68 protein-coding genes (2 of these 68 only partly in view) are annotated in these 52,045 nt (G+C 69.5%); 42 read left to right on the top strand and 26 right to left on the bottom strand.

Features of this window, described 5'->3' with window-relative positions:
* Positions 1-172: the 5' end (the start) of a VIT1/CCC1 transporter family protein gene (locus ACFSKW_RS39755; RefSeq protein WP_379578972.1), read on the bottom strand. It extends 527 nt beyond the left edge of the window; the window shows 172 of its 699 coding nt (coding positions 1-172); its start codon is at positions 170-172; the stop codon falls past the left edge of the window.
* A gap of 105 nt (positions 173-277) precedes the next feature.
* Between ACFSKW_RS39755 and ACFSKW_RS39750 the strand changes: the two genes are divergently transcribed.
* Entirely contained in the window at positions 278-1,039 is a 762-nt protein-coding gene (locus ACFSKW_RS39750; protein ID WP_379578970.1) for a cyclase family protein, read from the top strand.
* Entirely contained in the window at positions 1,036-2,688 is a 1,653-nt protein-coding gene (locus ACFSKW_RS39745; protein WP_379578968.1) for a thiamine pyrophosphate-binding protein, read from the top strand. The genes ACFSKW_RS39750 and ACFSKW_RS39745 overlap by 4 nt, the downstream gene beginning before the upstream one ends.
* A 40-nt stretch (positions 2,689-2,728) precedes the next feature.
* Here ACFSKW_RS39745 and dhaM read toward each other — a convergent pair whose 3' ends face one another.
* The 3 genes from dhaM to dhaK all read right to left on the bottom strand — a co-directional run bounded on the left by dhaM (position 2,729) and on the right by dhaK (position 5,014).
* Positions 2,729-3,139: a dihydroxyacetone kinase phosphoryl donor subunit DhaM gene (gene dhaM, locus ACFSKW_RS39740; RefSeq protein WP_379578967.1), complete on the bottom strand. Its 411-nt coding sequence runs from the start codon at positions 3,137-3,139 to the stop codon at positions 2,729-2,731.
* Between the two features lie 268 nt (positions 3,140-3,407).
* Positions 3,408-4,022 carry a dihydroxyacetone kinase subunit DhaL gene (gene dhaL / locus ACFSKW_RS39735; RefSeq protein WP_379578966.1) on the bottom strand — a complete coding sequence of 205 codons (615 nt, stop codon included), beginning with the start codon at positions 4,020-4,022 and terminating at the stop codon, positions 3,408-3,410.
* Entirely contained in the window at positions 4,022-5,014 is a 993-nt protein-coding gene (dhaK, locus tag ACFSKW_RS39730) for a dihydroxyacetone kinase subunit DhaK (RefSeq protein ID WP_379578964.1), read from the bottom strand. Before dhaK ends, dhaL begins: the two co-directional genes overlap by 1 nt.
* Positions 5,015-5,273: 259 nt before the next feature.
* On the opposite strand from dhaK, the gene ACFSKW_RS39725 reads away from it, so the two are divergent.
* Genes ACFSKW_RS39725 through ACFSKW_RS39715 form a run of 3 tightly spaced genes read left to right on the top strand, consistent with a single transcriptional unit; the run spans position 5,274 to position 7,611 of the window.
* The gene (locus ACFSKW_RS39725; protein ID WP_379578962.1) at positions 5,274-5,684 is read left to right on the top strand and encodes a VOC family protein; all 411 of its coding nucleotides are present in this window, start codon (positions 5,274-5,276) and stop codon (positions 5,682-5,684) included.
* 29 nt (positions 5,685-5,713) lie between these two features.
* Positions 5,714-6,457, top strand: a complete 744-nt coding sequence (locus tag ACFSKW_RS39720) for a lysophospholipid acyltransferase family protein (RefSeq protein ID WP_379578960.1) — start codon at positions 5,714-5,716, stop codon at positions 6,455-6,457.
* A gap of 50 nt (positions 6,458-6,507) precedes the next feature.
* Positions 6,508-7,611 carry a DUF5685 family protein gene (locus tag ACFSKW_RS39715; protein ID WP_379578958.1) on the top strand — a complete coding sequence of 368 codons (1,104 nt, stop codon included), beginning with the start codon at positions 6,508-6,510 and terminating at the stop codon, positions 7,609-7,611.
* Positions 7,612-7,701: 90 nt separating this feature from the next.
* Here the strand turns inward: ACFSKW_RS39715 and ACFSKW_RS39710 are convergent, their stop codons facing one another.
* From ACFSKW_RS39710 to ACFSKW_RS39700, 3 genes are all read right to left on the bottom strand, one after another.
* Positions 7,702-8,511, bottom strand: coding sequence for a serine/threonine-protein kinase (locus ACFSKW_RS39710; protein WP_379578956.1), 810 nt, complete (start codon positions 8,509-8,511; stop codon positions 7,702-7,704).
* 97 nt (positions 8,512-8,608) lie between these two features.
* Positions 8,609-9,370: a hypothetical protein gene (locus ACFSKW_RS39705; RefSeq protein WP_379578955.1), complete on the bottom strand. Its 762-nt coding sequence runs from the start codon at positions 9,368-9,370 to the stop codon at positions 8,609-8,611.
* A 5-nt stretch (positions 9,371-9,375) separates the two neighbouring features.
* The gene (locus tag ACFSKW_RS39700) at positions 9,376-10,575 is read right to left on the bottom strand and encodes an MFS transporter (protein WP_379578953.1); all 1,200 of its coding nucleotides are present in this window, start codon (positions 10,573-10,575) and stop codon (positions 9,376-9,378) included.
* A gap of 63 nt (positions 10,576-10,638) precedes the next feature.
* Here ACFSKW_RS39700 and ACFSKW_RS39695 point away from each other — a divergent pair, with 63 nt between their 5' ends.
* Positions 10,639-11,193 carry a winged helix-turn-helix domain-containing protein gene (locus ACFSKW_RS39695; RefSeq protein ID WP_379578952.1) on the top strand — a complete coding sequence of 185 codons (555 nt, stop codon included), beginning with the start codon at positions 10,639-10,641 and terminating at the stop codon, positions 11,191-11,193.
* Here the strand turns inward: ACFSKW_RS39695 and ACFSKW_RS39690 are convergent.
* Positions 11,190-11,477, bottom strand: coding sequence for a GyrI-like domain-containing protein (locus tag ACFSKW_RS39690; protein ID WP_379578950.1), 288 nt, complete (start codon positions 11,475-11,477; stop codon positions 11,190-11,192). The two genes, ACFSKW_RS39695 and ACFSKW_RS39690, sit on opposite strands and share 4 nt — an antisense overlap.
* Before the next feature lie 59 nt (positions 11,478-11,536).
* Between ACFSKW_RS39690 and ACFSKW_RS39685 the strand changes: the two genes are divergently transcribed.
* Positions 11,537-12,505 carry a helix-turn-helix transcriptional regulator gene (locus ACFSKW_RS39685; RefSeq protein ID WP_379578948.1) on the top strand — a complete coding sequence of 323 codons (969 nt, stop codon included), beginning with the start codon at positions 11,537-11,539 and terminating at the stop codon, positions 12,503-12,505.
* A 24-nt stretch (positions 12,506-12,529) separates the two neighbouring features.
* Here the strand turns inward: ACFSKW_RS39685 and ACFSKW_RS39680 are convergent, their stop codons facing one another.
* From ACFSKW_RS39680 to ACFSKW_RS39670, 3 genes are all read right to left on the bottom strand, one after another.
* Positions 12,530-13,009, bottom strand: a complete 480-nt coding sequence (locus ACFSKW_RS39680; protein WP_379578946.1) for a hypothetical protein — start codon at positions 13,007-13,009, stop codon at positions 12,530-12,532.
* Positions 13,006-13,527 (bottom strand): RNA polymerase sigma factor, encoded by a 522-nt coding sequence (locus ACFSKW_RS39675; RefSeq protein ID WP_379578944.1) that lies wholly within the window; start codon positions 13,525-13,527, stop codon positions 13,006-13,008. Before ACFSKW_RS39675 ends, ACFSKW_RS39680 begins: the two co-directional genes overlap by 4 nt.
* Before the next feature lie 74 nt (positions 13,528-13,601).
* Positions 13,602-14,582, bottom strand: coding sequence for a saccharopine dehydrogenase family protein (locus tag ACFSKW_RS39670; protein WP_379578942.1), 981 nt, complete (start codon positions 14,580-14,582; stop codon positions 13,602-13,604).
* A gap of 373 nt (positions 14,583-14,955) precedes the next feature.
* On the opposite strand from ACFSKW_RS39670, the gene ACFSKW_RS39665 reads away from it, so the two are divergent.
* Positions 14,956-15,753 (top strand): hypothetical protein, encoded by a 798-nt coding sequence (locus ACFSKW_RS39665; RefSeq protein ID WP_379578940.1) that lies wholly within the window; start codon positions 14,956-14,958, stop codon positions 15,751-15,753.
* A gap of 60 nt (positions 15,754-15,813) precedes the next feature.
* Here ACFSKW_RS39665 and ACFSKW_RS39660 read toward each other — a convergent pair whose 3' ends face one another.
* A complete protein-coding gene (locus tag ACFSKW_RS39660) occupies positions 15,814-16,053 on the bottom strand; it encodes a hypothetical protein (RefSeq protein WP_379578938.1) in 240 nt (79 codons plus the stop codon).
* Between the two features lie 173 nt (positions 16,054-16,226).
* Here ACFSKW_RS39660 and ACFSKW_RS39655 point away from each other — a divergent pair, with 173 nt between their 5' ends.
* The 3 genes from ACFSKW_RS39655 to ACFSKW_RS39645 all read left to right on the top strand — a co-directional run bounded on the left by ACFSKW_RS39655 (position 16,227) and on the right by ACFSKW_RS39645 (position 18,722).
* On the top strand, positions 16,227-16,817 hold the full coding sequence (locus tag ACFSKW_RS39655) for a TetR/AcrR family transcriptional regulator (RefSeq protein ID WP_379578936.1): 591 nt from the start codon (positions 16,227-16,229) through the stop codon (positions 16,815-16,817).
* Positions 16,817-17,680: a haloalkane dehalogenase gene (locus ACFSKW_RS39650; RefSeq protein WP_379578934.1), complete on the top strand. Its 864-nt coding sequence runs from the start codon at positions 16,817-16,819 to the stop codon at positions 17,678-17,680. Before ACFSKW_RS39655 ends, ACFSKW_RS39650 begins: the two co-directional genes overlap by 1 nt.
* 448 nt (positions 17,681-18,128) lie before the next feature.
* On the top strand, positions 18,129-18,722 hold the full coding sequence (locus ACFSKW_RS39645; RefSeq protein ID WP_379578932.1) for a hypothetical protein: 594 nt from the start codon (positions 18,129-18,131) through the stop codon (positions 18,720-18,722).
* Positions 18,723-18,909: 187 nt separating this feature from the next.
* Here ACFSKW_RS39645 and ACFSKW_RS39640 read toward each other — a convergent pair whose 3' ends face one another.
* Positions 18,910-19,458, bottom strand: coding sequence for a YciI family protein (locus ACFSKW_RS39640; RefSeq protein ID WP_379578930.1), 549 nt, complete (start codon positions 19,456-19,458; stop codon positions 18,910-18,912).
* A gap of 46 nt (positions 19,459-19,504) precedes the next feature.
* Positions 19,505-20,068 (bottom strand): GNAT family N-acetyltransferase, encoded by a 564-nt coding sequence (locus ACFSKW_RS39635; protein ID WP_379578928.1) that lies wholly within the window; start codon positions 20,066-20,068, stop codon positions 19,505-19,507.
* Positions 20,069-20,337: 269 nt separating this feature from the next.
* Here ACFSKW_RS39635 and ACFSKW_RS39630 point away from each other — a divergent pair, with 269 nt between their 5' ends.
* Positions 20,338-21,828: an AAA family ATPase gene (locus tag ACFSKW_RS39630; RefSeq protein ID WP_379578926.1), complete on the top strand. Its 1,491-nt coding sequence runs from the start codon at positions 20,338-20,340 to the stop codon at positions 21,826-21,828.
* Positions 21,825-23,009: a tetratricopeptide repeat protein gene (locus ACFSKW_RS39625; RefSeq protein WP_379578924.1), complete on the top strand. Its 1,185-nt coding sequence runs from the start codon at positions 21,825-21,827 to the stop codon at positions 23,007-23,009. The genes ACFSKW_RS39630 and ACFSKW_RS39625 overlap by 4 nt, the downstream gene beginning before the upstream one ends.
* A gap of 36 nt (positions 23,010-23,045) precedes the next feature.
* Here the strand turns inward: ACFSKW_RS39625 and ACFSKW_RS39620 are convergent, their stop codons facing one another.
* Positions 23,046-23,174, bottom strand: coding sequence for a hypothetical protein (locus tag ACFSKW_RS39620; protein WP_379578922.1), 129 nt, complete (start codon positions 23,172-23,174; stop codon positions 23,046-23,048).
* A 696-nt stretch (positions 23,175-23,870) separates the two neighbouring features.
* On the opposite strand from ACFSKW_RS39620, the gene ACFSKW_RS39615 reads away from it, so the two are divergent.
* The 5 genes from ACFSKW_RS39615 (at position 23,871) to ACFSKW_RS39595 (ending at position 27,742) form a co-directional block, all read left to right on the top strand.
* A complete protein-coding gene (locus tag ACFSKW_RS39615; protein WP_379578920.1) occupies positions 23,871-24,239 on the top strand; it encodes a recombinase family protein in 369 nt (122 codons plus the stop codon).
* Positions 24,236-25,696 carry a recombinase family protein gene (locus ACFSKW_RS39610; RefSeq protein WP_379578918.1) on the top strand — a complete coding sequence of 487 codons (1,461 nt, stop codon included), beginning with the start codon at positions 24,236-24,238 and terminating at the stop codon, positions 25,694-25,696. Before ACFSKW_RS39615 ends, ACFSKW_RS39610 begins: the two co-directional genes overlap by 4 nt.
* A 142-nt stretch (positions 25,697-25,838) precedes the next feature.
* Positions 25,839-25,988 (top strand): hypothetical protein, encoded by a 150-nt coding sequence (locus ACFSKW_RS39605; protein WP_379578916.1) that lies wholly within the window; start codon positions 25,839-25,841, stop codon positions 25,986-25,988.
* Between the two features lie 650 nt (positions 25,989-26,638).
* Positions 26,639-26,938, top strand: a complete 300-nt coding sequence (locus ACFSKW_RS39600; protein WP_379578914.1) for a hypothetical protein — start codon at positions 26,639-26,641, stop codon at positions 26,936-26,938.
* A gap of 336 nt (positions 26,939-27,274) precedes the next feature.
* Positions 27,275-27,742, top strand: coding sequence for a cupin domain-containing protein (locus ACFSKW_RS39595; protein WP_379578912.1), 468 nt, complete (start codon positions 27,275-27,277; stop codon positions 27,740-27,742).
* A 154-nt stretch (positions 27,743-27,896) separates the two neighbouring features.
* Here ACFSKW_RS39595 and ACFSKW_RS39590 read toward each other — a convergent pair whose 3' ends face one another.
* A complete protein-coding gene (locus ACFSKW_RS39590) occupies positions 27,897-28,109 on the bottom strand; it encodes a recombinase family protein (protein WP_379578910.1) in 213 nt (70 codons plus the stop codon).
* 532 nt (positions 28,110-28,641) lie between these two features.
* On the opposite strand from ACFSKW_RS39590, the gene ACFSKW_RS39585 reads away from it, so the two are divergent.
* The 3 genes from ACFSKW_RS39585 (at position 28,642) to ACFSKW_RS39575 (ending at position 29,902) form a co-directional block, all read left to right on the top strand.
* Positions 28,642-29,130, top strand: a complete 489-nt coding sequence (locus ACFSKW_RS39585; protein ID WP_379578908.1) for a site-specific integrase — start codon at positions 28,642-28,644, stop codon at positions 29,128-29,130.
* The gene (locus ACFSKW_RS39580) at positions 29,015-29,626 is read left to right on the top strand and encodes a tyrosine-type recombinase/integrase (RefSeq protein WP_379580239.1); all 612 of its coding nucleotides are present in this window, start codon (positions 29,015-29,017) and stop codon (positions 29,624-29,626) included. The genes ACFSKW_RS39585 and ACFSKW_RS39580 overlap by 116 nt, the downstream gene beginning before the upstream one ends.
* 135 nt (positions 29,627-29,761) lie before the next feature.
* A complete protein-coding gene (locus ACFSKW_RS39575; RefSeq protein ID WP_379578906.1) occupies positions 29,762-29,902 on the top strand; it encodes a pyridoxamine 5'-phosphate oxidase family protein in 141 nt (46 codons plus the stop codon).
* On the opposite strand, the gene ACFSKW_RS39570 is transcribed toward ACFSKW_RS39575, so the two are convergent.
* Complete coding sequence (locus ACFSKW_RS39570) at positions 29,865-31,118, bottom strand: hypothetical protein (RefSeq protein WP_379578904.1); 1,254 nt, start codon at positions 31,116-31,118, stop codon at positions 29,865-29,867. The two genes, ACFSKW_RS39575 and ACFSKW_RS39570, sit on opposite strands and share 38 nt — an antisense overlap.
* Before the next feature lie 86 nt (positions 31,119-31,204).
* On the opposite strand from ACFSKW_RS39570, the gene ACFSKW_RS39565 reads away from it, so the two are divergent.
* From ACFSKW_RS39565 to ACFSKW_RS39550, 4 genes are all read left to right on the top strand, one after another.
* Positions 31,205-31,480, top strand: coding sequence for a hypothetical protein (locus tag ACFSKW_RS39565; RefSeq protein ID WP_379578902.1), 276 nt, complete (start codon positions 31,205-31,207; stop codon positions 31,478-31,480).
* Positions 31,481-31,533: 53 nt separating this feature from the next.
* A complete protein-coding gene (locus ACFSKW_RS39560; RefSeq protein WP_379578900.1) occupies positions 31,534-32,067 on the top strand; it encodes a hypothetical protein in 534 nt (177 codons plus the stop codon).
* A gap of 151 nt (positions 32,068-32,218) precedes the next feature.
* Positions 32,219-33,247, top strand: coding sequence for a hypothetical protein (locus tag ACFSKW_RS39555; protein ID WP_379578897.1), 1,029 nt, complete (start codon positions 32,219-32,221; stop codon positions 33,245-33,247).
* 328 nt (positions 33,248-33,575) lie between these two features.
* Positions 33,576-33,968 (top strand): hypothetical protein, encoded by a 393-nt coding sequence (locus ACFSKW_RS39550; protein WP_379578895.1) that lies wholly within the window; start codon positions 33,576-33,578, stop codon positions 33,966-33,968.
* A gap of 46 nt (positions 33,969-34,014) precedes the next feature.
* Here ACFSKW_RS39550 and ACFSKW_RS39545 read toward each other — a convergent pair whose 3' ends face one another.
* Positions 34,015-34,326 carry a hypothetical protein gene (locus tag ACFSKW_RS39545; RefSeq protein WP_379578893.1) on the bottom strand — a complete coding sequence of 104 codons (312 nt, stop codon included), beginning with the start codon at positions 34,324-34,326 and terminating at the stop codon, positions 34,015-34,017.
* Positions 34,327-34,549: 223 nt separating this feature from the next.
* On the opposite strand from ACFSKW_RS39545, the gene ACFSKW_RS39540 reads away from it, so the two are divergent.
* Positions 34,550-35,206, top strand: coding sequence for a DUF3800 domain-containing protein (locus ACFSKW_RS39540; RefSeq protein ID WP_379578890.1), 657 nt, complete (start codon positions 34,550-34,552; stop codon positions 35,204-35,206).
* Positions 35,207-36,040: 834 nt separating this feature from the next.
* On the opposite strand, the gene ACFSKW_RS39535 is transcribed toward ACFSKW_RS39540, so the two are convergent.
* The 3 genes from ACFSKW_RS39535 to ACFSKW_RS39525 form a co-directional block, all read right to left on the bottom strand.
* Complete coding sequence (locus ACFSKW_RS39535; RefSeq protein WP_379578888.1) at positions 36,041-36,748, bottom strand: hypothetical protein; 708 nt, start codon at positions 36,746-36,748, stop codon at positions 36,041-36,043.
* 64 nt (positions 36,749-36,812) lie between these two features.
* Entirely contained in the window at positions 36,813-37,319 is a 507-nt protein-coding gene (locus ACFSKW_RS39530) for a hypothetical protein (protein ID WP_379578886.1), read from the bottom strand.
* 119 nt (positions 37,320-37,438) lie between these two features.
* Complete coding sequence (locus ACFSKW_RS39525; protein ID WP_379578884.1) at positions 37,439-37,831, bottom strand: hypothetical protein; 393 nt, start codon at positions 37,829-37,831, stop codon at positions 37,439-37,441.
* 461 nt (positions 37,832-38,292) lie between these two features.
* Here ACFSKW_RS39525 and ACFSKW_RS39520 point away from each other — a divergent pair, with 461 nt between their 5' ends.
* On the top strand, positions 38,293-38,535 hold the full coding sequence (locus ACFSKW_RS39520) for a hypothetical protein (RefSeq protein ID WP_379578882.1): 243 nt from the start codon (positions 38,293-38,295) through the stop codon (positions 38,533-38,535).
* A gap of 181 nt (positions 38,536-38,716) precedes the next feature.
* Positions 38,717-39,592, top strand: a complete 876-nt coding sequence (locus ACFSKW_RS39515) for a hypothetical protein (RefSeq protein ID WP_379578880.1) — start codon at positions 38,717-38,719, stop codon at positions 39,590-39,592.
* Positions 39,593-39,669: 77 nt separating this feature from the next.
* On the opposite strand, the gene ACFSKW_RS39510 is transcribed toward ACFSKW_RS39515, so the two are convergent.
* On the bottom strand, positions 39,670-39,846 hold the full coding sequence (locus ACFSKW_RS39510; protein WP_379578878.1) for a hypothetical protein: 177 nt from the start codon (positions 39,844-39,846) through the stop codon (positions 39,670-39,672).
* Positions 39,847-40,013: 167 nt separating this feature from the next.
* On the opposite strand from ACFSKW_RS39510, the gene ACFSKW_RS39505 reads away from it, so the two are divergent.
* Genes ACFSKW_RS39505 through ACFSKW_RS39495 form a run of 3 tightly spaced genes read left to right on the top strand, consistent with a single transcriptional unit; the run spans position 40,014 to position 42,199 of the window.
* On the top strand, positions 40,014-40,931 hold the full coding sequence (locus ACFSKW_RS39505) for a hypothetical protein (protein WP_379578876.1): 918 nt from the start codon (positions 40,014-40,016) through the stop codon (positions 40,929-40,931).
* A gap of 2 nt (positions 40,932-40,933) precedes the next feature.
* On the top strand, positions 40,934-41,983 hold the full coding sequence (locus ACFSKW_RS39500; RefSeq protein ID WP_379578874.1) for a hypothetical protein: 1,050 nt from the start codon (positions 40,934-40,936) through the stop codon (positions 41,981-41,983).
* 15 nt (positions 41,984-41,998) lie between these two features.
* Complete coding sequence (locus ACFSKW_RS39495; protein WP_379578872.1) at positions 41,999-42,199, top strand: hypothetical protein; 201 nt, start codon at positions 41,999-42,001, stop codon at positions 42,197-42,199.
* A gap of 229 nt (positions 42,200-42,428) precedes the next feature.
* On the opposite strand, the gene ACFSKW_RS39490 is transcribed toward ACFSKW_RS39495, so the two are convergent.
* The 4 genes from ACFSKW_RS39490 to ACFSKW_RS39475 all read right to left on the bottom strand — a co-directional run bounded on the left by ACFSKW_RS39490 (position 42,429) and on the right by ACFSKW_RS39475 (position 45,805).
* Positions 42,429-42,887 (bottom strand): hypothetical protein, encoded by a 459-nt coding sequence (locus ACFSKW_RS39490; protein ID WP_379578870.1) that lies wholly within the window; start codon positions 42,885-42,887, stop codon positions 42,429-42,431.
* A gap of 929 nt (positions 42,888-43,816) precedes the next feature.
* On the bottom strand, positions 43,817-44,455 hold the full coding sequence (locus ACFSKW_RS39485; RefSeq protein WP_379578868.1) for an ISAs1 family transposase: 639 nt from the start codon (positions 44,453-44,455) through the stop codon (positions 43,817-43,819).
* Between the two features lie 348 nt (positions 44,456-44,803).
* Positions 44,804-45,289: a hypothetical protein gene (locus tag ACFSKW_RS39480; protein WP_379578866.1), complete on the bottom strand. Its 486-nt coding sequence runs from the start codon at positions 45,287-45,289 to the stop codon at positions 44,804-44,806.
* Between the two features lie 300 nt (positions 45,290-45,589).
* A complete protein-coding gene (locus tag ACFSKW_RS39475; RefSeq protein WP_379578864.1) occupies positions 45,590-45,805 on the bottom strand; it encodes a DUF4262 domain-containing protein in 216 nt (71 codons plus the stop codon).
* Between the two features lie 237 nt (positions 45,806-46,042).
* Between ACFSKW_RS39475 and ACFSKW_RS39470 the strand changes: the two genes are divergently transcribed.
* The 11 genes from ACFSKW_RS39470 to ACFSKW_RS39420 all read left to right on the top strand — a co-directional run.
* Positions 46,043-46,963: a hypothetical protein gene (locus ACFSKW_RS39470; RefSeq protein WP_379578862.1), complete on the top strand. Its 921-nt coding sequence runs from the start codon at positions 46,043-46,045 to the stop codon at positions 46,961-46,963.
* Positions 46,964-46,971: 8 nt separating this feature from the next.
* Positions 46,972-47,307, top strand: a complete 336-nt coding sequence (locus tag ACFSKW_RS39465) for a hypothetical protein (RefSeq protein ID WP_379578861.1) — start codon at positions 46,972-46,974, stop codon at positions 47,305-47,307.
* A 2-nt stretch (positions 47,308-47,309) separates the two neighbouring features.
* Positions 47,310-47,900, top strand: coding sequence for a hypothetical protein (locus ACFSKW_RS39460; RefSeq protein ID WP_379578859.1), 591 nt, complete (start codon positions 47,310-47,312; stop codon positions 47,898-47,900).
* The gene (locus tag ACFSKW_RS39455) at positions 47,900-48,205 is read left to right on the top strand and encodes a hypothetical protein (RefSeq protein WP_379578857.1); all 306 of its coding nucleotides are present in this window, start codon (positions 47,900-47,902) and stop codon (positions 48,203-48,205) included. The genes ACFSKW_RS39460 and ACFSKW_RS39455 overlap by 1 nt, the downstream gene beginning before the upstream one ends.
* On the top strand, positions 48,198-48,569 hold the full coding sequence (locus ACFSKW_RS39450) for a hypothetical protein (protein WP_379578855.1): 372 nt from the start codon (positions 48,198-48,200) through the stop codon (positions 48,567-48,569). The genes ACFSKW_RS39455 and ACFSKW_RS39450 overlap by 8 nt, the downstream gene beginning before the upstream one ends.
* Entirely contained in the window at positions 48,566-49,141 is a 576-nt protein-coding gene (locus tag ACFSKW_RS39445) for a peptidoglycan recognition protein family protein (RefSeq protein WP_379578853.1), read from the top strand. The genes ACFSKW_RS39450 and ACFSKW_RS39445 overlap by 4 nt, the downstream gene beginning before the upstream one ends.
* Positions 49,105-49,530, top strand: a complete 426-nt coding sequence (locus ACFSKW_RS39440; RefSeq protein ID WP_379578851.1) for a peptidoglycan-binding domain-containing protein — start codon at positions 49,105-49,107, stop codon at positions 49,528-49,530. Before ACFSKW_RS39445 ends, ACFSKW_RS39440 begins: the two co-directional genes overlap by 37 nt.
* The gene (locus ACFSKW_RS39435) at positions 49,509-49,811 is read left to right on the top strand and encodes a holin (protein WP_379578849.1); all 303 of its coding nucleotides are present in this window, start codon (positions 49,509-49,511) and stop codon (positions 49,809-49,811) included. Before ACFSKW_RS39440 ends, ACFSKW_RS39435 begins: the two co-directional genes overlap by 22 nt.
* A 187-nt stretch (positions 49,812-49,998) precedes the next feature.
* Complete coding sequence (locus ACFSKW_RS39430; protein ID WP_379578847.1) at positions 49,999-50,400, top strand: hypothetical protein; 402 nt, start codon at positions 49,999-50,001, stop codon at positions 50,398-50,400.
* 105 nt (positions 50,401-50,505) lie between these two features.
* Positions 50,506-51,885, top strand: coding sequence for a DEAD/DEAH box helicase family protein (locus tag ACFSKW_RS39425; RefSeq protein WP_379578845.1), 1,380 nt, complete (start codon positions 50,506-50,508; stop codon positions 51,883-51,885).
* Positions 51,882-52,045: the 5' portion of a hypothetical protein gene (locus ACFSKW_RS39420; RefSeq protein ID WP_379578843.1), read on the top strand. 883 nt of this gene lie beyond the right edge of the window; the window shows 164 of its 1,047 coding nt (coding positions 1-164); its start codon is at positions 51,882-51,884; the stop codon falls past the right edge of the window. Before ACFSKW_RS39425 ends, ACFSKW_RS39420 begins: the two co-directional genes overlap by 4 nt.

Below are 52,045 nucleotides of genomic sequence, written 5' to 3'. Positions count from 1 at the left end.
CCGCCAGGCCCGCCAGCCCGGCGATCGCGACGGCCGTCGTCGACGCGCCGCCGCCGACCACGCCGGCCAGCAGCGCGGAGTTGGAGACCAGGCCGTCCATCACGCCGAAGACCGCGGGCCTGAGCCAGCCGCCCGTGACGTCGCGGTGGTGCCGGTGCAGTTCCGCAGTCACGACGTGCCTCCCATTTGTAACATTTGTTGCGAAGTAGCAGATGCTTCATCACATGATCGGCACATGTCAATGGGCAGGAGCCGGGCAGTGGGGAATGATGCGAGCATGTCGATCCTGCGAAACTTCCTGGAGAGCGTGCGCACCGGCGGCATCGAGGTCGTCGACCTGACCGCGCCCCTTTCCGACCGGACGCCGATCCTGCAGCTACCCGAGCCGTTCGGGAACACGATCCCGTTCCGCCTGGAGGAGATCAGCCACTACGACGACCGCGGGCCCGCCTGGTACTGGAACGACATCCACACGGGGGAGCACACCGGCACCCACTTCGACGCTCCCGTCCACTGGGTGACCAGCCGCGACGGCCAGGACGTCTCGCAGGTCCCCGTGCAGCGCCTGCTCGCGCCCGCCGCCATGCTCGACTTCGCCGCGGAGGCCTCCAAGGATCCCGACTTCCTGCTCCAGGTGGAGCACGTCCAGGAGTGGGAGCGGGTCAACGGTCCGCTGCCCGAGGGCGGCTGGCTCCTCTACCGCACCGGCTGGGACGCCAGGTCGGACAGCGCCGCCGACTTCCTCAACGAGGGCCACTCGCCCGGCATCTCGGTCGAGTGCGCCCGCTGGCTGGCGCAGGAGGCGCCGATCCTCGGCGTCGGCGTCGAGACCGTCGGCACCGACGCGGGCGCCGCCCACTCCTTCGACCCCGCCTTCCCCTGCCACTCGTTCCTGCTCGGTGCCGGCAAGTACGGCCTGACCCAGCTCCGCAACCTCGACAAGCTCCCGCCCACGGGCAGCGTCGTGGTCGCGCCGCCGCTGCCGATCGTCGGTGGCTCGGGCAGCCCCGTCCGCGTGCTGGCGCTGGTCGAACGATGACCGTCGCCACGCTCGTCGGCCGGGTGCTCGCAGGACTGGGCGTCGAGACGGTCTTCGGCGTGGTCGGCAGCGGCAACTTCCACGTCACCAACGCCCTCGTGGCCCACGGTGCGCGCTTCGTCGCGGCCCGCCACGAGGGCGGCGCCGCCACCATGGCCGACGCCTACGCGCGCATGAGCGGACACGTCGGCGTCCTGTCGGTGCACCAGGGCCCGGGGCTCACCAACGCGATGACCGGCATCACCGAGGCGGCCAAGAGCCGCACGCCGCTGATCGTGCTGGCGGGCGAGGCGACACAGGCCCGTTCGAACTTCCACATCGACCAGGACGCGATGGCCAGGGCCGTCGGCGCGACGCCGCTGCGGGTCCGCTCGGCGCCGACCGCCGTCGAGGACACCGTCGAAGCCTTCCGTGCGGCGCGCGCGGGCCGGACCGTGCTGCTCAACCTGCCCCTGGACGTGCAGGAGGAGCCCGGCGACTGGGACGAGGCGGGGGAGATCGTCGTCCGAAGCGCCCGTGCCGCCGCAGCGGTCATGCCCGAGCTGCCCTCCGAGCACGACACGGCGCGGCTGGCCGAGCTGCTGGCCGGCGCGCAGCGACCGGTGTTCGTGGCCGGACGCGGCGCCAGGCACGCCCGGCACGAGCTCGAGGCCCTCGCCGACCGGGTCGGGGCGCTGCTGGCCACCTCGGCGGTCGCCAAGGGGCTGTTCAGGGGCAGCCCGTGGGACCTCGACATCAGCGGGGGCTTCTCCTCGCCGGCGGCCGCCGAGCTGATCGCGGGCGCGGACGTGCTGGTGGGGTGGGGCTGCGCCCTCAACATGTGGACGACCAGGCACGGCAAGCTCATCGGGCCTCGTGCCATGGTCGTCCAGGTGGACCACGAACGCGACGCCATCGGCGCGCACAGGAGCGTCGACCTGGGCGTCGTGGGCGACGTCGCGTGGGTGGCCAGGGCGGTCGAGTCCGCGCTCGGCGAGCTGCCCTCGCGGGCGGGCGCGCGGACGCCCGAGCTGGCCGCCCGGATCGCGGGGGAGGTGCGCTGGCGCGGCGTGCCGTACAAGGACGAGAGCGGGGAGGGCAGGATCGACCCGAGGACGCTCACGATCGAGCTGGACGACCGGCTGCCCGCCGACCGCGTCGTCGCCACCGACTCCGGAAATTTCATGGGATATCCGGCGATGTTCCTTGATGTCCCGGATGAACGGGGGTTCTGCTTCACACAGGCCTTCCAGTCCATCGGCCTCGGCCTGGCCGGCGCGATCGGCGCGGCGGTCGCGCTGCCCGGCAGGCTTCCGGTGGCGGCGCTCGGCGACGGCGGCGCGCTGATGGGGATCGCGGAGCTGGAGACCGTGGTGCGTCTCGGGCTGCCGATGGTGGTCGTGGTCTACGACGACGAGGCCTACGGGGCCGAGGTGCACCATTTCGGACCCTCGGGGCATCCGCTCGACACCGTCACCTTCCCCGCCGTCGACCTGGCCGAGATCGCCAGAGGGTACGGCTGCGCGGCGGTGACCGTGAGGGAGAGGGGCGACCTGGCCGCGGTGACGTCATGGCTCGAAGGGCCGAGGGACCGGCCGTTGCTCGTCCACGCCAAGGTCAGCGCGGGGCATGGGTCGTGGTGGCTGGAGGAGGCCTTCCGAGGGCACTGACCTCGGGGGACGTCGGCCGGCTCCGGACGCTCGCGGGCTCTCAGAGCTTGCGGTAGACCCAGGCTTCCTCGGCGGCGGCCAGCACCTGGGCGAGGGGCGCGCCCGCCGCGGCGCAGACGGCCGCGGCGATCGCGCCCTCCACGAACGGCACGTCGGCAAGCACCACCTGTCCGGGCTCCTCCAGCAGCTTCGCCGTCAGGACCGAGCTGCCCAGGTCGGGAACGAGGAGCACGCCCGCGCCGGCGTCCACCTCGGCCACGGCCTCCTCGATGAGGTCGAGACTGGTGCCGAGCCCGCCGTCCTCGGTGCCTCCGGTCGCCGCCACCATGGCCTCCGGCCCGGCGATCTGCCTGGCCAGCGCCGCCGCCGCGGACGCCAGCGCGGCGCTGTGCGACACCAGGACGATTCCCACCACGCCGCTCACTCCCGCCTCCACCTGCCGTGCGACCACCCGCAGCCTCCCATCCCGGACGAGCCGACCCACGGACCAGCCCGAACCTGCCGGCGGCCCGCGTCATCGGGCCGGCCCACGTCGACGGTGCGGCCCGTGTCCTTGGCGCGGCCCATGTGCTTCGCGCGGCCCGCGTCGTCCGGGACGCCGTGGTTCGGGACGCCGTGGTTCGGGACGCCGCGGTTCGGGCGGTCGGCGTCCTTCGCGTTGTCCGAGGGGTGCGGGCCGTCCGAGCCGGCAGACGATCTTCTGCGCACCGGCCCGGCGGTCATGGGCGCAGGGCGGCGATCAGAAGGGCGGCCGAGGCGGCGCCGGGATCCTCGTGGCCGACGCTTCGAGGGCCGAGATAGCTCGCCCTGCCCTTGCGCGCCTGCAGCGGAATGGTCGCCTTGGCACCCCCGGCCGCCGCCACCGCCGCCCGCTCCAGCGCGTCGTCGGGCTTGATCCCGTCCTCGGCCGCCGCCGACAGCGCGCGCGACGCGGGCGCCAGGGCGTCGACCATCGTCTTGTCGCCCTCCGCCGCCCTGCCGAGCCGCTTCACCGCCTCGATCGCCGCCGTGAAGGCCGCGGCCAGCTCGTCGAGCGACACCTCCCTCGCCTCGCCCAGCGACTTGCCGAGCTGGCGGAACAGTGTGCCGTACAGGGGGCCCGACGCGCCGCCGACCCTGCGGATCAGCGTGGTGCCCACGAGGGTGAGCAGCTGTCCAGGGGTCTCCTGCGGGGTCTCGGCCAGCGCCTGCCGGACGGAAGTGAAGCCGCGGTCGAGGTTCGTGCCGTGGTCGGCGTCGCCGATGGCGGCGTCGAGCCTGGTCAGCAGGTCGCGGTTGATCGAGAGCACGCGGACGATCTCCTCGATCCACGCCCTGAAGAACGCGACGTCCATCAGCGCCCCCAGCGCAGCGCGGGCGTCTGCACGGGGGCGTCCCACAGCCGCGTGAGCTCCGCGTCGAGCCTGCACACGGTGACCGAGAAGCCCTGCATGTCGAGGCTCGTGACGTAGTTGCCGACCAGGGAGCGGGCCACGCGGGCTCCCTTCGCCCTGACGTAGCGCTCGACCTCGGCGAAGGCGACGTAGAGCTCGATCAGCGGGGTGCCGCCCATGCCGTTGACCATGACGAGCAGGTCGCCGGCCAGCGGGAGGTCACCGTGGATCGCGTCCATCGCGACGGTCGCCAGCTCGCGCGCCGGGGCCAGGGGCAGGCGGGAGCGGCCCGGCTCGCCGTGGATGCCGATGCCCAGCTCGACCTCCGTCTCGGGCAGGTCGAACGTGGGCTTGCCCGCGGCGGGCACGGTGCAGGAGGTGAGCGCGATGCCGAACGACCTGCTGCGCGCCACCACCGCCCCCGCCACCCTGGTCGTCTCCGCCAGCGTGGCGCCGCTCTCCGCCAGCGCCCCCGCGATCTTCTCCACGAAGAGCGTGGCGCCGGTGCCCCTGCGTCCGGCGGTGTAGAGCGAGTCCTGGACGGCCACGTCGTCGTCGACCACGACGCTGGAGACGGTCACGCCCTCATCGGCGCACAGTTCGGCGGCCATCTCGAAGTTCATGACGTCGCCGGTGTAGTTCTTGATGACATGGAGCACGCCGGCTCCGCCGTCGACGCGCCTGGTCGCCTCGACGACCTGGTCGGGCACCGGCGAGGTGAAGATCTCGCCGGGGCACGCGGCGTCGAGCATGCCGTGCCCGACGAAGCCCGCGTGCAGCGGCTCGTGTCCCGAGCCGCCGCCGGAGACCAGCGCGACCTTGCCCGTTCGAGGGGCGTCGGCCCGCCAGACGACCCGCCCCTCCACATCGACCCGGAGGGCGGGGTGGGCCGCGGCCAGCCCCTCCAGCGCCTCGGCGACCACGGACTCGGCGTTGTTGATGAGCTTCTTCACGCGCACCCTCCTGCCCGTTCCACGCTGACCCCTTTTCCCTTTTACGCCTGGATGCGGGGCGAAGCGCCGCTTTACCGCAATCTTGACGTGGAGTTCAGGGAGCTGTCCAGGAGTGCCTGCTCCGGCCCCGTTCGCCACATCATGGCTCTGACCTGGCCGGACACCTGGCACACCGTCCAGCTGCGGGCGATCCGCTGGCCGGATGAGGACACGGGACGCGAGCCGGAGAACTGTCGGTGGCAGGGGATACGGTCGGCGCATGCGAATCGGCCTGACCCTCGACTGCGCCGACCCGACGAGGCTCGCCGCGTTCTGGAAGCTCGCGCTGGGCTACGAGGACGAGCCGCCGCCTCCGCCGTACGAGACGAGGCAGGAGTGGCTGGCCCAGTTCGACCTGTCGGAGGACGACCAGGACGACGGCGCGTGGCTGCACGACCCGAAGGGCGTCAATCCCAGCCTGTTCCTGCAGCAGGTCAGGGAGCCGAAGCTGCAGAAGATCAGGCTGCACCTGGACGTGCGCGTCTCGGAGGGCGTCGAGGACGGGCGTTGGGCGGTGGTCACCGAGGCGGTGGAGCGACTGGTCGCCGCGGGCGGCAGGCGGGTGGAGGTGTTCGACGGCCACCACGTGGTCATGGCCGATCCCGAGGGCAACGAGTTCTGCCTGTGCTGAGCGCTCGGTGAGTGCGTTACCTTCTGCACATGGCTGAGATCGTGTATCCGCCGGTGATCGCCACCGCGCGGACCCTCTTTCGGATCATGGACTACCGCTTCCACATGGAGGGGACCGAGCACATTCCGCGGACCGGCGGGGCGGTGCTGGTCAGCAACCACATCAGCTATCTCGACTTCATCTTCGCCGGCCTGGCCGCGCTGCCGTCCAAGCGGCTGGTGCGCTTCATGGCGAAGGACGACGTCTTCAAGCACCGCATCTCCGGCCCGCTCATGCGCGGCATGCACCACATCCCCGTCGACCGGGGGGCGGGCGCGGGCTCCTACGCAACCGCGCTGCGGATGCTGAAGGCGGGCGAGATCGTCGGCGTGTTCGCCGAGGCGACGATCAGCCGCTCCTTCACCGTCAAGGACATCAAGAACGGCGCCATCCGCATGGCGCAGGCCACCAAGGTGCCGATGATCCCGGTGGCGCTGTGGGGCAGCCAGCGGCTGTGGACCAAGGGCAGGCCCAAGCAGCTCACCCAGCGCCATGTGCCGCTCACGATCCTGGTGGGCGAGCCGATGTACCCCAAGCGCGGCGACGACATGGCCGAGTTGACCACCCGGCTGCACACCAGCATGTCGGAGCTGGTCGACAGGGCGCAGCGGACCTATCCGGAGATCCCGGCGGGCGTGTGGTGGCAGCCCGCCCATCTCGGGGGCACCGCCCCCACGCCCGAGGAGGCCGCGGCCATGGACGCCGCCGAGGCCGAACGCCGCGGCAAGGACTAGCGTCAGCGATCTTCTGGGAGGCTGTCTGCCAGCCGTACCAAAGGGGTCGAATGTTTGGGATCGTCCGTCCATGCCGCCATGTGCTGTGCGGTGGGCTGTTCAAGCAGTGGCTGGCGCACCTGTGCGGGCTGTGCCTGGCCCTGCGCGACGAGCACGGCCACGCCTCCAGGCTGGTCACCAACTACGACGGACTGCTGGTCTCGGTCCTGACCGAGGCGCAGACTCCCGACGCCGCCCCGCGCAGGCGCGCGGGCGCGTGCGCGCTGCGCGGGTTCAAGGGCGCGGACGTCGTCGAGGCTCAGGGCGTACGGCTGGCGGCGTCGGTCTCGCTGGTCCTCGCGGCGGGCAAGATGCGCGACCACGTCGCCGACGGCGACGGCGTCTACGGCCGCCGGCTGGTCGCCGCGGCCGCCGAGCGCGTGGCCGCCCGGTGGTCGCTGGCGGGCTCCCGTACGGCGGGGACGCTCGGATTCGACCCAGGGCCGTTGACGGCGGCGGTGGAGGAGCAGACCAGGCTGGAACGCACGCCGGGCCTGACGCTGCTGGAGTTGACGGCGCCGACGGAGGCCGCCGTCGCCGCCGCCTTCGCGCATACGGCGGTGCTGGCGGGCAAGCCCCACAACACGCAGGCGCTGGAGGAGGCGGGCCGCTTCTTCGGCCGCCTGGCCCACCTGCTGGACGCGGTGGAGGATCTGCCCCGCGACCGCGCGTCCGGCGCCTACAACCCGCTGACCGCCACGGCCACGGACCTGGTGACCGCCAGGAGGCACTGCGACGACGCCCTGTTAGGCCTGGGACTGGCGGTGGACGAGCTCGACCTGGAACGGCGCGGGCTGGTGCGGGCGCTGCTGGTCAAGGAGCTCGGGCACTCGGTCACCCGCGCCTTCTCCGAGGCCGAACAGGAAAGCCCCGAAAGGACCCGACAGCGGCCGCCTGACCCTGGAGGGCTGCTGTCGCTGGCGTGCACGACGCTGAGCTGCTGCACCTGCGGCCTGTACCGGCCCGAATGGGACGAGGAACACGAACGTGGGTGCTGCTCGCGGCTCGACTGCAGCGGCTGCGAGGCCTGCGGCAACTGCGACTGCTCGTGCTGCGGCGAGGACGGCTGTTGCGGCGACGGCTGCTGCTGCGACGGCTGCTCCTGCGACTGCTGAAACGAGCCCCGCCGCGTGGCGCGCGGCAGGGCTGTGCGATCGCTTCCTTGTGACTGCCTGGGGGCGTGACCGCCTGAGGCGGCTCGGCCGTCAGATGGCTTCCTGGTAGCTGCCAGGGGCGCGGACGCCGGCCAGCATGCCCGCGGCGCGTTCGGGGGAGGGGCGGCGGGCCGGATCGTGGTGGAGCAGGCCCTCGATCAGCGGGCGCAGCATCCCCGCCCTGCGCGGCCGGGGGAAGCCGCCCTGGCGGAGCAGGTCGAGCACGCCGGCGGCGTCCTTGCCCGGGTACGGTGGGCGCCCCTCGACCGCGCTGTAGAGCGTCGCGCCGAACGACCACATGTCGCCCTGCTTGGTGGCCATGCCGCCGGAGAGCCGTTCGGGCGCCATGAAGGCGGGAGTGCCGCGCAGGCCGCCCGAGCGCGTGGAGTTCAGGTCGGCCTCGGCGGTGGCGATGCCGAAGTCGGTCAGGACGACCCTGTCGCCGGTCAGCATGACGTTGGCGGGCTTGACGTCGCGGTGCAGGACGCCCGACTTGTGGGCGTGCCGCAGCGCGCCCAGCAGATGGCGGCCGAGGCCCGCGACGGAGGTGTCGGGCAGGGTGCCGACCTGGGAGAGCAGATCGTGCAGTGACAGGCCCTCCAGGTACTCCATGACGATCCAGAGCCGCCCCTGCTCCTCGACGAGGTCGTGGACGGTGACGATGCTCGGATGGGTCAGCCGCGCCGCCAGCCTGGCCTCGCGCAGCACGCGCCTGCGCACCGCCTCGGCCTCGCCGACCAACGTCAGCTCCTTCAGCGCCACCTCACGGTGCAGAAGCTGGTCGAACGCGCGCCATACCACGCCCATCCCGCCACGGCCTGCCTGCTCGCCAAGCCGGTATCGCCCGCCGATCTCCCGCATGTCATCCCCTCGTCGCTAGGGGTAATGATGTCAAATGATCGCGAAGGATATGCCGCCTCGGCTGATCTAGATATATGCGTGTTTATGAGGGTGCAGGTCAGAGGGGTAAGAACGTTGAGTCCGAGTCCCAGATCACTGTGCCGGACGGGTCCAGCAGGACCGCGTTGCCGTCGTCGCGCAGCACCAGCTCGGCGCCCGGCACGCCTGCCGTAGCGGACCGGAAGGAGACCAGGTGGCGCCTGCGGTCGCGGGCCGCGCGGTAGACGACCAGCGTGCCCTCGGGCTGCAGGAGGCAGACGCTGCCGCGCTCAGGGGAGGACATCCTGGCGCGGCGGCGGGGCGTGGCGCCGGAGAAGAGGGTCAGCACGCCCTTGTCGGTGAGCTCCAGCGAGTGCTGGCCGTTGGGGGAGCGGATGGGGAAGCCCTGCTCGATGGACTCGAAGCTTCTGATCCTGTTGTAGGAGGCCTGCCGGATCTCGGTGCCGGTGCACGGCGACCAGACGGGCCTGCCGTCGGGGCCGTAGATCACGAGGTTGCCGTCGTCGTGCAGGACGAGGCAGGAGCCCTCGGGGTGGCGGAAGGCGGGCTCGGGCCACACCGCGCCGGCCGCGTTCCTGATGCCGAGCGAGCGGTTGCGCTCCATGGTGAGCCTCCCGCCGGGTATCCAGTGGTCAGTGGCCCACAGCGGCCTGCCGTTCTTGTCGCTCGGGAGCGTGCCCTGGTCGTAGAGGACGAGATTGCCGTCGGTCTGATACTCCAGCTTGAACTCCCTCCAGCCCTGCGCGGTCTTGCGCGACAGGATCCGGTCGCCGGGGTTCATCGACTCGCCTGACTTCAGTACGCGGGTGCGCTCGGCCATACCACTCAGACAGCCACAGGTTCGGGGCGGTGGGCAAGGGCCCGCGCGGCGACCGGCATGGCCATGAGACAGAGGACGACCGCGCCGACGAAGACCACGGGCAGACCGGCGACGGAGCCGACGAGACCGCCGAGCGCCGCGCCGAGCGGGTTGCCGCCCATCCCGATGAGCCGGTAGGCGGAGTTGACCCTGCCGAGCAGTTCCTCGGGAATGATCCGCTGGCGGAAGGACACGACCAGGACGTTGCCCGCCGCACTGGTGGCGCCGAGCAGGATGCCGGTGACGTAGACGGAGGGGACCGTGGGGAAGAGCACGGGCAGCAGCAGGGTGAGGCTGTTGGCGGTCCAGAAGGCGACCAGCGTGCTCCTCTCACCGAACCGGCGGGCGAGCCGGTCGGCGAGCAGCGAGCCGGTGATGGCGCCGACCGCCAGGACCGTCATGACCATGCCGTACTGGCTCGCGGTCATGCCGATCGCCGAGCCCTCGCCGACCGCCCACAGGACGAAGACCGACAGGTAGGCGGAGCTGCACGTGTTCATCACGCCCGCCGCGACGGCGAGATCGCGGACCGTGCGGTTGCGGACCAGGTAGCGCAGGCCCGTGGCGATGTCCTGGCGCAGCGGCGCGGTGGAGACCTCGGCGGGCCTGTACACGCCGCGCATGCCGAGGAGGAACAGTCCGGCGGCGGCGTAGAGCAGCGCGGGCGCGCCGAACAGGGCCATCGGGGCGAGGGTGACCAGGAATCCGGCCACGGGCGCGCCGACGAAGGTGTTGCCGATCGTCTGCGCCGCGACGACGCGGCCGTTGGCCCTGCCGAGCGACTCCTTGCCGACGGTCATCGGCAGCACCGTCTGCGCCGAGGTGTCGTTGAAGACCTCGCAGGCCCCCGCCACCAGCAGGATGGCCAGCAGGAGCGGCAGGTTCATCGCGTCCATGGCCACGGCGGCGGCGGTGCAGGCCAGGGCCAGGGCGCGGACGAAAGCGGTGATCACCATGATTCTGCGGCGGTCGCTCCTGTCGGCGATGGCGCCCGCGTGCAGCGCCAGCAGCAGCCACGGCAGCGTGGTGGCGACCCCGGCCAGCGATACGAGGGTGGGATCGCGGGTCAACGTGATCGCCAGCAGCGGGGCGCCGGTCAGCAGCACGCCGTCGGCCAGGTTCGAGGAGGTGGTGGAGGCCAGCAGGTATCTGAAGGAGCGTCCCACGGTCTATCCTTTATGCGTAGGAAGTTGTGCACATGTTTCTTTGCAAAGATAAGGCTGCACACTGTGGAACGCAAGACCGTCAGAGAGATGGACGCCCAGTCGCTCAAGGCGTTCACGCATCCGGTGAGGATGCGGCTGTACGAGCTGCTCGAGGAGTACGGCGCGGCGACCGCCACCATGCTGGCCGAGCGCATCGACGAGAACACCGGCGTGACCAGCTACCACCTGCGGCAGCTGGCCAAACACGGGCTCATCGTGGAGGTGCCGGAGAAGGCCAGGGGCAAGGAACGGTGGTGGCGCGCGGCCGGGTTCAGCACCGACACCGACAAGTTCCGCAAGGACCCCGACACGGCGGAGGCGGCCGAGGTGCTCATGGCCGGGCTGGTGCGCCAGCGGCACGGGGAGCTGAACCGCTGGGTCGAGGAGTCGAGGAACTCCCCGCGCGAGTGGATCGACGCGGCCACGCACACCAGGCGCTCCCTGCGGCTGCGCAGGGAGCACCTGGCCGAGCTCGGCAGGCGGGTGAGCGAGCTACTCGACTCCTACGCCGACGACGAGGGCGGCGAGCGGGTGGTCATCCACTTCGACGCCTTCCCGCTGGGCCAGCCGGAACGCTAGGGCCGCTCGGGGGCGAGGAGGAAGGCCAGTTCGATCTCCCTTTCGCCCATGTCGGGTTCCACGGCGGGGTCGATCTTGTAGAGCTCCAGACGCGCGGCCCAGCGCCCGTCCCGGACATCGAAGGCCGGGCCCCGCTCCTCGGCCCAGGCGAGCAGGCCGGCGGTCACGCCGACGAGCCGGTCGGGGTGGCCGACATGGGTGACGGTCGCGTACGCGCCGCCGGGCAGCACCCCCGGCTCCACCTCGCCGTCGCCGGCCACGTAGGCGTTGCCCCTGTGCGGCACGATCCACCCAACGGGCGCGGGGACCATGGGGAGGGCCCACTGACATCTATTGTCAGTGAATGCGCGCCTCTCGCCTCCTCTCGGTCCTCCTCCTGCTCCAGACGCGCGGCAGGATGACCGCCCAGCAGCTCGCCGACGAGCTCGGCGTCAGCGTCCGCACCGTCTACCGCGACGTCGAGGCGCTGCACGCCTCAGGCGTCCCCCTGTACGGCGAGGCGGGCCACGAGGGCGGCTACCGGCTCGTCGACGGCTACCGCACCCGGCTGACCGGGCTGACGGAGAAGGAGGCCCAGGCGCTGTTCCTGGCGGGCCTGCCGGGCCCGGCGGCCGAGCTCGGCCTCGGCGCTCTGGCGGCGGCGGCCGAGCTCAAGATCGAGGCGGCGCTCCCACCCGATCTGCGCGAGGGGTCGCGGTGCGTGCGCGAGCACTTCCACCTCGACTCGCCAGGCTGGTACCACGACGGCGACCAGGTGCCGCACCTGCCGGCCCTGGCCGACGCCGTGTGGAACAAGCTCGTCGTCGCCGTCCGCTACCGGCGCTGGCGGGAGCCGTACGAGGTGGAGCGCACGCTGGAGCCGTACGGGCTGGTGCTGAAGGCGGGCAGGTGGTACCTCGTCGCGCGCGCCGGCGCGGACCTGCGCACCTACCGCGTCAACCAGATCCTCGCCATGGAGGTGACCGAGCGGACCTTCGACCGGCCCGACGGGTTCGACCTGGCCGCCCACTGGCGCGAGCACCTGAAGGACTTCCGCGCCCGGCTCATCCAGGGCCACGCCGTCGTACGGTTGTCGCCCGCAGGCGTCGAGCGGGCCGGCGAGCTGATGAGCTCGGCGGTCGTCGAGGCGGTCGCCCAGGGCGTGGAGGGCGAGGACGGCTGGGTCACCGCCACCGTCCCGATCGAGTCGCTGACCCACGCGCACTCGGAGTTCATGAAGCTGGGCGCGGAGGCGGAGGTGCTGGAGCCGGCCGCCCTCAGGGACAGGCTGATCGCGACCGCGCGCGCCCTGGCTGCCCTGTACCTGCCGTAGCCGGGCGCCGTCAGGGACGCGGCCTCACTCCTTCTCCCGCGTCAGCTCGCGCCTGCGGCGCAGCAGCGCCGCCCGCCTGACGTGGGCGCGTACGGTCGCCACCACCGACACCGCGACGAAGGCGGCCCCGATCCCCACGGCCAGGAGCAGGCCCGTGCCCCGCTGGACGGCCGCCGTCACCGTGACGGCGGTCATCATCGCGGAGGCGGCCAGCGCGAGCCAGCCGGCGATCACCCTGTCGAGCGCGAACAGCGGCGCCCGCCGCGTGACCATCCACCCGCCGTAGCACGCCCAGGCCAGGCAGAACACCAGGAAGCCGGCGAAGGCCACCTGCGTACGGCCCGGCAGCGGCTCCGGCTCCGTCGCCCAGAGCAGCCCCACGAAGGCCGCTCCCGCCAGTCCCGTCACCAGAGGCACCGCGCCCAGCACGCGCCGCCACGGCGACAGTGCCGGCGACAGCCGCCCGACCAGTTCGTCCGCCGACATCCGAGGCTCCTCGTTCATGGCTGGAATCCCTTCTCCGTGAGGTGGTCGCGCAACAGCCGACGGGCCCTGCTGAGCCTGGACTTCGCGGTGCCCTCGGGGATCGCGCAGATCTCCGCGCACTCGCGCAGCGAAAGGTCCTCCAGGTAGAACAGGACGAGAATCTCCCGCTCCCGCACCGGCAGCGCCGACAGCCCCGCGACCAGCTCGGCGCGGTCCACGACGGCGGTCATGGAGTCCTCGGCGGGCGGCTCCTCGCCCGAAGGCGTCTCGGCCCTGCCGTACTCCTCCCTCAGCCGGTCGGTCACGGCCCGCCTGGCGATCGTGAACAGCCAGGGAGTGAACCTCGCCGGATCCTTCAGCCGCGGCAGCCCTCTGAAGACGGCCAGCCACACCTCCTGGGACACGTCGTCGGCTCTCTCGGCGTCGAGCATGCGCCGGACGTACGTCCACACCGGTACATGCCAAGCCCGCACCAGTTCGGCGAAGGCGTCCCGCTCACCGAGCAGGCAGCGCAGCACCAGCAGCTCGTCGGTCATCTCGTTCTCCCGTCACCCGTCACCCAGAGCAGTCGGAGAACCGGGCCTCCTGGTTCACGGTCGCCGCGAGGTTCTCATGCGCCGAGGTCGAGGGTGAAGCGGCCGGCCGCCAGCTCGGTCAGGAACGGGACGGGGTCCACCAGCTGGTCGACGTGCCCGACTCCCGGCGCCATGGCGGGCAGGCGGGCCACGAGCATGGCGGCGACGAGGCCTGTGGCGCGGCTCTGCCCGCGCCCGCCGAGGGAAGCCTGGACCGAGCCCGAGCGGACGGTCACCGCGAACCCGTCGCTCCCGAGGTGCACCCTGCTCATCGCGGTCAGCAGCAGGTCGCGCACCTTCGGGCGGCCCAGCAGGCGGGCGACGGCGGGCCTTCTCGCGGCGGCCAGCAACGCCGTGCTGAGGCGGGAGTCCAGGCACAGCCCGGTCTCCGCGGAGGCCAGGCCCAGGGTCTGGGGCAGCGTGTACTGGTCGGAGAAGGGGAACCGGTGGACGGTGCGCCTGCCGTACGGCGCGGGGAACCGCATCGGCCACGATCCTTCGAGCCTGCCCAGGCCGTCCAGCGTCCATGCGACGGCCGCGGGGCCGTGCCGCTCTCCCGCCCCGAGCAGCGCCCCGATGCGTACCTTCCGCGCTCCCGAGCGCTCGACGCAGTACCGCGCGAGCAGGTTGGTGACGCCCGGCACCAGCCCGACGCTGAGGACGGCCTTCGCATCGCGCTTCCTGGCCACGTCGTCGAGGTCCTCGATCCCGGCGAGCACGTGGTGGGTGGCCGACACGTCCAGGTAGTGGACGCCCCGCTCCAGGCAGGCGCGGGCCACGCGCGGGTTGTCGAGCTCGGCGCACATGAGCACGGCGTCGACGCCGTCCAGCGCGCGGGCGAGATCGGCGGGGTCGGCGGCGTCCACCCGCATGACGGTGGTTCCCCGGACGGGCCTGGCTCTGCCGGGATCGCGCCCGGCCAGCACCACTCGCGTGCCTGGCAGGTGGCCGACGAGCGCGGTGGCGGCCTCGCGGCCGACGGCGCCGTATCCGCCGAGGATGAGGACCTTGTTCATGGGCCTTCCCAATTTCTGTAGTATGACTACAACAATGTTTCTGTAGTGGCACTATAGTCAATTTGGCGGCCGGCGCCGCCCCGGCTTGACGCGGCAGGTGACCGGCTCATTCGGCGCCGACAGGACGATCAACGGAGGGCGCGCGCCGACCACGCCTTGATCGTGGCGATCGAGGCCCGTCCGGTGGCTCGCCGCCGCCCTGACCTGGTCCGGTGTCGTGTGGTACTGCGCTGGCCGCGGCTCTCGCGCTGACGAGCGCGCCACCAAGATCTCTCGAATGCGAACCTTTGCGGCATTAAGTGCGTCACACCCTGCACATCTGTGACCGCTGAGCTTGGAGAGACGAGTGGTGTTAGATCGCAGAGTCATAGCCATGGTCATGACCATGACCGCGGCGTTCAGCGTGGAGGGCGCCGCCGCGGACGCCGCGGCCCCCTCGGCCGTGAAGGCGCCTCCGGTCGCCGCGGCCGAGGCCACCGCGCGCGTGGTCACGCCCGCCGTGACGCTCACCGCCCCACCGGCCGTGGTGCCCGCCGCGGCCGGCGGGGCGGGGAAGGCGGAATGCGTCCGCGTCAAAGGCGCGAGAGCCTGCGTGGGGCTGGACCAGAGCGCCCTGCCGGGAATCACCGTCCAGGACACCAAGAAGGACAGGCTCCACGCCGCGGTGGAGTACTACCAGAACGGCTACCTGGGGACGAAGTACGTCATCCACAACCTCGCACGCGAGGGCGAGATCAGGGGGAACCGTCAGATCGGCAAGACCGTCACCTTCAGGGCGGCCGTGTACAAGGGGGATCGCCGGATCAAGGTCAGTGGGTGGAAGACGGTCAGCGACGTCACCAAGCACCCCGTCAAGCGGGAGACCCGGGTGACCCCTGCCGGCGCGCGGGCCCGATCCGAGGTCTGCACCTCGACGAAGGGCGCGGCCGACATGTGCTTCGGCGAGAAGAAGACATTCGTCTTCGCGTGCGACACGGGCGCCGACCGCCATCAGGCACGGGCGGAGTACTTCCTGAACGGCGATCCCACGGCGCGCTTCGAGATCCATCAGCTCGCGGGGCTGAACACGTGCGGCAAGGCCGTACACGGTGACCTCGCCGTGAGCATGTACCGCGCCTCGGTGTTCGACGACACCCATCTCGTGGCGACCAGGCTCTACAAGTACAACTAGGGGGAGCCCGCCGCCGTAGCGTGTCGTCCTGACCGTTGGGTCAGGACGACACGCGGCCTGTCACTTGAACGTGTGAAGGATCAGGTAGCGGGTCATGTCGAGGATCTGCCAGTTGAGCTCCTTGAGCTCCTTCTCCTTACCCCGCTTCTCGTCGCAGTCGGACCAGTCATGTTGTGAGCAGCGTGCGGTGGCCGTCGCGGCGGAGGCGCTGGTGGTGATGAGCGGGGCGGCGGCCAGGCCGACCAGGGCTGCGGCGGCCGCGATGGCGGCGGCGTGCCGGACGTCGGAAATGCGACGCATGGGTGATCTCCCTCGATAACAGGCGGTCGAGCCGGGGGGAGAACGGCCGTGGGCCGCTTCGGGGTTCTACCGTCAGATCGCAGCCCGCGAATCGCCAGCGCGATGAAAATCAACGTCAAGTCGGGGACGGAGCGCGATTGACAAAATCAATACGGTCGTACATATTGAACGTCATGGCGCGAGCTTCCAACAAAGAGCAGATCCTCCGTGAAGGACTTCACGTCGTGCGCAGACGCGGGTTCAACGCGGCAGGGGTGCGGGACATCACCGCCGCCGCAGGTGTCCCGCAGGGGTCGTTCACCAACCATTTCGCCTCCAAGGAGGCGTTCGGGCTGGAGATCCTCGAGCGGTACTTCACCGACGACGTCGGATCGGCGATCGAGGCGACGCTGCGCGACACCGACCTGCCGCCGGTCGAGCGGCTGCGGGCCTACTTCGACCTCATCACCGCCCGTTTCGAATCGCGCGAGTGGCGCGACGGATGCCTGATCGGGAACCTGAGCCTGGAGTCGGCCGAGACCAGTGAGGCCCTGCGCACGCGGCTGTCGGAGATCTTCGCGCAGTGGCGCGAACCGTTCGCCGACAGCCTGGAGGAGGCCGCGGCGGCCGGGGCGATCCGGCTTGACATGCCGGCTCTCGACCTGGCCGACTTCCTGCTCGCCTCCTGGCAGGGCGCGATCCTGCGCATGAAGGTCGACCACAGCCCCCAGCCGCTCCAGCGGTTCAACGAGATCGTCTTTTCCACCATCCTGCGGAGAGCCTGATGAACGCCCACGACCCCCACCCCCGCAAGCGCGTCGCCGTCGCCGGCACGGAGCTCAGCTACGTCGACACCGGCTCCGGCGACCCGATCGTCTTCCTGCACGGCAACCCCACCTCCTCCTACCTGTGGCGCAACGTCATCCCCCACGTCGCCGACCTCGGCCGATGCCTGGCCCCCGACCTGGCGGGGATGGGCGCCTCGGATCCCTCGCCCGACGGTGCCTACCGCTTCGCCGACCACGCCCGCCGCCTCGACGCCTGGTTCGACGCGCTGGACCTCGACCGCGACGTGACCCTGGTGCTGCACGACTGGGGCTCGGCCCTCGGATTCCACTGGGCCGAGCGCCACCGTGAGCGGGTCAAGGCGATCGCGTACATGGAGGCCATCGTCCAGCCCCGCCTCTGGACCGACTTCCCGCCCGGACGTGACGCGCTCTTCCGGACGATGCGCTCGCCCGAAGGGGAGCGGCTCATCCTGCAGGAGAACTTCTTCGTCGAGACCGTGCTGCCGAAGAGCATCCTGCGCACGCTGAGCGACGCCGAGATGGATGCCTACCGCGCGCCCTTCCCCACGCCGGAGTCCCGGATCCCGACACTGGTCTTCCCCCGCGAGCTGCCCATCGACGGCACGCCCGAGGACGTCGCCGCGATCGTCGAAGCCTACGGCCGGTGGCTGGCGGAAAGCCCGCTGCCCAAGCTCCTCATCAGCGCCGAACCCGGCGCCCTGCTGGTCGGCCGCGCGCTGGAGTTCGCCCGCACCTGGCCGAACCAGCAGGAGGTCACCGTGTCCGGCAGCCACTACATCCAGGAGGACTCACCGGAGGAGATCGGTATCGCGCTGCGCGAGTTCGTCCTCAAACTCTGAGCGGCTCGCCAGATCCGCCGAGGACGGTCACCAGGCCTGGACCGAGGGCTCCCGCGCACCTGGGATCCTCTGAGTCGAGGCCGAGGCGCGGCAACGGGGAGGCGCCGCCGCCACACAGCGGCAGTCCGGTCAGGGGCGACCGGTCCGTCTCGATGGTCTCCCGGTCGAAGCCGAGCCGCCGGATCGGCTTCTCGACGGTTGACCGCGGCAGCGGCAGGAGGACGCCTGCGGGAGGTGCTGCCGTGGAGCGACGCGGGTGCTCGCTGCTTCCCTTCCCATACCTGGGGGACGGACCGGGGCGGCCGTGGCCGCGAGGGATCCCCGGCGGTCCACATCTTCGCGGAAGGTCCCCGTGCGCGACTCCCTCGGTGGAGGGAGGTGCCAGGCCGTGCCGTCCGGAACAGTCGTGGCGTCAGTCCACGCCATCCACCGGATCGGAGCACCCGTCATGATCAGGACCACCGCTCGAGTCGTCGCGGTCCTCGCGCTGGCCGCCACGACCACCACAGGCGCGGCAGGCGCGGCGGCGGCACCCACCAGGAGCGCTTCGGCGCCCACGACCACCGCCGCCATCAAGGGATGGGCGCGGATGTACTTCCCCGCCCCCGGCAACGACGTCCAGGTCACGGTCGACGCGCACGGCGAGTACACCTCCGCCAGTCCCGCCTTCCCGACCCGGGCGTGGGGCACGTTCCGCATCTACCACGCGGTCCAGGAGCCGGGGAAGCCGCGCCTGGTCAACTGGGGCGAGGTCAAGGTCGACTGCCTGACCACCGGCGGGCCCATCGCGACCGTGACGGGTACGCTCGTCCGCGCCACCCCCGGCGGGCCGTGGGAGGACCTGGTGAAGCGGCGCATCCGCATGGGAGTGAGCTTCTACGTCGCCCGCAAGGGTGCGGGCCCCAGCAGGATCGGGCTGGCGGGAGCGACGGCCAAGGGAGAGCCGCTCCTTACCAGATGCATGGCCCCGGCGCCCGACGCGCCCGTGACGAAGGGGGGCTACACCCTCACGGAGAAGGGCCCGCTCGACACCTCTCAGTGAGCGACGCCGCCGGGGCCGGGTCGCGCGAAGGCGAGCGACAGGATCGCCAACCGGTCCTGGGCGCTGCTCGGCCGGTTCGCCACGAGGCCGCGCGGTCCTGGAGGACCTCGCCGATGGGTGGTGACCAGCCGCCCGCGTGCCGTCCGCGCGAGTTCCGGCCCCGACCTCGGCGACGGTCACGTGCTCATTACCGCCGCCCGCCGAACGTCCAGTCGTGGACCTCGATGTCGGCGTACCGGTCCACGGTCAGGACATCGCGTGCCGCATCCGGGTCGGGCGCACGGACCAGCAGCGCCGTACCCAGCCAGGCGTTGCCGTCGTCGGACAGCAGCGGCCCGTACGCGATCAGCTCGTCCCGGTCGGCCGGCGGGACGAGGTCGGCAGCCTGCCCGGAGCCGAGGCCCAGCACCAGATACCGGTCGCCGCCGTCCCGGCCGCCGGGGAAATCCCACATGGTGCGCCCCAGCACGTTGCGCCATCGGCGCAACACCACGTCCCGGTACACGCCGGCCTGGTAGTTGGGCTCGTCGAAGACGAACGCACGCGCAGTGGCGAGATCCGGCAGGTCCACGATGTGCACGCTGCCGGTGGCCGTGTCGCCGCCGCGGCCGAAGGTCGGGCCACGGGCGATCATCTCCGCCGCGTACCGGTCCATGTAGGACCAGTGCTCTTCCAGCAGCTCGTCGCGCAGCGCCGCCGAGTCAGGCCGATCGCGGTGATAACAGAAGAACTCCATACCGGGAGTACCTACCATGGACCGCGGCGACAGCGATCTACGGCGGTCAGACCGGAGTATCGGCCCGTCGTCTGTGCAGGTGGCCGTCCCTCGGGAACGGCGGCCGAGCCGGAAGGACCTGGTGAAACCGGTATCTCGCCTTCTCCGCGACCCGGCACGAGGCGAGATTGTCCACCTGGTGAAGCAGGTCGAGACGTTCCAGGCCTTCGACCGCGAAGACGTCGAAGGCCCACGTGGTGATCGCTTCGAGGGCACGGGGGGCCACGCCCCGGCCACGGGCGTGCGCCGCCGTCCAGTAGCCGACCTCTGCGGACTCCCGGCCAGGACCGGTCCGCTTCATGACCACGTTGCCGGCCAGCCGGCGTTCGTCGGGCTCGGGATGATCTTCATGAACGGCGAAACTCAGCCGTTCTCCGGTCTCCCAGCCGCGCCTCTGAAGCTCCAGCCACTCCACCGCGTCCTCGACGCTCTCGACAGGGAGCCTCGTCCAACGGCGCAACGTGGGATCGCGATAGGCCTTGATCAGCGGTTCGACGTCGCCGTCGTTCCACGGGCGCAGGAAGAGCGCAGAGGCGGACGGCGTCGCCTCCACCCGCAAGGTGACATTCATCAAGGTCCTCCCCGGAAGGCTCAGCTGATCATCTCTCATCCCGCGACCTGTGAATCGCGGGGTCGGAACCTGGCTCGCCGCCCGCGCCGACCACGAACCCACCGTCGACGCGCTCGCCTCCAGCCACGCCGCCCGCAAGGTCGCCGACGTCGCCGCCGCGCTCCACGCCATCCTCGCCATCACCTCACCGCGGGCCGCCATGTCGCTCTATTTCGGTATCTTGCGTATTTGTGGTGGATTGATACTCCTGCGACAGAAGGGAATGGCTCGTGCGCGACGACGCCGGCCTCCAGGCGCTCCGCGAGGCGGCGCGTCTGTCACCCGACAACCTCCCCCTCCGCCAGCACCTGGCCGCCCAGCTGCTGGAAAGGGGGTACCTCGCCGAGGCCGAAGCCGAGTTCCGTGCCGCGCTCGTGCTCGCGCCCGGAAACCCGGATATCATCGCCGGACTGGCGGAGGCGTTCGTCAGGCAGAGCAATTACGGTCCCGCGCTGGCGGCGCTCGACCAGCTGCTCGCCGTACCCGGCTACCCGCCCAGGCTGGGGGTGCTGGCGGCGCGGGCGCTGCTCGGCGAGGGCGATGTGCACGCGGCGGCCAGGCGCTACCATGAGGCGGTCTCCCGCGACCCGTCCGCCGGCGACCCCGAACTCGCCGCCAAGCTCGCGATCCCCGCCGCGCCGGCCGCGACGTACCCGGCGCCGCGGCAGCCGTACCAGGCCTACCCGGCGCCGACGCCCGGCCAGGGCTACCAGTACCAGCAGCCGGCCTACCAGCAGGCCCCCACCAACCAGCAGAGCCCGCCCTACCAGGAACAGCCCCCGGCCTACCCCCAGGGCCAGGCATACCAGCAGGGCCAGGCCTACCAGCAGGCGCCGGAGAGCAGCACCGAGGTGGAGCGCTCCGGCACGTCCTTCGCGGACGTGGCCGGCATGGAGTCGGTCAAGGAGGCGCTGCGGATCAAGCTGCTGCTGCCGCTCCAGCAGCCCGAGCTGTTCGCCGCGTACGGCAAGCGCGCCGGCGGCGGTGTCCTGCTGTACGGCCCGCCGGGAGCCGGTAAGACCCACCTGGCCAGGGCTGCCGCCGGAGAGCTCGGCGCCTCGTTCGTCAACGTGGGCCTGGCCGACATCCTCGACATGTACGTGGGGTCGAGCGAGCGCAACCTGCGCGCCACGTTCGACCTGGCCCGCCGTAACCGGCCGTGCGTGCTGTTCTTCGACGAGGTCGACGCGCTGGCGGCCCGCCGCTCCGACATGCGGCAGGCGCACGCGCGGCAGCTGGTCAACCAGTTCCTGGCGGAGCTGGACGGCGTGGACCAGAGCGCCAACGAGGGTGTCCTGGTGCTGGCGGCGACGAACGCCCCCTGGTACGTGGACGTGGCCTTCCGCCGTCCAGGCCGGCTCGACCAGCCGGTGTTCGTGCCGCCGCCTGACGCGGCGGCACGGGCGGCCATCCTGCGCATCCTGTGTCGCGACAAGCCGCTGGCCGAGATGGACTTCGACGCGGTGGCGCGGGCGACCGAGCATTGCGTCGGCGCGGACCTGAAGGGCGTGGTCGACCGGGCGGTCGAGGCCAAGCTCCAGCAGTCGATCAGCGCGGGCAGGCCGCTGCCGCTGTCGACGCCCGACCTGCTGGCCGCCGCGGGGAGCGTGCGGCCGACGGCGGTCCGCGAGTGGATGGCGACCGCGCGCAATTACGTGATGCACGCCAACGACTCGGGCGCGTGGGACGAGCTGATGCCGTGGGTCAAGGGGAAGTGGTGACGGTCACCGGTTCGCTCGACCGGGCGCGGACCCTGCTGGAGCTGCGCCGGCCCGCCGACGCCGAGCGGGAGGTGCGCGGCGTTCTCGCGCGGGAGCCGCACGACACGACCGCGCACGCCTTCCTGGCGCTCGCGCTCATCCAGCAGGGCGGCGTGGCCGAGGCGGTGGCGGAGGCGCACGAGGCGGTACGGCTGGCGCCTGACCACTGGTTCCCCCATTACGTGGCCGGCCAGGTGCACCAGCGCGCCGGCCGTCCCGACGAGGCGTTCGCCGCGGTCAGCGCGTCGCTGGCGCTGGAGCCGCAGCACGCGCCGACCTGGGAGCTCCTGGCCAGGACGCATCTGCTGCGGGGCGAGTGGCAGGGGATGGCGGGGGCGGCGAGCCGGGGGATGGCGATCGACCCCGACGACGCCGACCTGGCCAGCCTGCTGGCCGTCGCGCTCACCATGCTCAGGCAGGCAGAGCCGGCCAGGGCGGCGGCGGCGCGTGCCGTACAGCTGGATCCGGAGAGCGCCACCGCGCACCTCGCCTACGGCAGGATGGCGCTGGCTTTCAAGGATCCGGGGACGGCGGCCGCCGCCTTCCGCGAGGTGCTGCGGCTCGACCCGGGCTTCGGCCAGGCACGAGAGTTGCTGGTGCAGGCGTTGAAGGAGCGCAATCCGCTCTACCGGCTGCTCGCCAGGCTGCGTGGCACCTTCAGGGGCGGGCGGCTGGTGTTCCTGCTGCCCGCCGTGCCGCCGCTGATCGTGGTGTTCATCCTCATCGCGGTGCTGCACTGGGCGGCGTGGGTGGCTGAGGCGTGGACGACGCTGCGCCTGGCCCGCGCCAAGGCCACCAGCCTGCTGTTCGAGGGGGTCGAAGCACGGGTGGCCGTGGTCTGCTGCGGGCTGGTCGCGGCTGGTGCGGCGCTGCTCACGCTGGGTGTGGCGGCCGGCCTCGGCGCGGTGGGCACAGCGGGGGCGGCGGTCATGGCCCTGGCCACTCCCGTGCAGGAGGCCGTGCACACCGGCTCCGCCGCCGGCAGGGGGCTGCTGTACGGCTGGACGGCGCTGCTCGTCCTGACCGTCGTCGCGGCCGTGGTGTTCGCCTCGGCGACGACGGCGCTGCTGGCCGTGTACGCGGCGCTGGCCACGATCTGGCTCGCGGCGGGCGTACGGCGCGCGCTTCCCCACGACGCCTGAACCCGCCCCCGCGCCTGGCCCCGGCGGCGGGCCCGCTCAGACGGGGGCGTCCTCGTCGCCGTAGTGCGAGCGGCCGGTGAGCACCGTGTTCGTCGGACAGGTGAACGGGTCGATCCACTCCTGCACCATCTCGGCGTGGGCACGCTCGACGGCGGCCGGGCGCACCCGCCGGACACCTGCCCGGAGCGACGCGGCAGCATCATCGAGACCTATGGGGGACGGGCGGCGATCGGCGGGCGATCACGAGCTGTCCGTGCAACGGGCCAGACCTGGACGACAGAGCGGCGCGGCGGGCTCGGGGAGCAGGATCCTCGAGCCCGACCGCGTGTCTGGAAATACGCGAAATATCAACCCATGTGGGGGTAGCAGTGATCCGTCGGCAGCTCGATCATCTGACTAACATATAGCTTCGACGTGCGGTAAGGCCACGCCTGGTGCTGGGGGTGGGGTCTGACATCCGGTCCGGGGACAATGACGGACTGGCTTCCGGTGGGGTGTGGTCGTATTCTCGGCGCCAGGTCAGCGGGAATGTCTCCCCTATATGTCGTGCTGATAATCGAGTCGCGGAATATCTCGCCGTCGTATAAGTGGGGGGTGCCTGGGTGCCCGGGCGCGCGGCCCGGGCGGGGCCGCAGGTCAGGAAGGGGCGTCGCAGATGTGGTGTGCAGCAGCTGACGTGGGTCCTCTGCCGTCGTGTGGCCGATTGGCCGCCTCCTGCCGTCAGGGGGACAGATGACCGGGAATCTTGATGGCCTCCAGACAGCTCTGAGCGCCCCTGAGAGCGCCGAAGCCCGGCCTCCGGGTCTCAGGTTTCATGACGGCGTCCGCTGGGCGCTGTACGCGCGTTCTGGGGGAGGCAGCATGGAGGCGGTCGGTGACCAGTTCGCGTTCATGGAGGCGACCGTCGACCGCCTGGGCGGAGACGTCGCCGAGCACTTCTCCGACCTGGGTCGGCCCGGCGAGGGCCTGCGCGCGTTGATGCGGGCCGCCTACCTCGGCCGGTTCGACCGGGTCATGGCGTGGAGCCTGGACCGGTTCGGGTGGGCGCACGTCGACCTCGTCGCGACGCTGACAACCCTGCGCGACACCGGTGCGCGCGTCACCATGGCCGGCACCGACGAGGACGTCGACGGCGCCTACGTCGCCTATTCGATCAGCCTCGCGGCCGCCGACTCCGATGTGGCCCGCCGCGTGCGGGCAGCTCGCCGTCGCCGCGGCGAGGCTCGATGAGCCTGCTGCCGTATGCGTCGCTGGAGCTGGGCTACACCGGGCGTGTGTGGGGGATCTATGTGCGGATCTCCCTGGACCGCTTCGGTGCTGGCCTGGGCGTGCAGCGGCAGGAGAGCGAGGTCCGCGAGATGATCGCGCGGCTTGATCCGCTCGCCGTGATCCACTTCATCTACGACGACAACGACATGTCCGCGAGTAACCGGCGCAAGAAGCGCAAGGGCTACGAACGGATGACCTCGGACATCGAATTAGGCGTGATCGACGCGGTCGGCTGCTGGCATTTGGACCGCGTGACGCGCCGCAACATGGAACTCGAATATCTCTGCGAATACGCGGAGCTGAGGGGCACTCTCTTCGCCGCTGTTCACGGGGACTTCGACCTGCGGACTTCGACCGGGCGAATGTCGGCGCGCATGCACGCGGCGGCCGCCCGGCGGGAGGTCGAAGCGAAAGCCGAAAGGCAACGCGCGGCCAATAAGCAAAGAGCACTACGAGGCGAGAGTTGGTACGGCGGGATGCGTCCCTACGGCTACGACAAAGACGGCAAGACCATCATCGAGGTAGAGGCACAGGTCTTGCGGGACGTCGCCGAGCGGGTCATCGCCGGTGACAGCCTCCGCTCCATCGTGGTCGACCTCGACAGGCGGGAAATCCGCACGACGACGGGCAAGCCGTGGCAGGCGGTGACGCTGCGCCGGGCGCTGCAGAACCCGCGGATCGCCGGCTGGCGCACCGCGGACGGCGAGAAGGTCGCCAAGGGCCAGTGGGATCCGATCATCAGTGATGAGACACAGGCCAAGCTGGTGGCGATCCTGAGCGACCCGGAGCGGAAGAAGGGCGGCGGCGGCGGGACCGCGGCCCGCAAGTACCTGCTGTCGGGCGGGTTCGTCGTGTGCGGCATCCCTGGCTGCGGCAAGGCGCTGCAGTCCCAGCCGAGCAACAGCGGCGCCCGCGGCTACGTCTGCCGTAAGGCGCCGCCGGTGGGCGGGTGCGGCCGTATCCGCGTCGCCGCCGAGGCGCTGGAGCAGGAGGTCGCCGCCCGGGCGCTGTCGCGGTTCGCGTCCCCGGCGATCGCCCGGCGGTTGCGCGAGGCGATGGGCGCGCAGTCGGAGTCGGCGATCCTCGACCAGATCCGCGAGTACGAGGAGCGCATCGAGTCGGTCGCCGGCGACTACGCCAGGGGCGAGCTGTCCAAGATGGCGTTCAAGTCGGCCGAGCGGACCGCCGAGGAGGAGATTAAGAAGTTGCGCGGGCAGATCTCGACCGCCAACCGGTTGGCCAACCTGCCTGAAGGGCTCGGCCCGAAGGAACTGGCCGAGTGGTGGGTGAACGCATCGCTGGATCAGCGCCGCGACTTGATCGGTACGGTGCTCGACCACGTCGCGGTCGGCCCGGTGACGCGGGTGGGCTTCACCGGCCTGGATGAGGAGCGGCTCAACTGGGTGTGGAAGGTGTGACCGCCCGAACCCGCGTGGTTGTGGCGAATCCTCCATTTCCGCTGCGCGGCGCGTGATCGGACGCCTACGCTGGGCGATGTCGATCCCTGGGAGATCGCCCGTTGGGTTGCCCTCACCGCACCATGCAACACGGAGGGTTCCTGTGGAAGACGTCGAGCGCCTCGCCGCCCGGATCGCTGAGCTCGCGGAGAGCGATCCGGTCAAGGAGATGAGCGACGACCTGGTGGAGGCAGCTGCCCGCGTGTTCGGAGCAGACGACACACCGGAGCTGGCCCACCCCGCCGTGGCGTGAGCCGACAAGGGGACGCCACAGCTCGGTTCCCTCCTGAGGGGCCGGGCGCGACACGCCGAAGGCCGCGGAATCAGCATCGGATTCCGCGGCCTTTCGCATGCCCGCACCGAGAACGCCTCGGAACACACCGGCCAGTAAGGGAACTCTTATCATCGTTAGACATCGATGCGTAGGGTAAAAATTGCAGAGACTCTCTGCGAACGCCAGGGATCACGGAGCGTGACGGGCTGAGAATGGCCCGACGCCAGGGCCGGCCGCGCCGTCGGCAACCCCGCCCTGTGGCGGGCTTCAGCCTGCCCAGCCGCTGGTGCGCTTCCCCCCGCCCGCCCGAACAGGAGGCCGACGTGCTGGACCGCCGCACGCACCGCCCGCCCGTCGCCGACCCGCGCCAGACTCGGTGAACACCCGCGCTGTTCGCTGCCGCCGTCCCGCCTGGACGGTCCGGCAGGGCGACGTCATCCACGACACCCTCGCACCGATGCGCGTCATCGGCTGGCGAGGCCTGCAGCTGCACGGCGTCACCCCCTCACGCGTGCCGGTCCGGGTCGTGCACCCGCTCGGCCGCCAGCTCGACGTCACACGGCTGATCGACTTCGACGACCCTGACGAGAAAGACACGCTGATGCCCAACCTCGCGTTCATCGCGATGAGTGTTCGTCGAGACGAACTACGGCGGCGACATGTGCGAGCTGGCGATCCGCACCTCGTGGGAGGCGCTGCAAACGTCGGGGGAGATCCCGAAGCGCCAGCTGCCGCCTCTGGTGAAGGCGCTGCGCGCCAAGCAGGGCAAACTCCTGCGCGCCGAGCCGGTCGCGCAGCTGATGATCCAGGACCGGGTCAGGTTGCGCGGAATGTTCACCGACCTGGAACGGGAGTGGGCGACGTGGATGCCGACGACCCGCTGTCGCCCGGCCGTATCGACGCGTCGGTGTACCTGGTGTACGGGCTGATCCCCGAGGCGGGCGCGGGCGCGGTCGTGCACGCGCCGCTCCCGCAGCGACCGAGCCCGAATCCGGCCCAGCCGGGTCCGGCCAGCACCTACATGCGCAGCTTCGGACACGGCCGTTAGCAGAGGCGATGCACGATCCTGGCTACGTGATGCTCAGACCGGCCACAGCCGGTCAAGCTTGTGTTCGCGCGGCCTCTCGGTGATCGCGATCGCCTACGGCAATCATTCTGCCCGAGCGCATCCTGTGCTCGACCAAGTGCCTTGAATTGATCGCAATGCGGCTGGTCAAGTTGAGTTGGGGGTATTTCCTCCACGGTCCATCGAGAAGGGGGCCGAGATGGCGGACAAGGTAGTCGTGCGCCAACCGGGCGAGGGCGATGCGTTCTGGATGCTCGGTGGCCTCTACGAGGTCAAGGCGGCAAGCGACGAGACGAACGGCGCGCTGACGGTCATGCACATGACCATCCCGGCGGGGATGGGCCCACCACTCCACACGCACGCTGGGGGCGAATACGTCTACGTCCTGGAGGGAACGATGCGCCTCCACATCGGTGACGACACCGTGGACGGCGGTCCTGGCTCCTTCTTCTACATTCCCGAAGGCACGTGGGAGACCTACGAGCCCACGAGCACTGTGCGCGTGCTCTTCTTCTACAGTCCCGGCGGGATCGACAAATTCTTCGCCGAGGTGGGCGAGCGGGCACCGGCGCGGGAGCTGCCACCTCCGTCCGAGGCGCCGCCGGACCTGGAGAGACTCGTGGCCGCGGGATCCCGCTACGGCCTCGAGTTCAGGCCACCGGTCTGATCCTGACCGCGTCCGAACCGTCGGCGATGGGCTGCCCCCAGGCGCTGGACTGCGATGGCTGCCGCGGGCGGCTCTCGAGGATTACGCGCTGGCCGTGGTCGAGGGCAGGGAAGGTGACATGCTCGCGATGACGCTCCCGCACGAGTAGGTTCTGCTAAGTGGCCGACTGCGGCGGGAACTCGCGCAGCTTGCGCACGATCTCCCGCGGCGTCCACGAGGTGCCGCCGGGCGGGGGTGCCCCGCCATCGTTCAAGATGTCGGCGATCTCTTCGGCCGACACACCCGACAGGTACAGGGCGACCATCTCGTACACGAGCTCGGCAGGCGTCGCGTCGGTGTACTTCGTCGCCTCTGACTCGGTTGGCATGCTTCAACACTAAGGCGGGTGCGAGGCCGCTTGGCGATATTGGACACCGTTGACGGAAGTTGACAGCTGGAGCCGGAGCGCCGCGACGAACACGGAACCGGTCAGTTCAGACTTGGGGGCGGCGCCGACCGCTGCGAGGCGTGCACCCCCGCGCCGTCCGGACACTGCATCGGCATAGCGGCCGGCTGCCGCCCGCGCCAGCCTAGCCGCCCCTCCTGTAGGAGCCGCTTGCCCGCGCCTGCACTCGCGACTCGGAAAGGGAGCGCCGGGCCATCCTCATGCAGCCGCCCCGGGGAAGCGGACAGCCCGGACGGGACGGGCAGGAAAGTCGCATGAAGGTGTCAGTCGGGCTGCTCCTCTGTAGTGGCCCCTATATATAGGTGTGCGCTTGACTCTGGCTTGGTGAACCGGATGCTAAGGCTGCCTCCGGTAGGGGATGGCTTAACCGGGGCAAGGCGGGTGCGTGCCTGGGACTCCTGGAATCGCGCGCATAATCCCGATTATGCATACCGGATCTTGGTAGTGTCATTACGTGACCACACTCAGTCACCGATCCGGGCATGCGGGCACACTCGCCACCATCGAGGAGTTAACGGACTTCACGGATCAGTGGCTCGTCAACCGCGACCTGTCGGACAACACTCGCGCCGCCTACAGCCGTGACGTCCTCCAGTACCTCGCCTGGTGCCGCACCGCCGGCATGGACCCGATCGCCGCCCGCTGGACCCACATCAACACCTACGCCCGGCACCTCGAGACCGTCCCCGCGCACCCCAAGTCGCCAAAGCTCCTCGCCAAGCGCAGCATCGCCAGGAAGCTGTCGGCCCTGTCGTCCTGGTACGGCTTCCTGCACAAGCTCGAAGTGCTCCCGTCCAACCCCGGTCGACGCCGCCGACAAGCCGAAGATCGACCGCGACCACACCGCCACCGGCGGCTTCACCGAGGCCGAAGCCGCCGCCATCGTCGCCGCCGCCCGCACCGACCAGCACATCGGGCCGCTCTGCGCCGCTGCCCTCGCTGAGACCATGGTTGCGCTCGGCGCCCGCGTCACCGAGCTCTGCTTGACCACCGTCGACGATCTCGGCTACCGGGAGGGCAACCACACGCTGACCCTGCGCAAGATGAAGGGCGGCAAGACACGAGTGCGCAGCCTCCCACCGGCCGCCCGTGCCGCTATCGAGACGATGCTTGCGGCCCGCTCTCACGCCAAGCCCGACGAGCCCCTGTTCATCGACCGGGACGGCCGACCGCTCGACAGGCATATGGTCTACCGCTTCGTCCGTCGCGCGGCGCGCAACGCCGACGTCCCCTCCGCCGCGAAGATCACACCACACTCGTTCCGGCACGCGTGGGCAGCCGCTGCCCGCCGCGCGGGCGCCGACCTCGAAGATCGGCAACACGCCCTCGGGCACGCCGACCCGCGCACCACCCAGGGGTACGACCGTGCCAGCCGGTCGCTGGCCTCCGATCCCGCTTACCTGGTAGCGGCCGCCATCGCGAAGGCGTCTTCCGAATGAGCGGCATCGGCCCTCAGTCGCCCGCTAGGAAGGATGCGCCCGCATGAGAGCTCGGCGTCCGCGTGCCGTACATCGTCGCCTTGACCGTCGAGGACGTCACGCCACGAACGACGCGTCATCTCGCTGCCCGAGGCCATGGACCACCTGATCGCCTACTACCGGGGCGTGTCCGGCGAGCACAGCGACTGGGACGACTATCGCGCGGCCATGGAACGCGAACGGCGCCTCGTGCTGAGGATCACGCTCGACCGGGCCGGACCCGACCATCACGCCTGAGCACGACCGCCTCGCCGCCGGGGGCGTAATCCCCGTACACGCCCGTCTCGCCCACGGCCCAGACGTCCTTCGAGCCGGGGATGGCGGCGACGACACGCATCTTCCCGTTCGGGGCGTACTCCCTGGTCCAGTTCTTGCCGTCAAAGTGCAGGAACAGCGCGTCGCCCGGGCGGTCGAGGTCGTGTCCCAGGATCCACACGTCGTCGGGGCCCACGGCGGTGACGCCGGTCAACGTGGCGTTCATCGGCGGCGGCGCCACCCGCTGCCATGAGCGCCCGTCCCAGTGCATGACCAGAGGGACGACGGTGAGGTCTTCCTCCTCATGCATCACGTGGGCCACCCATTCGTCGCATGAGTCGGCGGCGGACCGCCTGGTCTGGGAACTGCGGACGACCTTCCCCACGGCCCACACGTCCGTGGGGCTGATCTGCGCGACGGAGGTCAATGTGCCGCCCGGGGCCAGGGGTAGCGACATGGTCCTCCACCGCCGGTATCCCTCCCGGTCCTCCTTCACGCTGTGCTCGACGGCCGGGCCGATGTCCGTGCAGTCCTCGTTGGGCGCCGCGCCCACCATCCAGGCGTGTCCCGACCTGGCGGTGACCGCCGAGAAGCGGCCCTGGCTCGGGCCGGATTCGAGCCGGAAGCGGCCGCGGCCGCCGGTGGCGGTGAACGGTCGTCCATCGGCCCTCGTACCGATCAGCACCACCGTGTCGCCGTCCGTCGCGATGTCGTCGAACACCTCGTCCTTGGAGATGCCGAACGGCCGCTGCTGGGTCCAGCGGCGCCCGTCCCAGTGGGCGACCGTGTCCGAGCCCGCGATCCAGAGGTCGTCGGGGCCGGTCGCGTCGAAACTCCCATAGCCGAAGATCGGCGGATCAGGCAGCCTGGACCAGGTACTGCCGTTCCAGCGGAACACGACGCCGAAGCCGGGATCCTCTTCGAACTCGGCGTCCTGGAAAGCGTGCGCCCACGCCTGCCGGGGGCCCGTCGCCACGATGTCGGCGACTCCGGCGTCCGGCTCGAGCGACAGCTTGCCGGCCCCCTTCCACTGCCGGGAGTGGGTGGGGGCGGGGCTCGCGCCGGGGCCGGGGGAGGATGACGTCGTCGGGCTCGCGGTCGCAGCCGCCGTCACCCGCTCCCGGCCGGTCCCGCCCGAGCAGGCGGCCAGCAGTGACAGGAGAGCCGCCGCGGCTGTCGCTCGTTGTGCGATCTTCACCCGGTGGATTATCCCGAGATCTCCGGTACGGCAGGCCGGGCTCGGGCGAGATCTGTCCGGCTGCCCCGCACCACCCCGGCGCGACTGTGCGCCCGCCTAAGGCGCAAGGCGAGGCCATCGCAGGGCTGCTCGCCGCGCTGGAGGGCAACGACAACGCCTTACTGGCGTTCAGCAACATACTGATTCTGAAGGTCGATGGGGTGCCATTGGTCCGTGAGCTGACCCCTGAACAGGTCGAACATCTACAGAAGAACCCGCGACTGTATGGCGATCCCAGACTGGCGCTAGCCCTCCTCGACGTCGGCCTGGCTTCCATCGGGGAAAGAGCGTCAGAGGAAGGGCCGCAGGCCATTACGCCCTGAGCAATGTCCACCCGCAGCCACGGGCCTTCCCCAGCCCTCTTCCGAATGAGAGCGTGACGTTCGCGAGACTTGAAGATGACGCGATCGACGATCTCGACCGTGTGCGGGGGCAGACCCACCATCTACTCGGTGAGGCGGGTGACCAGCTTGCGCAGGGCCTTGTACAGGCGGTGGCCAAGCTGTACCTGCGCCGCGATGGCGGCTACTTCCACCCAACACCGGGCGACAACTGGACAGATGCCACCTACGAGGCCGTGCTCGAGGTGCCACCGTCATCGATCCCGGAATACACCGCGGAGGTCACCGACCGCATTTGGAGGAAGCTGGAGACAGTGCTGCGGCGACACGGACGCAGGGACGTCTTCGGAGTCGTCATCGAACCAACGCTCTCCTCGTTGCCGGAAGTGAACGCCGACTGGCGGGCACAAGCAGCCATCGAGCCGCCGACCAATCAGGCCCGACGGGAGCGAGCAGACGGGGGATACCCCACGATGGACGGCCTGACATTCGGTAGCCGGGCCGAAATGGTGGCGGAGATCGGGTCGACGGGGTCATCTCCGGGGTGCTCCATGATCAGGCTGCTGTAGCCAGGTGGGCGGGACGGCCGCCATGCGTTGCGTCGAAGCACGACCTGTTGCCGAGACCCTCCCATTGGTGCCCGGGAGAAAGGTACTTTGAACCCTGCCGCACCGCTGCTGACCGAGGAGACCTGTGGCCACTCCGGAACGAGCGCGTTCCATGTTCGGCTCGCTGATGTTCGAAGCCTGGGTCGCCGCTGGCCGGCCGCACTACGCGGCCGTGGCGAGGGAAACCAGCAGGGCGCTGATCCCGCTGACCGAAGAACAGGTCAAGGGGTTCGTCGAAGGGGACGCCGTGCCCGGTTCGTCGTACCAGATCGACGCTGTTTTGGCTTCGCTGGAGAGCTATTCGGAGTTCGAGCTCGACGGCTATCGGCCGCTGATTATGGCGAGCTGGGATGCGCTTTCCAATGTCTCCACGGAGAAACGGCCCGAGACCACCGGGGCCGGGTTCGAAGGCATCTCGAACGTCCTTGACCATGTCGTCGAGGTGGCCACGTATCTTGGTGCCGCTGGAGTGGGGGGAATAGTCGGCAACAGGGCGGACGCCGCGACGGTGAGAAGCGTCAAGGAACTGTTCACCCGAGTGCGCGAACGCTGGCTGAGCCGCAAGCCTGAGCAGGATGAGGCGCTCTCCCGGGACGAGGCGTCCGACGCCGCGCGCGCCGCCGCCAACGCTCTCGGATACCCGCTCGAATCGCTCTCCGTCCGAACGGCTGAGCAGCGCGAAGAAGGGTCGTGGCTCCTCATTCTGGACGGCCGCCGTCGTGGAACCGTGGAACACCTGCGGGTGACCGTCCCACCAGGTGACCCGGGAAACGCGACCATTTTCGTCATCCCCTCGCTGCCCTCCCGAGGTTCCGCGGAAATCCCGGTCCCCCTTGCCAAGGCTCCCCGAAGGAGGTTGCGCATCGCCTTCTCCCTGAAGGTCCAGGATTTCGTCGCCAGAATGCTCACACGTGGCATGGACAGCTGGCCGAGGGCGAAGCATCCCTGGTACTGCGTGTACTGCGGCTGGAAATGCACGGAAAGACACAACCAGGTCGAGTGCAGATCCTGCGGGGAGCAGCGCCCTCTGGTCATGGGTTCGGTCACCATGCGGCAGTGCCTGACGTGCCGGAAGTTCTCTCTTGCGTCGGGCTCCTACTGCGAATGGTGCGGCACAGCCCTTCCCGCGGAATCGTCCTGACGTTCCCCGGTGGTGGCGATTCGCACGAACGAGCAGATGAGCGCTGATCAGCACCCTGCCCCATGCGGTCTAGCTGGCTGATATGCCGTTCCGAACGACGGGCGAGAAATTATCCCGAGGCCGGCCAGGCGAGCGCGCGGCCGGATGTCGTCCTGGACGGAAACCGATCGAACTGCGAGGCGAGACCCTGAGGGTCCGCGACGTCTTCCCCGTCGCATAGCCCGCCCTCCTTCGAGCCCCTCGGCAGCCGCCGGGGGGCTCCTTCATGCTGAGGCCGCCTGCGGCAGAACCGCGGACGCAGGAAACCTGCTCACGAGAGGATTCACGCATGACCGATCACGAGCTTGCCGAAGAGTCGCTGACGTTGCTGCAGTACCTGGGCGGCGACCAGTTGCTGCAGGCCCTCACCACGCTGATGGGCCACCACGTGCAGGCCCTGGACGCCGGCGGCCGGATCGGCGAGTACGGATACCGGGTCGGCGACACCGAGGATCACTGGATCGACATCATGCAGATGCTCGGCCACTGGCGCATCTGCGAGAGCCGCCGCCGGCCGGTCGGCCTGTACGACCGGTTCTGGAACTATGCGACCCTGCGGGACGCGGCACTCGCCGCCCGCGCGTGGAAGCAGGAGACCGCGTTCGCATTGGATAGCGAGCCGTCCGGCTGGACGTGGTGTCACCACATCCGCGACGTCGACGAGGCCGCTCAGCTCGGGTAACCGCTGCGGCGGTGGCGGTGCGGCGTCAGGCGCTGTGGTTGAGTCGTCAGATCCACGTGTAGTTGTCGTCGGTGACGGCAGGCAGCGCCGCATCGGCTACCACGGCATGCGGAGAAGGCATGGCGGCCAGGGCAGGCCCTATCGGCGGGAAGATGGGAAGGCTTGCCGTCTCGCGATAGTTGATCCATTCGACGATCCCGATCTCGCGGCCGCCGTCGGGAAGCTTGTCGTACTCTTCGACCGCCATCCGGGCACGTACGTCAGGCTCGACGTGCAGCCGGTAGATCAGGTGCAGCTTGCGCGAAGGGGTGGAGCCCGGCCGGGTGACGAACGGCAAGCCGGTGCGAACCGAATCCAACTCCCCAAACCGCCGTGAGACGGATGTTTGGGGATGTCTCGTGTTAAAGCATCCCCAATTCCCGTCCAGGCGCGCAATAGAACAACATTCGGAGTCGATCGTTTAGGGGTAATTGTGCTGAATTAGTCCTGTTGGGGCTATGTGAGAGTACAGATGTCACCGTTGCCCATGTGGTAGTCAATGGAATGCGCGCCAACGTTCAACGTGACATCAGGTGGAGTTCATGTCCGAGGTCTTCATGTACGCCGACGAGACCGGCAACCTGGACTACGACGTTGCCGGCGGCGGGTCGAAGTACTTCGGGATCGGCACAGCGACCTACCAGGGCGATCATGAAAGTGCCTTCTGGCAAGGACATCGCCTGCGGTTGGCGCATGCCCGCGCCGGCGTCGAGTTTCCCAAGGGCTACCACGCGAAGAACGACAACCACCGGACGCGCATCGAAGTGTGCGACGTGATCAGAAATCAGGCTCCCCGCTTCGACATGACATTCCTGGCCAAGGACAACGCCTACACGAATGTTCGCGACAAAGGCCAGGAGTACCTGTACAGAATCGCGTGGTTCCTCCACTTCCGAGAGATCGCGCGACAGGTGACGGCTCCAGGCGACACCCTCTACGTCGTCGTGGCGACACTGGGCACCAACAAGCGCAAGCAGATCTTCCAGGACGCGATCAAGGAAGTCTGCAACAACCACGCCCCGCTGCGCCGAGAGGTCGTCGTCTGCCACTGGGACGCATGCACCAGCTGGGGCCTGCAGGTCGCCGACTACGGCGCCTGGGCCGTCCAGCGGAAACTCGAGCGCGGCGACGAAAGCTTCATGTGGGCGGTCGAACCGACCCTGAAGAGCTGCTTCATGCCGTGGGGAAAAGCGACATAGAAGTGGCCAGCTATCCCTCACGGGAAGAGGTCCCCTGGACCTCTTGTCACTGGCCACCCTCAGTACACGGTAAAACACCAGGCGCGTCAACCGCTTCGCTCGGCGTCGTTACTTAACCGTGTCGAACGTTTGTACGATTTGGGGGTGGGGGTGACCGTTTCCTGGCCGTTGGGCCGATCTGTCGTCACCGGAGGCCCCACTACCCGGGCAGCCGCCCCGACACCAGCCGGACGCGGGCCGCGGCACAGCCGGCTGACGGGCTACCCGAAGGCAGACCGGTAGGCTGACCGTGCGCCGCTGAGCTGTGGGCCGGGCATCCTGCGTCTGCTCGGGGCCCGTGCCGTGACTAGTTCCCAGCCCGGCGGCTCGTCGTGAAGGTGGCGCGTGATCTCGTCGCCGCCGCCCAGCGGTGGACGGTCCGCCGCTTCCGCCACCAGGTCGCCGAACCCGACACAGCCGTGGCAGCACCGCGCCTGGGGCTACTACGACAACACACCCGAAGTGCGTCGCGGCCGAGCGGATCGGCAACGCGATGCGCATGCCGTCCGCAGAGTCCGGCTCTCCCTATGAACCCCCCTGGCCGCCAGGGAGGGCCTGGACGGGCAGCAGTGCGGCCTCTGAAGGCTAGCGGTCTCCGTCGGCTGCTGGAAGGGAAACACCGCCTCATGTGCGAAGGCAGGCCTATAAGGGAACTATCGGCCGCCATACCTGGTGGCTTCATTCGGCCAGGCGCGCCCGGACGCCGCCGCCGCATGCCGACTCGGGCGGCCAGCCACGTCATGACCGTCCCGAAAGACGCCTCGCCCCGCTTCCCCGGCGGGAGTTTGCGCCCGGTCAGGTCCCGGGCTCTGCCCGGTCGGCCAGAGCCCGGGACACGTGATCACTTGCCGACTCGGCCGCCGTCCGGGCTTCGGGCCGCAGGACCGGCAGCCCGGCCCGCAGCCGGTTCAGGAACTCGTCGACGTCCAGGCAGCGGTCTTCCGCGTCGACGACCTCGGGCACGAACGCCTCGACGATGCTGTCCCCGACGGCGAAGTCGGCGTCGTCGTCATCGTCATCGTCGTAATTGTCCACCCAGCGCGCGCCGGGGGCGTACACGTCCATGGCGTGGTCGTAGTCGATCACCCAAGGGGTATCGACGATCCCGGTCCGCAAAGAGCCGTGGTTGTACCAGCCGTAGACCAGGTGGGTGAAGGCGCCGTCGTGGATGTAGATCTCCGCTTCGCCGCCCTCCAGGGTCTCGGCCTTGGTGTGACCGCCGACGTACAGGCCGGGCCGGTCCTCATAGAGCGCGATCGGGCCGTTGACCGTCAGGTCGCCGGTGACCACGATCAACTCGACGTCGCCCTCGGCGTCGCTGCCGCGCAGTTCGTTGATGGCGTGCAGGAAATTCCCCTCGAGGGTGAGGTCGCCGTCGAAGAACAGCACCTCGTTGTAGCCGGGCGAGGCTCCCGCACCCTCGAACACGGCGGACAACGCGCCGCCCAGGCGGGCATCGGCATCGGCATAGGACAGGGACGCGGGGATGGCGGATATCGACATGGGGAAGAGCGTAGGTCCGTGTACAGACAATCCGGCGCGCGCGACAGGGTTCTGAAGCACGGCCTTAGTCGAGATAGCTGTAGAGCTTCTTCCAGCTGCCGCCGTACAGGCAGGTGGCCGACGGCTTCGTGGCCTGGATCTCGCTGCAGACCTTCGTCTCGACCAGGACGACCTGCTTCTCGACGAAGGAGAAGGATTTCGGGGTGCCCGTGGTGCAGTCGAGTCTGTAGTGGTGTTTGGTCGCCACGCTTGCGTCCTTCTTGAGGAAGGAGATGCGGAAGATCGCCCAGCCGCAGCCCGACCCCTTGGTCAGGTCGGTGATCGCGCCATTGATCTGCACCGTGGCGGTCGTCGGCGTGGTGGACGTGTTCTGGCTGAGCACGGTGAGCCTGCCCTGGGTGACGGCCTTCCTGCCGGAGGCGAACATCGGGCCCCACGTCGTGCTGGGACCGGCCCCGACGCCCGTGGCGGCGGACGCGGAGATGGGCGCGGAAGTCGACGCGGATGCGACGGTGGCGGGTAACGCCGCCAGCAGGCCGGCGGCGATCACAATGGTAAGGCAGGTCTTCATCGGGAACTCCCCTCTCGTGTGGCGAGAGTGTGGATCTCCGCGCTTTCAGGATGGTTGAGAACCGCCGTATCTAGATCTAGAGGGTGCTCTAGGACCCGAAAGCCGCGCCGACCTGCGCTCTAGTGTCTAGAGGCGCAACCTTGAACGACCCCGTGTGGACCTCGATCTCGCGGTGAGATCTCACGGTGAGACGGGCCGCCCGGCGGGCAGGAAGCGTGCTTTCGTCGCCCCGCGGAGCAGCTGCCGGCGGGCGACGAATCCCGGCGGTGCGGGCGGCGTGCCGCCAGTCGGCGGTGGCGGCCCTGGTGGTCGCGGGCGTGGCTGCCGATCGCGCCCGCCACCATGGCCAGGCAGCGGGCCAGCTCGCTGACCTCGTTCTCCCACCCGGTCGGCGGCTCGACATCGGCGGCCTGGTCGACGTCGACGCGGGGAACGGCGGTGATCGCATCGAGCGCGGCGGCCAGGCCCGGCAGGCCAGCGAGGAACGCCCGCGCGTCGATCACGTCGTCCATAACGCCCGATTGTGGCCCCGAGGCCGCGGCCATGCCCGGGGTCGCGCATTGCAGGTGTTTCTGTCACTCCCGGCGGCTATCTTTCACATAGCGAGCGACAATCGCGATTGTCCCCGCACGGGAGGAGTGACGAGATGACGACCCCTTGCCCGTTCCCGAACTGCGAGTGCCTGTATGTCGGGTGTGACGGCGGCTGGATCAACCGCGTCGGCGCGGACGGGCGTGACTTCGTGCAGCCCTGCCATCTTTGCTGCCCGGAAGTGGCAGCGCACCTGCGGATGGCGTCGGGCTCCGGCGCCCAGGTCAGGGCTGGTCTGCGGCACCTGCCGCGCCCTTCCCGTACCCCCGAGACCGCCTCCAAGTCGCGGCACTTCGTCGCATATAGGGAAACACTTGTTACAGTCCCCGCCGATCTGCAGGGTAAGAATTGCAATTTCCTGACAGTTTACGGAGGCTCACGCATGGACCCCATCGCCGCCATCCCCGAAGAACGAATCCGGGAAGGGCACGGCGTCCAGCTCGTGAACGCCGTCGACGCCGACGGCACCTACGTGCGGCAGGTTGGGTTCACCGGCACGGAGGAAGAGGCGCGCCGCTACGCGCGGATGGTCACCGGACAGCTCGCACCGTCCCACGTCACAGCCGCCGACTGGCCTGCACGCAACGCAGAGGCTCACAGGCGTCGCCACTACGGCAGGCCGTGAACCAACGCCACGCGCGGCAACCCCACGGCGCCCCGCCCGGGGCGCCGTCCCGCTTCAACACCTGGAGGACGGGTGCCCCCTGAAGAACCGCCCAGACCCCGACGAGATCAACCAGCAGCTGTGGGACCTGTAGCGGTCGATCACCGCGGCGTTGAAGAAGACGAACACGAAGGTCGACAACGTGCTCGTGGCGCGGCTGCAGACGATGAACGCGGCGCTGTCGAAGCTGGCGACAGAGCGGGACCGGATCGCCGCGACCCTGGAGAAGGCCACCCAGACGGCCGCCGACGTCGCCGAACGAGCCCGCTCGAGCGCAGCCCTGTCCACCCTCACCGAGGAGGAGCGCGCCACGCCGGAAGGGATCGCGGCGGCCCTCCGCAACCGGCTGCAGGCGATCGACGCCTTCCAGGCTGATGTGCAGCGGCTGCAGAAGCGCGGCCTGGACAAGAGCCTGATCGAGCAGCTCGTCACCGGCGGGCCCGACCAGTCCGGCGCGATCGCCGACACCTTGTCGAAGGCGTCCGCCGCCACGCTCCGCGAGATCAACTCGCTGCAGCGGCGCATCAACACGAACTCGAAGTTCTTCGGCCAGCAGGCCGCGGACTTCCTGTTCGACGCCGGAGACAACGCGGGCCGCGGCTTCCTGACGGGGCTGAAGAGTCAAGAGAAGGAGATCAAGGCGCTGATGGTCGAGATCGCCAAAACCGTGTCGACGACCATCAAGAAAGAGCTGAAGATCAAGTCGCCGTCGCGGGTGCTGCGCGCCGACGGCCGCGACTCGGCGCGCGGGTACCTGCTCGGCTTGGAGGACATCGCGCCGCAGGTGCGGGCGGCGGCCGCCCGGCTCGTCGAGCCGGTCACGCCGGCGCGGACCCAGCCGTTCCGGCCCGCCCGCGAAACCGCGGCCGCGAACCGGCCGGTCGCGCCGCGCGGCCAGCAACAGACCGCCCAGGCCGTGCGCGAACTCACGATCAACAACACCTTCCACCAGGTCATGACCAGCGCGAACGAGATCGTCGCCGAGCAGGAGCGCCGCCTGACCGCGGCGCTCCGATAGGAGGACAGCAGCGTGGCCTCGACGGACTGGCTGTGTTTTTCCGGCGTGGAGGTGGCCAACAGCGCACGCGTGTACGCCTACGCGCAGGCGAGTCTCGCGCCGACGCACGCGTCGATCCGCGACTGCGGCTGCACCGGCCTGACCGAGGTCCTCGGCGACGAGCCGTACACGCTGCCCGAAACCGACGAAGCCCCCTGGTACGACCCGGCCGAGCCGTCGTCGACGGACTTCGCCGGCTTCATCGTCACCGACATCGACGGCCTGGATGCCGCGCCTGTCTCCCGCCCGGTCACCAACCGGCTTGGCGACGGTGCCGTCATCGGCCGCCGCCGCTACGGGCCGCGCACCATCACCGTGAGCGGCGTCCTCGTCGGCCGCACCGCGTGCGCCGTCGACTACGGGCACCCGCTGGCTTGCGTCGGTGCTGCGCGGCTCGCTGGCGTGCGGGGCGGGCGCGTGCGGCGGCGACGACTTGGAGTTCATGACGTGCTGCCCGACGGTGCCGGCCGGGCCGGGCGAATGCTGCCCCGGCCCGTGCACCAGCCAGACGTGCGGCGCGGGCGTGTTCCGCACGCTGCGCGACGTCGCTCTGCTCGCGGAGCCGACGGTGCAGCAGCGCATCACCGGCTGCGCCTGCTGCCCCGGCGAGCTGCGGCAGATCCAGTTCCAGCTCGTCGCCGGCCGCCCCCACGCCCTGCGGCCCGCGGTCACGGTCGCCGAAGGTGTGCATTGGCCGCCGCCGACGCCGGACGACGAATGCGTGCAGTGGTCGACCGACCCGGGCTGCCTCGACGAGGCCGGCGAATGCGCCGCCCAGCAGCCGCAGCCGTGCCCGCTCGACCCGAACTGCCCGCCGCCGGTCCTGCCGACGCTGCCGCTGCCGGACAACCCGTGCCTGTGTGAGCCGTTCACCCGCCGCCAGGTGTGCGTGGAGATCCCCGAGAACGCCGCCCCGATCTGGGCCGACCTGGTGCCGCTGCTGGAGATCTACTCCGGGTCCGGCATCCTGCGCAACATCCGGTTCCGCTTCTACCCCAACCCGTTCGGCGCGCCGTACGAGGACCTCGACCCGTGCTCCTGGTGCTCGGAGATCAACATCTCGTATCTGCCGTCGGGCGCCCGGCTGACGATGGACTCGACCCGCCGCACCATCTACGTGCAGTGCCCAGGCCGGGCCGATACCCCGGCCGAGCAGATCGTGTCCGGCCCTCAAGGACGCCCGCTCGACTGGCCGGTGCTGGAGTGCGGCATCCCGTACCTGGCGTGCATCTCTGCCGACTCCGACACGATCGCCGCCGACGCGTCGGTGACGCTCCGCACCATCGTGAGAGAGGCATAGAGATGGGGCCGCTCGGCTGCGCCGAGGAGTACACCGTCGGCATCTACGACCGGACCGGCGGCCGCCAGTACGGCACCGTCGAGGCGTCCGCTCTGGACTGGTCCCGCCTCCTGGACGACACCTCCGAAGCCAACGTCGCCGTGCCGTACCAGGGCGCCGAATGCTGCCAGCTGCTCGGCGACGCCCGCACCTGGTGCAACGAGCTGGCCGTCTTCCGCGATCAGACTCTGGTGTGGCAGGGCCCCCTGGTGAAGATCCAGCACCGCGGCGACGAGACGCTGCTGCAGGCCTGCGACGTCACCCAGTGGCTGTTCCGCCGCAAGATCCGCGCCCTGCTGGACTTCACCGGCACCAACAAAGCTGACCTCGCCGTCATCGGCCAGAGGCTCATCGAGCACGGGTTCGCGCCCGACGACCCGAACGTGCTCGCCTACCTGATGGTGTCCGCCTCCGGCATCATCGGCGAACGCAAGTACGCCAAGAACTCGGGCTACGTCCTGGACCAGCTGCGCGAGCTCGCGCGCACCGGCCTGGACTTCACCGCGCTCGGCCGGCGCATCCTACTGATGGGCGAGGGGCCGCTCGGCAGGCTGCCCGGCCTGACCGACGAGCACTTCGTCGGCCCTCTGTCGGTCATCGAGGACGGCTTGGCCGCCATCACGCACGCCACCGTCATTGGCAAGGGCGTCACCGCCCAGGCTGGCGGCGTCGGCGCGTGCGGGCTGCTGGAGTTCATCGCCACCGAGGAGGAGATCCAGGACATCGCCTCCGCGCAAGCCGAAGCCAACGCGCTCGTCGCGGCCGGCAACCCGGCGCCGCTGTTCCTGGAGGTGCCCGACGACTCACAGCTCGCGCCCGAGGCCCCGGTCGGCATCAACGACCTGATCCCGGGCGTGGTCATCCCCGTCACCTCCGAGGCGACCTGCCGTACGGTAGCGGCGGATCTGCGGCTCATCCGGCTGAAGGTGACGTTCACCGAGAACGACGGCGAGAAGGTCGGCATCACGCTCGCGCCGCCCGGCATTGACACCCCGTCGACCGTCGCGGCCTGACCCAGGGAGACCAGCATGGCGAGGTTGAAGACGCGGCCACGCACACCCGCGGAGATCCTCCGCGACCTGGACGACCGTGTCCGCGTCCTGGAGCACCGCACCAGCGTGGTGATCGGCGTCGCCCCGGACGCCTACGTGCTCGAGGTCGATGACTCCGGCCGGCTGACCGCCCGGCACGCCGACAGCGGCACCGTCACTGTCATCGCCCTGCCGTGACATGCTGGGCGGGCGCTGCTGGTGGAGCCGCGCCCGCCCTTTGGATCAACGTTTTGCCTGGTCAGCCCAGGGTGATGCTGATAGGGATGCCAAGCCAGGCGAGTGCCACTATGACGATAAGCGCCCACACCAGCCACTACGCCGGAGCCCTGCTGCTGGCCCATGGAGCCTGTCACGCTCGGCGACCCTGTCCAGGACGACCTCAACCAGGTGCTCGCCGTACGCAAATTCAGTTGGGATCCCAAACATCGCTCACTTTCGCAAGGCTCTCTCTGATTGCAGCCTCTCTTATCTGCCATTGATGGAGAGGTAGATCCAGCGCCTGCCATTCAACGCTGATTGAAAGGTCGCCATGCTGAGGAAGAGGGTGAAGCCAGCAAGAGAACGACAAACATGCGCCCTGAACATATGTGCCACGGATGGAAAGCGTCGGCTCTGTACGATGCGAATCCCCTGCAGGTGTTGCTGTCGGCGGGGGCGCATGATCCAGGACTTCGGCGGTCCTCCCGTCTGGATAGCGGACTTTCACGGCCGGCCGCAATGCGAGATGAGCGCCGCCTTCGACTGTTATCGGCTGCCTGTCCATCTCGCTTTCGTGAAGGCGTCCTTCGATTCTCAAGATCAAACCCGATGAGAAAACACTAACCTGGTCGATAAACACCGCGCAACGATTGTTGCGTGCAATCATGCCCTGTATTGATAGCGTTGCCGGAATCTCCCTCGCAGGTCTATCTATCCAAGGAGAAGCGTCATCAGAAAAAGTATGTCCACCAATGGTAGGCATTGTGTCCTCATTGAGTATTGACGCTATAGCTACAGAAGGCCGCTATCTGGGCGATCAACACTCTGATTGCCCAGATAGCGACGTTTGCCCATACTATTGAGGCCGTATGGATGTTAAGACTAGCATGATTCCCTTCTGACGGGGATCGTCCCCAGTCCGAAGCGGCATGTCAAAGTTCCGGGAGCTAGACGCACACAAAAGACTCCGAGTTGGAGTCGGTGTAGCTTGCGGTTGCCTGACCATTGTGCGTAGTGGTGAGCCAGAGGCGTGTGGTGTACCACCTGACGGAGCCGGAGCCGCGGCAGGAGTACGACGCTTGGGATCGGGAGGCGGTCCCTGCGGCACATGTCCACTTCACAGCGCCAGTAGCCACGACGTTCCAGTAGGTGCCGTCCCATTGGAGGAGTTCGGCCTCGACGCGGCATCCGCCATTGATCCGATGGATTCGTCTACTAAGGCCGAAATGACTGTGCAGCAGCACAATATTGACGCAATCTCACCACATTGAGGCAGTATTTACTACAGCCAGTTATGCGGCCAATGTGACCGGTAAAGGTATTCGGCCATCTCTGTGCGATCATGAGGAAGCCCGAATCGTAGAGATCTCTGAATGGCGGCCGGGCTGCCTGGTGTGCACGCCGGCGGTGCTCGAGGGCGAGCGGCTGGACGGTGAAGGCGCGCCCCCGCTGCTACTGCGGGCAGCACCCCGTGGTGCAGGGCCCCGGCGTAGTGGAGTTTTGTCCTGTTTCTCGATCATGTGGGGTCGGTGTTGAGGGTGCGGGTGGCGTCGCGGGAGACGTGGCGGATGGCCTGGGCGATGTTGCCGACTCCGGTCAGGCGTAGGGCGCCGATGGCGAGGTTGCGCAAGGCGGCCATGGCGCGGGGCGCGTTGCCGGTGCGGACCTGGCTGTGGTCTTCGGTGTATGTGACGTCGCGGACGTGGTGAAGCCGGTTCTCGATGCTCCAGTGGCCGCGGATCTAGGTGCCAGTTCGGTGGGAGGGGCCTGCCAGGCGGGCAGGTCAGTGATCGCGTAGACGGTCACCGTCCGCCATCTGCCCGTTTTGCCGTCCCTGACCTGCCGTTTGATCTGCATCGCCTGGACGGCGTGGGGGAACAGTAGTCCGGTGGTGACGGTGATGACTTTGAGGGTGCGGCGTTCTTCACGTCCGTGCCCGCGGTCGCGTTCGCGGTGCTGGATGGGGATCAGTTTCCACGACAGCCGTTTGACCTGCGCGTACAGGCTGGGCTGGTTCTTCTTGACGATCAGCACGTAGTGCGCCCGTTTCTGCTCGATGAGGAAGGTGGCGTGCTCGCGCTGGGTGTGCAGGGCATCGGCGGTGACCACGCGATCGTCCAGGTCGAGACGCTCCAGCACGGGCCGGAAGCAGGTGATCTCGTTGGTCTTGCCGTCCACGCCGGTCTGCGCGAGCACCAGGCTGCTGCCGTGGTCGAAGGCGGCCAGCGTAGTCAAGGAACCCCAAAGAGTGATCTTGGTAGTGTTGACCTGTGGTAAGTCGCGGCATCCGAGTCGAAGGTTCACGGATCGTGCACCGTCCGACCACGAGCCCTGATCATCACGGCGAGCAGCTGCCCGCCTTCAGTGCCAAACCGGCATCGCCGGGTGGGACCCCAGAAGGCTCCGTTTCACCACGGCGGCGGTCAACTGCCGTCGCTGCCTCCGGCAAGGCGTGGCCACGCCGACACCAGAGCTGACGTTGTTCTAAGGCCTGTGCTGCGGATCATGAGAGTCGGTCCAGGACACAGCAGGAGCTGGCAGTGGAGACCGAACTCCATAGCGGAAGGCCCGCAGGACATGGTCTCAGTTCCGGAAGATCTCGTTGAGGAAGCCCATCTTGTCGGGTCGTGCCGTCAGCAGAAGCAGGGCGAGTGTGACAACAGGGTCGAGGGCGGGATCGCTGTCTGTTCGCAGAGTGCGGACGGTGGCTTCGGGACTGGAGTGCTCCCGGGCCTGAAGAACCGTGCGCTCGCCAACGGTCACCGCGAAATGCAACTTTCGTCGAAACCGTGAGCGGTGGATGTGGTACGCCTGCCCCCGCAGTCGCACGGTGTCCTTGCGGCGCTCACCCACCGGCTGCCCACGCACGGACAGCAGCGGCTGTCCCTCGTTGAAGTCAATCAGCAGACGGGGTTCGTCGCCGACCAGATCACCGCTGCTCAATACGGACTGACGGCCTCGGCCGGCCTGTACTGCGAACGCCCCTGGTGTTTCACCCTCAAAGCTGAACGTTGAGCTGAGCAGCGAGATCATGGACTCGCCCGGCCGTAACCCGTCGATAGTAGTCATCGCCGAACCACCGGGTCAGCCCTGGCGCCACGTGAAGCGTGGAACCCTGAAGCGAAGTGCGCGGCTGCCGACCGCTGTCGAATCCAGTCGGCTGCTGGTCGCAGCCTTGGACCGGCTCTCATGATTCACAGAACAGACCTTAGCTGGCCCGCACCAGCGGCCCGGCCAGGGGCTGGGCCAGTGCGGTGAAGCGCGCCCCAGCCGGGGCTGGTACTTCCTGCTCAGCCTTCGGAATCTCCCCGGCAAGTCGCTCAGCGCAGAGCATCGATGACAGTAGGTTTCGGCTGTTGGGGTGCGTGCCTACTTCTCGCGGGTCCAGACGAGCTCGGCCACGACGACGTGCTCCCGGTCGTACACCGCGGCGGCGACGAGCAGCTCAGGCCGGCCCTGGCTGATCAAGCCCACCGTGTAAGCGTAAGGGGTGATGCCTTCGCCTTCGACGGCATGCACGATCCACCCGTGCAGCTGAATGCCGGCGGCGACGTCGTGCAGCAGGTTCGACTCGGCCAGGCTCACGCGAGCACCGCCCCACGTACGGCGCGGGGCAGGCCTGGGCAGCTCGTCAGCATGCGCCGATCCTAGGTGCCGCGTCGTGGCCAGCCGTGCCGCCGCGACGGCCCCCGGTACGCTGGCGGTGATGCTGCTGGTGTGAGGGCCGGGCCGACCTGCGAACGGTGCGGGGTGGTCACGATCGCCAGATGTGGATGTGCGTCCAGTTGCAGCTGCTTGGTCACTGCGGGGCCGGGCGCCACGGTGTCCGGCAACGGGTCATCGGCGAACCCGTACGTTGTCTCTGCGACCGGCACGCTCGATTGCGAGGCGGTCCAGGACTGCGTCGGTGCCGGGTTCGTCCAGGGGCTGCAGTACGACGACGCCGCCAACCAGTTCAGAGCCCGGATCGACCCAGCGCCGGGCAACAACCTGCAGCAGAGTGCCGCAGGACTGTTCGTGCCGACCGGCGCCGCCACGGTGTCGGTCGCCGACACCGCCTGCATCGACATGTCCGGCAACGGGGCGGGCGGATCCCCGATCACCGCGGCGCCGATCCTCAACGCGGCCGCCGGCAACCTCATCACGTGCACGCCGACCGGCCTGCGGGCCGCGCTCACGCTCGCCACGTGCGGTCTCACCGGTAACGGCAGCGCCGCGTCGCCTCTCGCGGCGAAGGTCGGCACCTGGCCGTACCCGTGCACACCTGTCGACACGTTCGCGGGAAACGTCTACTGCGACGGCACCGGCCAGCTGCGCAGTGAGCCGCGTGGACGGACAGCGTTCAACCAGAACACGCAGAACACCACCTACGCCAACGTTGCGGTTCCGGCGGCGATTGACACGCTGATCGAGACGCGAACCCTGTTGATCACAAACCCGGACACGTGTCGGGAGTCGTTCGTGCTGGTGTCGATGGAGCTGGACGTCGACCTGAACCTGCCGGCCAACAGCGGCGCCGCGTACGGCCTGTACACCGACGAGATGCTGTTCCACGCCAACCGCGGCTCGACGGCGGAGAACGACTTTCACGTGCAGGTGGTGAAGGTGGTCAACCAGACGCCGAACCTAGCGCCGGGCGGGAGCAACAACTTCGGTGTGGACATCACGGCCGGCCGGGGCAGCGGAGGCGCCACCTACAACAGGATTCAAACGTTCATTCGAGCCTTTCAGTGGATTCTGTAGGAGGAACTGTGCGAAAGCGGAACTTTGTCGAGGTGCCCGAGTCCGTCGCTGTCGCTTCCTCGTCGCCAGAGCTGCGCACGATGTACGTCGCCTATGCCAGCGGGGCAGTGGCCTTCGTCGAAAGCAACGAGGAAACGATCTCCCTGCCCGACGGCACGAAAGAGATCACCCGCCAGGAGTACGAGGCGAGGCTCGCTGAGCTCAAGGCCGCCAACGCCAAGCATGTCGCGGCGCTACGGGCCGACGACGAGCGGCGCACTCGCGAGGACTACGAGGCGCTCAGTGCTGCAGGCGTCCAGGAGGCGACCGCCCGCCGCCTGTCCGGCTACACCGGGGAGCTGTAGCCGTGCCGCAGGTGTGCGTGGGGCCCGAGTTCTCCGTCGACCCGAACGGGCGGCTGCGGCTGGACCTGTGCGGCAGCCCGGCCGAGCAGGCGTGGCCGTACCCGTGTCCGACTTCGCGCAATCCGCTCCGGGTCGACCCGTCGTGTGGGCTGTGGGTGCCGCCGTACCCGAAAGCCGGGCGGGCGTCGGCGTCCGGCACGACCGGCGGCGCGCTGGTGACCGTCCCGGCCGGCTACACCGAGGTCGCCCAGGCGGAGATCGAGGTGGAGAACCCGTCGGACTGCTACGCGGCGATCGTCGTGCAATGGGTGCAGGTTGACGTCGACCTGTACCTGCCTGCAGGCGCGGACTCCAGGGCCGGGTTCAGGATCAACGGCAATGCCGTGATGGCCAACGAGAACGCCGCACCTGCGAGCGGTACCCAGGAGACCGGCATCCACTGGGAGCTGACGCAAACGCTCGTTTCCGGCACCATCCCGGCGGGCGGATCCAACACGTTCACCGCGCCGATCGACGTCGGGTCCGGCCAGGGCGGCGCCCAGTACGGGGAGATCAGGTGGCAGATGCGAGTGCTGGTCCTGGCGGGCCTGTGATGAACACGAAGTGGTTCCTGCTGGGCGACGGCACGCTGATCTCCCGCTCGCTGCAGGTCGACGGCTCGTACCCGATGAAGGTGACCGTCCCCGCTGACGCGGTCGAGATCAGCGAGGAGAAGGCGGCGGAGATCCGCGAAGGCTACGCCGCCGGCGTCAGGGCGTGGGCGGCCGAGCAGAACGCCGCCGCCGACCTCATCCGTCGGCGGGACTTCGACGCGCTGGTGGCGCTCGGCGCGCCGGAGGAGACCGCGCGCCGTCTATCCGGCTACCGCGGGCCCGCCGAGGCGGCCGGCGATGGGTGAGCAGGATCCGTTCTCAGGTGTGGTCACGGCCGCCACCGTGTACGCGGCCGTCGTCAACGTCGGCGAGCGGGTCGGCCAGGTGGACCACAAGGTCGACCTGGTCGACAACAAAGTCGTGGCCGTCGATCAGAAGGTCGACGGCGTCGTGTCCAGCGTCGCCGACCTGCAGGCCCGCGTCCGCGAGCTGGAGTCGATCGACACGCGGCAGGAAACCGCGATCGAGACGAGCGTCGCTGATGTCGCCGACTTGCAGAGCCGCGTCCGCGACCTGGAGGCGAACCGGTGGCCGAGGGGCCTGCCGACGGTGCTCGCGTTCGCGTCGCTGGTGATCGCGCTGGCGGCGCTGTGGCGGGGGTGGTCATGAGCGGATGGAAGTACTTCTGGCAGATCGTCGAGCCGGTCTCGCGCGAGCGGCACGCCCCGAGATCGGCGGGCTTCGGCGGGCCGCCGGAGGGTGAGGCGCCGCTGCTGGCTGGGCGGCCGTACCGCGACAGGCGGAAGCAGGCGGCGTCGCGCCGCACGAGCGTCAAGGGGGAGACGCTGATGATCAACCTGGTGGCCAGGGAGCAGTGGAACGCCCGCACCCACAAGGGGCACGTCTCGTTGAAGGCCCGACCGGACGGGATCAAGTACCACTACGTCGGCGGCCGCGTTGATCCGGACCTGGTGAAGGACCACGGCCTGTGTGTGGCGCTGGTCAAGAGCATCCAGCGGCACCACATGGACACCAACCTGTGGGCGGACATCGGCTACAGCGCCCAAGCGTGTCCGCATCGGCAGGTCTTCGTGGGGCGGGGGCCGGGCATCCTGCCGGCGGCCAACGGCGACGGGCTCAACGCCGGCCACTACGCGGTCTCGCGATGGTCGGCGACTCCGGCCTGGTCGTCCCCACTGACGACATGCTGCACGGGCTGCTGGACGCTCGCGACTGGTTGATGGGCCTGCCGGCGCAGAGGATGCCGTGCGGCGGCGAGGTGCTCGGCCACTGCGACGGTTACGAGACGACGTGCCCCGGCGAATGGCTGTATGAGTGGATCGGGCGGGGGTATCCGCGGCCGGGCGGGCCTGGCAGCGTGAGGCCGGTGTCGCCGGCTCCGGCGTGGCCAGGCCGGGTGCTGGAGTATCCGCCGCTGATGTCGGGTGACGATGTCCGCGCCTGGGGCAGCAGATGGCCCAGGCGCGGCTGGCGTATCGCCGTCGACGGCAGGTTCGGGCCGGACTCGCGCGAGGTCGCCCGCGCGTTCCAACGCGAGAAGGGCCGCAGGGTCACGGGCAGGGTGGGGCGGGAGGACTGGCGGGCGGCGTGGCTGGCTCCGATCACGTAGGGCGGCACCGCCTCCCGGTCGACGACGCAGGTGAGGACGATCCTTGCCGGCGTGGCGGTATCTGGTCGCGGTCGTGGTGGCAGGACGCGCTCGAGCGGGCGGTGCGGGCGGGCGCGGCCGCCGTCCTCGCCGGTGTCGGAGCCGACCAGCTCGGCGCGCTGCAGCCGATGACGCTGCGGGCGGCCGGGGTGATGGCGGCGGGCGGCGCGTTGGTGTCGTTGCTGCTGTCGGTGGCCGCTTCCGGCAAAGGCGACAACGAAAAAGCGTCTTTCACGCAATAGGGGCGAAAAAGGGCGAAGGGCCCGCCGTCGAGGTGGCAGGCCCTTCTATCGCTCCCTGTGGAGAGGTCGCGCCCAGCGATTACAGAGTACCCCGTTGCCTCTTCTTTACCACCTATGTTCGGTAAGAATTGCAAAGAGTCTCCCTATGGGTATAGGGTAAGAATTGCATGTTAGAGGAGGTGACAATGTGACGGAAGTCCCGCAGGACCGCCCTGAGCTGGTCGGACTGCCCGACATCGCCGAGATCACCGGCGTGAAGGTGGCCACCCTCCGCTCCTGGCGGCACCGCGAGGAGTTCGACAAACTGCCCGACGCGGACGCGGTCATCTCCGGAACCCCGGTATGGCTGAAAGCCCGCTGGAGCAACCCGGGCGAGCCGCTGCCCGAGCTGCCGCAGCTCGTCGGCGTCAAGGAGATCGGCGCGATGTTCGACATCGACCCCGAGACCGTGACGATCTGGTTCAAGCGCAACAACGGCGCCCCCGAGGCGGAGTGGAAGGTCGGCCGGATGCGTATCTGGACGATCCCGCCCTGGGCGGAGTTCGCCAAACGCACAGGCAGGCCCATCACCCTGCCCAGTAGTACATAGCACCACCGTTCGCCCCAGCCTGGGGCGAACTCTGGCCAAGAGCTGTAAGGGGACAGTCGAGGAAAGCCCCCTTAACGGCTCTCTGTGGAGAAGGGCTCAGCACCCGTGACACTACAGACACGTCCCCCTACGTGCATCGTCCCGTTCCCTCTGGTACTCGTCGAAGGGCCCGCCGACTCCGGCAAGACCCGCATGCTCGTCGAGCTCACCGCCTCCCCCCTCATCGGCCGAGCCCTGATGCTCGACCTCGGCGACGGCAACAGCGACGAGTACGGCGACGCCGTCGGCGGCGGCACCCCCACCTACGAGATCATCGAGCACGACGGCTCGTGGGCGTCCATCATCGGCCAGGTCGAAGCCGCCCACGAGGAGGCCGGGAAGGCGCTGGCCGCCGGCGAAAAGCCGTACGCACTTGGCGTCGACAGCGGCTCCCGCCTGTGGGAGATGCTCAAGACCTGGGGCGGCGCCCGCGCCAAAGGCTCGATCAAGAATCAGCGGCTCCTCGCGTTCGACCCGAACGCCGACGTCCGCATCCCGAACAACATCTGGGACGACGTCCACGCCCGGCATCAGCGGCTGATGGAGCTACTCGGCACGTTCCCGGGCGTCGTCGTGGTCACGGCCCGTGGCCGCGAAACCTACCTCACCGAAGACCCCGCCGACCCGGTGCCGAAGGTCAAGACGTACAAGGTGGAGTGCCACCGCGACCTGACGCACGAGGCGAGCGTGTGGATCCGGCTTAGCCTGGACGCCCCACCCACGATCATCGGAACCAAGAGCAAGTACCTGAACGTGCGTTACGGCAAGGACGAGGCGCGTGTCGTGCCTGACCTCGACCTCGCCTCTCTGATCTTCAAGACGCTGCGCGTCTCCGATGCCAGCCGCCCCCGGCCCGTGATCCAGCTCGGCCGCGAACGCCTGCCCGAGCAGATCCGCGACGAGGCCATGGCCACGACCGACCGCGATCGGCTGCAGCAACTGCTCGCCGAGGCCGCCCACCCCGCCCACCAGGGCGTCACACTCGACAACGAGTGGGGGGAGCAGGAGAGCCTGTCCGAGCTGATCGTGCGCCGCGTCCGCGGGCTGTCCGGCCGCGCCGACACCGTCGCCTACAGCGTGACCGCCGCCCGCCCCCAGGCGCTCCCAGCCCCGGCCGACGAGCCGCCGCCCACACCCCAGCAGCCCAGCCCAGACGACAAGATCAGCCACCAGCTGGCGACGACGCTCAAGCAGACGCTCGCCAAGTGCGGCGCGGTCACCCCCGACCGGCGGCTCACCGTCCTGCAGGTCCTCACCGGGCGGCGGCTGGCCTCCGAGCAGCAGCTGACCAACCAGGCGGGCGCGACCGTGATCGGGCTGCTCGCCCCCGCGATCGCCTCGCCGACGCCCAGCGACACGCTCACCGAGGTCATGCAGGCGCGCATGGCCGAGCTGATGGCCGCACAGAACCCGACCACTGCCGAGCAGGAAAGGCCCGCCGCATGAGCCGCCGCACCGCCGCCAAGACCAAGGCCCGCAAGGCGCGGCCAGCCCGCACTCCCGTCGCCACCACGTCCACCAGCGCAGGACACACGCCCGACGTGGTCATCGTCGACGACCTGGCCCCGGACGCCAGCCCAGCACCTGCGGCCCCCACGGCCGAGGC

It is taken from the genome of Nonomuraea mangrovi (genome assembly GCF_042681425.1).
Taxonomy (GTDB): domain Bacteria; phylum Actinomycetota; class Actinomycetes; order Streptosporangiales; family Streptosporangiaceae; genus Nonomuraea; species Nonomuraea mangrovi.
Note: the sequence above shows the minus strand (reverse complement) of the source record. Positions and strands in the feature narration are given on the sequence as shown.

Excerpts from the sequence above, each read along its gene's own strand:
- ACFSKW_RS39480 (WP_379578866.1), bottom strand. The coding sequence starts at position 45,289 with ATGACTACTATCGACGGGTTACGGCCGGGCGAGTCCATGATCTCGCTG.
- ACFSKW_RS39445 (WP_379578853.1), top strand. The coding sequence starts at position 48,566 with ATGAGCGGATGGAAGTACTTCTGGCAGATCGTCGAGCCGGTCTCGCGC.
- ACFSKW_RS39450 (WP_379578855.1), top strand. The coding sequence starts at position 48,198 with ATGGGTGAGCAGGATCCGTTCTCAGGTGTGGTCACGGCCGCCACCGTG.
- ACFSKW_RS39665 (WP_379578940.1), top strand. The coding sequence starts at position 14,956 with ATGGTCATGACCATGACCGCGGCGTTCAGCGTGGAGGGCGCCGCCGCG.
- ACFSKW_RS39520 (WP_379578882.1), top strand. The coding sequence starts at position 38,293 with ATGGACCCCATCGCCGCCATCCCCGAAGAACGAATCCGGGAAGGGCAC.
- ACFSKW_RS39685 (WP_379578948.1), top strand. The coding sequence starts at position 11,537 with ATGCGCGCCTCTCGCCTCCTCTCGGTCCTCCTCCTGCTCCAGACGCGC.
- ACFSKW_RS39455 (WP_379578857.1), top strand. The coding sequence starts at position 47,900 with ATGAACACGAAGTGGTTCCTGCTGGGCGACGGCACGCTGATCTCCCGC.
- ACFSKW_RS39615 (WP_379578920.1), top strand. The coding sequence starts at position 23,871 with ATGGAGGCGGTCGGTGACCAGTTCGCGTTCATGGAGGCGACCGTCGAC.
- ACFSKW_RS39575 (WP_379578906.1), top strand. The coding sequence starts at position 29,762 with ATGGACCACCTGATCGCCTACTACCGGGGCGTGTCCGGCGAGCACAGC.
- ACFSKW_RS39670 (WP_379578942.1), bottom strand. The coding sequence starts at position 14,582 with ATGAACAAGGTCCTCATCCTCGGCGGATACGGCGCCGTCGGCCGCGAG.
- ACFSKW_RS39525 (WP_379578884.1), bottom strand. The coding sequence starts at position 37,831 with ATGGACGACGTGATCGACGCGCGGGCGTTCCTCGCTGGCCTGCCGGGC.
- ACFSKW_RS39530 (WP_379578886.1), bottom strand. The coding sequence starts at position 37,319 with ATGAAGACCTGCCTTACCATTGTGATCGCCGCCGGCCTGCTGGCGGCG.
- ACFSKW_RS39590 (WP_379578910.1), bottom strand. The coding sequence starts at position 28,109 with ATGCCAACCGAGTCAGAGGCGACGAAGTACACCGACGCGACGCCTGCC.
- ACFSKW_RS39675 (WP_379578944.1), bottom strand. The coding sequence starts at position 13,527 with ATGACCGACGAGCTGCTGGTGCTGCGCTGCCTGCTCGGTGAGCGGGAC.
- ACFSKW_RS39635 (WP_379578928.1), bottom strand. The coding sequence starts at position 20,068 with ATGAATGTCACCTTGCGGGTGGAGGCGACGCCGTCCGCCTCTGCGCTC.
- ACFSKW_RS39495 (WP_379578872.1), top strand. The coding sequence starts at position 41,999 with ATGGCGAGGTTGAAGACGCGGCCACGCACACCCGCGGAGATCCTCCGC.
- ACFSKW_RS39715 (WP_379578958.1), top strand. The coding sequence starts at position 6,508 with ATGTTTGGGATCGTCCGTCCATGCCGCCATGTGCTGTGCGGTGGGCTG.
- ACFSKW_RS39660 (WP_379578938.1), bottom strand. The coding sequence starts at position 16,053 with ATGCGTCGCATTTCCGACGTCCGGCACGCCGCCGCCATCGCGGCCGCC.
- ACFSKW_RS39595 (WP_379578912.1), top strand. The coding sequence starts at position 27,275 with ATGGCGGACAAGGTAGTCGTGCGCCAACCGGGCGAGGGCGATGCGTTC.
- ACFSKW_RS39610 (WP_379578918.1), top strand. The coding sequence starts at position 24,236 with ATGAGCCTGCTGCCGTATGCGTCGCTGGAGCTGGGCTACACCGGGCGT.
- ACFSKW_RS39640 (WP_379578930.1), bottom strand. The coding sequence starts at position 19,458 with ATGGAGTTCTTCTGTTATCACCGCGATCGGCCTGACTCGGCGGCGCTG.
- ACFSKW_RS39510 (WP_379578878.1), bottom strand. The coding sequence starts at position 39,846 with ATGTCGGTGACGATGAAGCCGGCGAAGTCCGTCGACGACGGCTCGGCC.
- ACFSKW_RS39720 (WP_379578960.1), top strand. The coding sequence starts at position 5,714 with ATGGCTGAGATCGTGTATCCGCCGGTGATCGCCACCGCGCGGACCCTC.
- ACFSKW_RS39750 (WP_379578970.1), top strand. The coding sequence starts at position 278 with ATGTCGATCCTGCGAAACTTCCTGGAGAGCGTGCGCACCGGCGGCATC.
- ACFSKW_RS39500 (WP_379578874.1), top strand. The coding sequence starts at position 40,934 with ATGGGGCCGCTCGGCTGCGCCGAGGAGTACACCGTCGGCATCTACGAC.
- ACFSKW_RS39550 (WP_379578895.1), top strand. The coding sequence starts at position 33,576 with ATGACCGATCACGAGCTTGCCGAAGAGTCGCTGACGTTGCTGCAGTAC.
- ACFSKW_RS39705 (WP_379578955.1), bottom strand. The coding sequence starts at position 9,370 with ATGGCCGAGCGCACCCGCGTACTGAAGTCAGGCGAGTCGATGAACCCC.
- ACFSKW_RS39655 (WP_379578936.1), top strand. The coding sequence starts at position 16,227 with ATGGCGCGAGCTTCCAACAAAGAGCAGATCCTCCGTGAAGGACTTCAC.
- ACFSKW_RS39745 (WP_379578968.1), top strand. The coding sequence starts at position 1,036 with ATGACCGTCGCCACGCTCGTCGGCCGGGTGCTCGCAGGACTGGGCGTC.
- ACFSKW_RS39540 (WP_379578890.1), top strand. The coding sequence starts at position 34,550 with ATGTCCGAGGTCTTCATGTACGCCGACGAGACCGGCAACCTGGACTAC.
- ACFSKW_RS39535 (WP_379578888.1), bottom strand. The coding sequence starts at position 36,748 with ATGTCGATATCCGCCATCCCCGCGTCCCTGTCCTATGCCGATGCCGAT.
- ACFSKW_RS39490 (WP_379578870.1), bottom strand. The coding sequence starts at position 42,887 with ATGATTGCACGCAACAATCGTTGCGCGGTGTTTATCGACCAGGTTAGT.
- dhaL (WP_379578966.1), bottom strand. The coding sequence starts at position 4,022 with ATGGACGTCGCGTTCTTCAGGGCGTGGATCGAGGAGATCGTCCGCGTG.
- ACFSKW_RS39645 (WP_379578932.1), top strand. The coding sequence starts at position 18,129 with ATGATCAGGACCACCGCTCGAGTCGTCGCGGTCCTCGCGCTGGCCGCC.
- ACFSKW_RS39725 (WP_379578962.1), top strand. The coding sequence starts at position 5,274 with ATGCGAATCGGCCTGACCCTCGACTGCGCCGACCCGACGAGGCTCGCC.
- ACFSKW_RS39650 (WP_379578934.1), top strand. The coding sequence starts at position 16,817 with ATGAACGCCCACGACCCCCACCCCCGCAAGCGCGTCGCCGTCGCCGGC.
- ACFSKW_RS39555 (WP_379578897.1), top strand. The coding sequence starts at position 32,219 with ATGTTCGGCTCGCTGATGTTCGAAGCCTGGGTCGCCGCTGGCCGGCCG.
- ACFSKW_RS39680 (WP_379578946.1), bottom strand. The coding sequence starts at position 13,009 with ATGAACGAGGAGCCTCGGATGTCGGCGGACGAACTGGTCGGGCGGCTG.
- ACFSKW_RS39710 (WP_379578956.1), bottom strand. The coding sequence starts at position 8,511 with ATGCGGGAGATCGGCGGGCGATACCGGCTTGGCGAGCAGGCAGGCCGT.
- ACFSKW_RS39440 (WP_379578851.1), top strand. The coding sequence starts at position 49,105 with ATGCTGCACGGGCTGCTGGACGCTCGCGACTGGTTGATGGGCCTGCCG.